General features: G+C 73.7%; 51 protein-coding genes (2 of these 51 cut by a window edge). 14 read left to right on the top strand and 37 right to left on the bottom strand.

Annotated features, from left to right (window positions below; genetic code table 11):
* Positions 1 to 760 carry the 3' portion of a DMT family transporter gene (locus ACL02R_RS06580; RefSeq protein ID WP_412795901.1) on the top strand. The gene continues 149 nt to the left of window position 1, outside the view, so 760 of the gene's 909 nt are visible here — the last part of the coding sequence; its start codon lies off the left edge, out of view; the stop codon is at positions 758 to 760.
* 22 nt (positions 761 to 782) lie between these two features.
* On the opposite strand, the gene ACL02R_RS06575 is transcribed toward ACL02R_RS06580, so the two are convergent.
* Positions 783 to 2036, bottom strand: coding sequence for a glycoside hydrolase family 10 protein (locus ACL02R_RS06575; protein ID WP_412795900.1), 1254 nt, complete (start codon positions 2034 to 2036; stop codon positions 783 to 785).
* A 218-nt stretch (positions 2037 to 2254) separates the two neighbouring features.
* On the opposite strand from ACL02R_RS06575, the gene ACL02R_RS06570 reads away from it, so the two are divergent.
* Entirely contained in the window at positions 2255 to 4930 is a 2676-nt protein-coding gene (locus tag ACL02R_RS06570) for a cellulose binding domain-containing protein (RefSeq protein WP_412795899.1), read from the top strand.
* A gap of 109 nt (positions 4931 to 5039) precedes the next feature.
* Positions 5040 to 5912: a 3-hydroxybutyryl-CoA dehydrogenase gene (locus ACL02R_RS06565; RefSeq protein ID WP_412795898.1), complete on the top strand. Its 873-nt coding sequence runs from the start codon at positions 5040 to 5042 to the stop codon at positions 5910 to 5912.
* 275 nt (positions 5913 to 6187) lie between these two features.
* On the opposite strand, the gene ACL02R_RS06560 is transcribed toward ACL02R_RS06565, so the two are convergent.
* Positions 6188 to 7201 carry a Ku protein gene (locus ACL02R_RS06560; RefSeq protein ID WP_412795958.1) on the bottom strand — a complete coding sequence of 338 codons (1014 nt, stop codon included), beginning with the start codon at positions 7199 to 7201 and terminating at the stop codon, positions 6188 to 6190.
* Between the two features lie 30 nt (positions 7202 to 7231).
* Here ACL02R_RS06560 and ligD point away from each other — a divergent pair, with 30 nt between their 5' ends.
* The 4 genes from ligD to ACL02R_RS06540 all read left to right on the top strand — a co-directional run bounded on the left by ligD (position 7232) and on the right by ACL02R_RS06540 (position 12451).
* Positions 7232 to 8122: a non-homologous end-joining DNA ligase gene (ligD, locus tag ACL02R_RS06555; RefSeq protein WP_412795897.1), complete on the top strand. Its 891-nt coding sequence runs from the start codon at positions 7232 to 7234 to the stop codon at positions 8120 to 8122.
* Positions 8123 to 8780: 658 nt separating this feature from the next.
* Positions 8781 to 9419 carry a TetR/AcrR family transcriptional regulator gene (locus ACL02R_RS06550; RefSeq protein WP_412795896.1) on the top strand — a complete coding sequence of 213 codons (639 nt, stop codon included), beginning with the start codon at positions 8781 to 8783 and terminating at the stop codon, positions 9417 to 9419.
* Between the two features lie 12 nt (positions 9420 to 9431).
* Positions 9432 to 11633, top strand: a complete 2202-nt coding sequence (locus ACL02R_RS06545) for an MMPL family transporter (protein ID WP_412795895.1) — start codon at positions 9432 to 9434, stop codon at positions 11631 to 11633.
* A gap of 44 nt (positions 11634 to 11677) precedes the next feature.
* Positions 11678 to 12451, top strand: a complete 774-nt coding sequence (locus tag ACL02R_RS06540) for a DUF4097 family beta strand repeat-containing protein (protein WP_412795894.1) — start codon at positions 11678 to 11680, stop codon at positions 12449 to 12451.
* A 19-nt stretch (positions 12452 to 12470) separates the two neighbouring features.
* On the opposite strand, the gene ACL02R_RS06535 is transcribed toward ACL02R_RS06540, so the two are convergent.
* The 8 genes from ACL02R_RS06535 to infC form a co-directional block, all read right to left on the bottom strand.
* A complete protein-coding gene (locus tag ACL02R_RS06535; protein WP_412795893.1) occupies positions 12471 to 13316 on the bottom strand; it encodes an SDR family NAD(P)-dependent oxidoreductase in 846 nt (281 codons plus the stop codon).
* 354 nt (positions 13317 to 13670) lie between these two features.
* Positions 13671 to 16193: a phenylalanine--tRNA ligase subunit beta gene (gene pheT / locus ACL02R_RS06530; RefSeq protein ID WP_412795892.1), complete on the bottom strand. Its 2523-nt coding sequence runs from the start codon at positions 16191 to 16193 to the stop codon at positions 13671 to 13673.
* Positions 16193 to 17323, bottom strand: coding sequence for a phenylalanine--tRNA ligase subunit alpha (pheS, locus tag ACL02R_RS06525; RefSeq protein WP_412795891.1), 1131 nt, complete (start codon positions 17321 to 17323; stop codon positions 16193 to 16195). Before pheS ends, pheT begins: the two co-directional genes overlap by 1 nt.
* Before the next feature lie 125 nt (positions 17324 to 17448).
* Positions 17449 to 18534, bottom strand: a complete 1086-nt coding sequence (locus ACL02R_RS06520) for an ATP-binding protein (RefSeq protein WP_412795890.1) — start codon at positions 18532 to 18534, stop codon at positions 17449 to 17451.
* A gap of 137 nt (positions 18535 to 18671) precedes the next feature.
* On the bottom strand, positions 18672 to 19541 hold the full coding sequence (locus ACL02R_RS06515) for a TrmH family RNA methyltransferase (RefSeq protein ID WP_412795957.1): 870 nt from the start codon (positions 19539 to 19541) through the stop codon (positions 18672 to 18674).
* Between the two features lie 210 nt (positions 19542 to 19751).
* Positions 19752 to 20138, bottom strand: a complete 387-nt coding sequence (gene rplT, locus ACL02R_RS06510) for a 50S ribosomal protein L20 (protein WP_052850732.1) — start codon at positions 20136 to 20138, stop codon at positions 19752 to 19754.
* A 111-nt stretch (positions 20139 to 20249) separates the two neighbouring features.
* A complete protein-coding gene (gene rpmI, locus ACL02R_RS06505; RefSeq protein ID WP_362968042.1) occupies positions 20250 to 20444 on the bottom strand; it encodes a 50S ribosomal protein L35 in 195 nt (64 codons plus the stop codon).
* An 85-nt stretch (positions 20445 to 20529) separates the two neighbouring features.
* Complete coding sequence (gene infC / locus ACL02R_RS06500; RefSeq protein ID WP_412795889.1) at positions 20530 to 21186, bottom strand: translation initiation factor IF-3; 657 nt, start codon at positions 21184 to 21186, stop codon at positions 20530 to 20532.
* A gap of 329 nt (positions 21187 to 21515) precedes the next feature.
* Here infC and ACL02R_RS06495 point away from each other — a divergent pair, with 329 nt between their 5' ends.
* Entirely contained in the window at positions 21516 to 21896 is a 381-nt protein-coding gene (locus ACL02R_RS06495) for a DUF1844 domain-containing protein (protein ID WP_412795888.1), read from the top strand.
* On the opposite strand, the gene ACL02R_RS06490 is transcribed toward ACL02R_RS06495, so the two are convergent.
* Positions 21874 to 22620 (bottom strand): MIP/aquaporin family protein, encoded by a 747-nt coding sequence (locus ACL02R_RS06490; RefSeq protein ID WP_412795887.1) that lies wholly within the window; start codon positions 22618 to 22620, stop codon positions 21874 to 21876. The two genes, ACL02R_RS06495 and ACL02R_RS06490, sit on opposite strands and share 23 nt — an antisense overlap.
* A 112-nt stretch (positions 22621 to 22732) precedes the next feature.
* On the bottom strand, positions 22733 to 23476 hold the full coding sequence (locus ACL02R_RS06485; RefSeq protein ID WP_412795886.1) for an SseB family protein: 744 nt from the start codon (positions 23474 to 23476) through the stop codon (positions 22733 to 22735).
* A 164-nt stretch (positions 23477 to 23640) separates the two neighbouring features.
* Between ACL02R_RS06485 and ACL02R_RS06480 the strand changes: the two genes are divergently transcribed.
* A complete protein-coding gene (locus tag ACL02R_RS06480; RefSeq protein ID WP_412795885.1) occupies positions 23641 to 24621 on the top strand; it encodes a serine hydrolase in 981 nt (326 codons plus the stop codon).
* A gap of 28 nt (positions 24622 to 24649) precedes the next feature.
* Here the strand turns inward: ACL02R_RS06480 and mycP are convergent, their stop codons facing one another.
* From mycP to ACL02R_RS06455, 5 genes are all read right to left on the bottom strand, one after another.
* Complete coding sequence (gene mycP / locus ACL02R_RS06475) at positions 24650 to 25882, bottom strand: type VII secretion-associated serine protease mycosin (RefSeq protein ID WP_412795884.1); 1233 nt, start codon at positions 25880 to 25882, stop codon at positions 24650 to 24652.
* Positions 25879 to 26847, bottom strand: a complete 969-nt coding sequence (locus ACL02R_RS06470; RefSeq protein WP_412795883.1) for a hypothetical protein — start codon at positions 26845 to 26847, stop codon at positions 25879 to 25881. Before ACL02R_RS06470 ends, mycP begins: the two co-directional genes overlap by 4 nt.
* Before the next feature lie 66 nt (positions 26848 to 26913).
* Positions 26914 to 27759, bottom strand: coding sequence for a DUF2510 domain-containing protein (locus ACL02R_RS06465; protein ID WP_412795882.1), 846 nt, complete (start codon positions 27757 to 27759; stop codon positions 26914 to 26916).
* A gap of 256 nt (positions 27760 to 28015) precedes the next feature.
* Positions 28016 to 28747, bottom strand: coding sequence for a DsbA family protein (locus ACL02R_RS06460; RefSeq protein ID WP_412795881.1), 732 nt, complete (start codon positions 28745 to 28747; stop codon positions 28016 to 28018).
* Between the two features lie 88 nt (positions 28748 to 28835).
* Positions 28836 to 30032 (bottom strand): cation:proton antiporter, encoded by a 1197-nt coding sequence (locus tag ACL02R_RS06455; RefSeq protein WP_412795956.1) that lies wholly within the window; start codon positions 30030 to 30032, stop codon positions 28836 to 28838.
* Between the two features lie 216 nt (positions 30033 to 30248).
* On the opposite strand from ACL02R_RS06455, the gene ACL02R_RS06450 reads away from it, so the two are divergent.
* On the top strand, positions 30249 to 31181 hold the full coding sequence (locus tag ACL02R_RS06450) for a 5'-3' exonuclease (protein WP_412795880.1): 933 nt from the start codon (positions 30249 to 30251) through the stop codon (positions 31179 to 31181).
* Between the two features lie 27 nt (positions 31182 to 31208).
* Here ACL02R_RS06450 and ACL02R_RS06445 read toward each other — a convergent pair whose 3' ends face one another.
* The 11 genes from ACL02R_RS06445 to ACL02R_RS06395 form a co-directional block, all read right to left on the bottom strand.
* Complete coding sequence (locus ACL02R_RS06445) at positions 31209 to 34028, bottom strand: DEAD/DEAH box helicase (protein WP_412795879.1); 2820 nt, start codon at positions 34026 to 34028, stop codon at positions 31209 to 31211.
* 44 nt (positions 34029 to 34072) lie between these two features.
* On the bottom strand, positions 34073 to 34975 hold the full coding sequence (locus ACL02R_RS06440; protein WP_412795878.1) for a diacylglycerol kinase: 903 nt from the start codon (positions 34973 to 34975) through the stop codon (positions 34073 to 34075).
* Between the two features lie 29 nt (positions 34976 to 35004).
* Complete coding sequence (tatC, locus tag ACL02R_RS06435; RefSeq protein ID WP_412795877.1) at positions 35005 to 35928, bottom strand: twin-arginine translocase subunit TatC; 924 nt, start codon at positions 35926 to 35928, stop codon at positions 35005 to 35007.
* Between the two features lie 88 nt (positions 35929 to 36016).
* Positions 36017 to 36298, bottom strand: a complete 282-nt coding sequence (gene tatA / locus ACL02R_RS06430; protein ID WP_412795876.1) for a Sec-independent protein translocase subunit TatA — start codon at positions 36296 to 36298, stop codon at positions 36017 to 36019.
* Positions 36299 to 36421: 123 nt separating this feature from the next.
* A complete protein-coding gene (locus ACL02R_RS06425) occupies positions 36422 to 36649 on the bottom strand; it encodes a hypothetical protein (RefSeq protein ID WP_412795875.1) in 228 nt (75 codons plus the stop codon).
* A gap of 1 nt (position 36650) precedes the next feature.
* On the bottom strand, positions 36651 to 37661 hold the full coding sequence (locus tag ACL02R_RS06420; RefSeq protein WP_412795874.1) for a helix-turn-helix transcriptional regulator: 1011 nt from the start codon (positions 37659 to 37661) through the stop codon (positions 36651 to 36653).
* Positions 37662 to 37760: 99 nt separating this feature from the next.
* Complete coding sequence (locus tag ACL02R_RS06415; protein WP_412795873.1) at positions 37761 to 38720, bottom strand: helix-turn-helix transcriptional regulator; 960 nt, start codon at positions 38718 to 38720, stop codon at positions 37761 to 37763.
* Positions 38721 to 38832: 112 nt separating this feature from the next.
* The gene (locus tag ACL02R_RS06410; RefSeq protein ID WP_362968059.1) at positions 38833 to 39204 is read right to left on the bottom strand and encodes an FKBP-type peptidyl-prolyl cis-trans isomerase; all 372 of its coding nucleotides are present in this window, start codon (positions 39202 to 39204) and stop codon (positions 38833 to 38835) included.
* 72 nt (positions 39205 to 39276) lie between these two features.
* Complete coding sequence (locus ACL02R_RS06405) at positions 39277 to 40296, bottom strand: FKBP-type peptidyl-prolyl cis-trans isomerase (RefSeq protein ID WP_412795872.1); 1020 nt, start codon at positions 40294 to 40296, stop codon at positions 39277 to 39279.
* 107 nt (positions 40297 to 40403) lie between these two features.
* Positions 40404 to 41765, bottom strand: a complete 1362-nt coding sequence (pafA, locus tag ACL02R_RS06400; RefSeq protein ID WP_412795871.1) for a Pup--protein ligase — start codon at positions 41763 to 41765, stop codon at positions 40404 to 40406.
* Between the two features lie 9 nt (positions 41766 to 41774).
* Positions 41775 to 43037 (bottom strand): MFS transporter, encoded by a 1263-nt coding sequence (locus ACL02R_RS06395; protein ID WP_412795870.1) that lies wholly within the window; start codon positions 43035 to 43037, stop codon positions 41775 to 41777.
* Positions 43038 to 43166: 129 nt separating this feature from the next.
* Between ACL02R_RS06395 and ACL02R_RS06390 the strand changes: the two genes are divergently transcribed.
* A complete protein-coding gene (locus tag ACL02R_RS06390; RefSeq protein ID WP_412795869.1) occupies positions 43167 to 44204 on the top strand; it encodes a LacI family DNA-binding transcriptional regulator in 1038 nt (345 codons plus the stop codon).
* Positions 44205 to 44292: 88 nt separating this feature from the next.
* On the opposite strand, the gene prcA is transcribed toward ACL02R_RS06390, so the two are convergent.
* The 5 genes from prcA to arc all read right to left on the bottom strand — a co-directional run bounded on the left by prcA (position 44293) and on the right by arc (position 50111).
* On the bottom strand, positions 44293 to 45066 hold the full coding sequence (gene prcA, locus ACL02R_RS06385; protein WP_412795868.1) for a proteasome subunit alpha: 774 nt from the start codon (positions 45064 to 45066) through the stop codon (positions 44293 to 44295).
* Between the two features lie 81 nt (positions 45067 to 45147).
* Positions 45148 to 45993: a proteasome subunit beta gene (prcB, locus tag ACL02R_RS06380; RefSeq protein WP_412795867.1), complete on the bottom strand. Its 846-nt coding sequence runs from the start codon at positions 45991 to 45993 to the stop codon at positions 45148 to 45150.
* 142 nt (positions 45994 to 46135) lie between these two features.
* Positions 46136 to 46354 (bottom strand): ubiquitin-like protein Pup, encoded by a 219-nt coding sequence (locus tag ACL02R_RS06375; protein ID WP_362968018.1) that lies wholly within the window; start codon positions 46352 to 46354, stop codon positions 46136 to 46138.
* Between the two features lie 202 nt (positions 46355 to 46556).
* Positions 46557 to 48068, bottom strand: coding sequence for a depupylase/deamidase Dop (gene dop, locus ACL02R_RS06370; protein ID WP_412795866.1), 1512 nt, complete (start codon positions 48066 to 48068; stop codon positions 46557 to 46559).
* A 258-nt stretch (positions 48069 to 48326) separates the two neighbouring features.
* On the bottom strand, positions 48327 to 50111 hold the full coding sequence (arc, locus tag ACL02R_RS06365) for a proteasome ATPase (RefSeq protein ID WP_398843829.1): 1785 nt from the start codon (positions 50109 to 50111) through the stop codon (positions 48327 to 48329).
* Positions 50112 to 50335: 224 nt separating this feature from the next.
* Here arc and ACL02R_RS06360 point away from each other — a divergent pair, with 224 nt between their 5' ends.
* Complete coding sequence (locus tag ACL02R_RS06360; protein WP_362968015.1) at positions 50336 to 50644, top strand: ferredoxin; 309 nt, start codon at positions 50336 to 50338, stop codon at positions 50642 to 50644.
* Positions 50645 to 50669: 25 nt separating this feature from the next.
* Here ACL02R_RS06360 and ACL02R_RS06355 read toward each other — a convergent pair whose 3' ends face one another.
* From ACL02R_RS06355 to ACL02R_RS06345, 3 genes are all read right to left on the bottom strand, one after another.
* A complete protein-coding gene (locus tag ACL02R_RS06355) occupies positions 50670 to 51272 on the bottom strand; it encodes a hypothetical protein (RefSeq protein ID WP_412795865.1) in 603 nt (200 codons plus the stop codon).
* 151 nt (positions 51273 to 51423) lie between these two features.
* Positions 51424 to 52317: a tRNA (adenine-N1)-methyltransferase gene (locus tag ACL02R_RS06350; protein ID WP_412795864.1), complete on the bottom strand. Its 894-nt coding sequence runs from the start codon at positions 52315 to 52317 to the stop codon at positions 51424 to 51426.
* A gap of 31 nt (positions 52318 to 52348) precedes the next feature.
* Complete coding sequence (locus ACL02R_RS06345) at positions 52349 to 53635, bottom strand: site-2 protease family protein (RefSeq protein WP_412795863.1); 1287 nt, start codon at positions 53633 to 53635, stop codon at positions 52349 to 52351.
* Between the two features lie 124 nt (positions 53636 to 53759).
* Between ACL02R_RS06345 and ACL02R_RS06340 the strand changes: the two genes are divergently transcribed.
* Together ACL02R_RS06340 and ACL02R_RS06335 are read left to right on the top strand one after the other, a co-directional pair.
* A complete protein-coding gene (locus tag ACL02R_RS06340) occupies positions 53760 to 54722 on the top strand; it encodes a RecB family exonuclease (RefSeq protein WP_412795862.1) in 963 nt (320 codons plus the stop codon).
* A gap of 57 nt (positions 54723 to 54779) precedes the next feature.
* Entirely contained in the window at positions 54780 to 55448 is a 669-nt protein-coding gene (locus ACL02R_RS06335; RefSeq protein WP_412795861.1) for a response regulator, read from the top strand.
* Positions 55449 to 55641: 193 nt separating this feature from the next.
* Here the strand turns inward: ACL02R_RS06335 and ACL02R_RS06330 are convergent, their stop codons facing one another.
* Positions 55642 to 56153, bottom strand: the end of a protein-coding gene (locus ACL02R_RS06330; RefSeq protein ID WP_412795860.1) for an ABC transporter substrate-binding protein. It continues 1069 nt past the right edge of the window; only the last 512 of its 1581 coding nucleotides appear in the window; its start codon lies off the right edge, out of view — the gene reads right to left on this strand; its stop codon occupies positions 55642 to 55644.

Genomic DNA, 56153 nt, shown 5'->3' with positions numbered 1-56153 from the left:
GACCACGACCTGGGTACGCGTCACCCTGGCCGCCGCCATAGCCGTCTCCTGCCTCCTGGCCGTACGCGCCAGCCCGCCCGCCCGCCGCCACTGGGGCGGCCTGGCTGTCGTGGCGGCCGGCTCGGTGACCGGATTCCCCCTGCTGAGCACACTGGCACTACAGACCTCCGACGCCTCGCACGCGGCCGTTGTCGTCGGACTCCTCCCGCTGGCCACGGCCGTCTACGCGACGTCGCGTGCCCACAGCCGCCCCTCCCCCGTCTTCTGGATCGCCGCCGGTGCGGGCGCGGCTCTCGTGGTCGGCTTCACGGCCGCACAGAGCGGGGGCGCGCCGACCCTGGGCGACGTCTACCTCTTCGTAGCCGTCCTGCTGTGCGCCGCGGCGTACGGCGAAGGTGCCCGGCTGAGCAGGGAGTTCCCCGGCTGGCAGGTCAACGCCTGGGCGCTGCTCCTCAGTCTCCCGCTCGCCGTCCCTGGCCTGGCGATCGCCCTGCTCACCGAGCCCGGCACCCTCACCCCGCGCGCCGTCACGGGCGTGCTGTGGCTGGCCGTCGGGTCCGGCATCGTGGGTCTCGCCGTCTGGTATCGGGGTCTTGCTCGCGCGGGCATCACCCGCGCGAGCCAACTCCAGCTCGCGCAACCGCTGCTGACGCTCGTGTGGTCCGTCCTGCTGCTCGGCGAACATCTCCCCGCCGAGACCCTGGCCACCGCACTGGGCGTCCTGCTCTGTATCGCGGTCACCCAGCGCTCACGCGGCTGACCACCACCTCCGGCGCCCGGCGTCACGCACCGGGCCGGTAGTGGTCCTCGTACACCCGCGTCAGCGCACCCAGCGGGTCGGCGGCGACATGGCGCGCGGAGTAGAACACGTTGCCCCGCACCTGCGGGTGCTCGGCGCACAGCGTCAGATGCCGCGACAGCTCCGCCGGGTCCTGCCAGGCGGCGGCCTGCGCCGGATCACCCACCTTGTACGCCGCCTCCCCGATCCACAGTTCGACCCCGGTCCCGTCCGCCACGTCCGACCACCACCGCACCAGCGTCGCGTAGTCGGCCGCCTCGTAGCCGATGTGCCAGTACACCTGCGGCACCACGTAGTCGATCCACTCCTCGCGGACCCACGTGCGGACATCGGCGTACAGGTCGTCGTACGTCTGCACCCCGCCGCGCGTGTCGGAGCCGAGCGGGTCCGTCGAGCTGTTGCGCCACACCGCGAACGGACTCACGCCGAACGCCGCCGACGGCCTGATCTCCCGCACCCGCGCCGCCATCTCCCGCACGAGCAGGTCGATGTTGCGCCGCCGCCAGTCGCCCCGGTCGCCGAACCCGCCGCCGTACTCGGCGAACGCCGCGTCGTCGTCGAACTCCTCGCCCGCCACCGGGTACGGGTAGAAGTAGTCGTCCCAGTGCACGCCGTCGAGGGGATAGCGCTCCACCGCGTCCGCCATCGCGTCCTGCACGAACGCCCGCACCACCGGAATCCCCGGGTTGTAGTACAACCGCCCGCCATACCGCACGGTCCACTCCGGGTGCTCCCGCGCCGGATGCCCCGCCGCCAGCCGCCCCGGGTCGTCGTGGAACGCCACCCGGTACGGGTTGAACCACGCGTGCAGCCGCAGCCCCCGCGCGTGCGCCTCGGTGACCGCGAAGTCCAGCGGGTCCCACCCCGGGTCACGGCCCTGCACCCCCGTCAGCCACTCCGACCACGGCTCGTGCGGCGACGGCCAGAACGCGTCGGCGGTCGGACGCACCTGGAGCACCACGGTGTCGAGGCCCCGTGCGACCGCCGTGTCCAGCAGTCCGGTCAGCTCCGCGCGCGCGGAGGAGGCGGACAGCCCGGTGGCGCTCGGCCAGTCGATGTTCGTCACGGAGGCGATCCACATGCCCCGCGTCTCCGTGGCCGACGGCGCGGCGCCGCGCGCGTCCGCCGTGGCCGGCAGCCGCAGCCGTCCTGCCGCCTGTGCCTGACGGAGCGTCAGCAGACCGGTCACCGTACCGATGGCCGAGAAGGCGAGGCTCCGGCGCGTGAGGTGACGCATCACTTCTCCCCTGTCGTTCCGTCACACAACGTGTGTCCCGCCCAGCGTGACCGACCCGCCGTCGTCATACCCCGGTGACACACCCCTTATGGGAACGACATTCGACGGCTAGCATCGTCGCCACACGCGAATGGGAGCGCTCCCACAACCCTGCCCCACCCTCCATCCACACGCCACGGCCGCCGCAGGGCGGCCACGCCCGGAGAGGAGCACCAACCGTGCGCACAGGGAGACCGGCCGCGGCACTCATCGCCGCCGCGGCACTCACCGGCGGCCTGCTCACCGCGGGTACCGCCCCGGCCCAGGCCGGGCCGCGGGCCGCCGGACGGGCCGCCCCCGCCCAGGCCGCCGCCGACTACACCTGGGACAACGTCCAGATACGCGGCGGCGGTTTCGTGCCGGGCGTCGTCTTCAACCGGTCGGAACCCGACCTCGTCTACGCGCGGACCGACATCGGCGGCGCCTACCGCTGGGACGAGCCCGGCCAGGAGTGGATCCCGCTCCTCGACCACGTCGGCTGGGACGACTGGGGCCACACCGGCGTCGCCTCCGTCGCCACCGACCCGGTGGACCCCGACCGCGTCTACGCGGCCGTCGGCAGCTACACCAACGACTGGGACCCCGGCAACGGCGCGATCCTCAGGTCCGCCGACCGCGGCGAGACCTGGCGGACCACAGAGCTGCCGTTCAAGCTCGGCGGCAACATGCCGGGCCGCGGCATGGGCGAGCGCCTCGTCGTGGACCCGAACGACAACGACGTCCTCTACCTCGGCGCCCCCAGCGGCGAGGGCCTGTGGCGCAGCACGGACGCGGGCGTCACCTGGGCGGAGGTCGCCTCGTTCCCCAACCCCGGTGACTACGCGCCCGATCCGGCGGACGCGTCCGGGTACGAGAGCGCCCTCGTCGGCGTGGCCTGGGTGACGTTCGACCCCGCGTCGGGCACGGCGGGCAGCCCGACGCCGACGCTCTACGCGGGCGTCGCCGACCTCCAGGAGAGCATCTACCGCTCCACCGACGCGGGCGCGACCTGGGAGGCGGTCCCCGGCCAGCCCACCGGCTTCCTGCCGCACAAGGGCGTCCTGGACGAGGCGACGGGCGACCTGTACGTGGCGACGAGCGACGACGCGGGCCCGTACGGCGGCGCGGACGGCGAGGTCTGGCGCCTCGACACCGCGACCGGCGCGTGGACCGACATCTCCCCCGTCCCCGCGGGCGGCGACCGGTACTTCGGCTTCAGCGGCCTGAGCGTGGACCGCGGCGCGCCCGGCACGCTGATGGTCAGCGCGTACAGCTCGTGGTGGCCCGACACGCAGTTCTTCCGCTCGCGCGACGGCGGCGACACGTGGACGCGCGCGTGGGAGTTCACGAGCTACCCGGACCGCGGCAAGCGCTACGAGATCGACATCTCCGAGGTCCCCTGGCTCGACATGGGCGCGCAGCCGCAGCCGCCCGAGGAGGCGCCGAAGCTCGGCTGGATGACGGAGGGCCTGGAGATCGACCCGTTCGACTCCGACCGGATGCTGTACGGCACGGGCGCGACGCTCTTCGGGACGACGGACCTGACGGCCTGGGACCGCGACGAGACGCTGACGATCCGCCCGGTGGTGGACGGCCTGGAGGAGACGGCCGTCCTCGACCTGGCGAGCCCGCCGAGCGGCGCGGAGGTGCTGAGCGGCCTCGGGGACATCGGGGGCTTCCGGCACACGGACGTCGAGGAGGTGCCGGCGCGGGCGTTCCCGTCGTTCGGGACCACGACGAGCCTGGACTTCGCGGAGCTGAGCCCGGACGCGGTGGTGCGCGTCGGCGACCACGTCGGCGAGGGCACGGCGCCGACCGTCGCGTTCTCGACGGACGGCGGCGCGAACTGGTTCCAGGGCACGGCCCCGGCCGGGGCGCACGGCGGGACGGTCGCGGCGGCCGCGGACGCGAGCCGTTTCGTGTGGAGCCCGGAGGGCGCCGGGGTGCACTACTCGGTGGGCTACGGGACGTCGTGGACCGCCTCGCGCGGCATCCCGGCGGGCGCGCGCGTGGAGGCGGACCGGGTGGACCCGGACGTCTTCTACGGCTGGGCGGACGGCACGTTCTGGGTGAGCACGGACGGCGGCGCGTCGTTCACGGCGTCCCCGGCGGCGCTGCCGGACGAGGGCGGCTACTTCGCGACGGTGCCCGGGAGGCAGGGCCACGTGTGGCTGGCCGGCGCGGAGGGCGGGCTGTGGCGTTCGACGGACGCGGGCGCGACGTTCACGGAGGTGCCCGGCATCGACGCCGACACGATCGGCTTCGGCCGGGCGGCGGACGGCGCGGCGTACCAGACGCTGTACAGCAGCGGCGTGGCCGGCGGCGTGCGCGGCGTCTACCGGTCGACGGACGCCGGGGCGACCTGGCTGCGGATCAACGACGACGAGCACCAGTGGGCCTGGACCGGCGCGGCGATCACGGGTGACCCGAAGGTCTTCGGCCGGGTGTACCTGAGCACGAACGGCCGGGGTGTCGTCTACGGCGACAGCGGGGACGGCGGCGGCGGTCCCGAGGAGCCGGGCGGCCCGGGTGAGCCGGGTGAGCCGGGTGAGCCGGGTGGCTGCTCGGTCGCGTACCGGGTCACGGGGCAGTGGTCGGGCGGCTTCCAGGGCGAGGTCAGGCTGACGAACACCGGTGCAGACCCGCTCACCGGCTGGGCGCTGGCCTGGGACTTCCCGGCGGGCCAGCGCGTCAGCCAGCTGTGGAACGGGGCGTTCACCCAGTCGGGGACGACCGTGACGGTCTCCCCGGCCGCCTGGAACGCGACGCTGCCGCCGGGCGGTTCGGCGACCGTCGGCTTCCTCGGCAGCTGGTCGGGCGACAACCAGGCGCCCGCCTCGTTCACGGTGGACGGCGCCCCCTGCGCCACGTCCTGACACCCGGCGGCGGACGGGCCCGGCGACGCCCCGGGTCCGCCCGCCGTCGCGGCGGGGGTACGGTCGTCCTGCACATGACCGAGGGGACGACCAGCGAAGGGGCACGCGAGTGGACGGCCTGGGGAACGGCATCGGACGCGTCGGCGTCGTCGGCTGCGGCCAGATGGGCGCGGGCATCGCGGAGGTGTGCGCGCGGGCGGGTCTCGACGTCCGCGTGGCGGAGACGACCGGCGAGGCGCTGGAACTGGGCCGCACGCGCCTGGTCAACTCGCTGGACCGCGCCGTCGAGCGCGGCAAGGTGACGGCGGCGGAGCGTGACGCGGCGCTGGAGCGGCTGTCGTTCACGACGGATCTGGGCGAGTTCGCCGACCGCGATCTGGTGATCGAGGCGGTGGTGGAGAACGAGCAGGTCAAGACGGAGATCTTCCACCTGCTCGACCAGGTGGTGACCCGTCCTGACGCCATCCTCGCGTCGAACACGTCGGCGATCCCGCTGGTCAACCTGGCGGTGGCGACGAGCCGTCCCGCACAGGTGCTCGGCATCCACTTCTTCAACCCGGCGCAGGTGCAGCGGCTGGTCGAGCTGGTGCCCGCGCTCACGACGGCCGAGGAGACGGTGGCGCGGGCCGAGCGGCTCGTGACGGAGGTGCTGGGCAAGCACGCGATCCGCGCCCAGGACCGGTCGGGGTTCGTGGTGAACGGGCTGCTGGTGCCGTACCTGCTGTCGGCGATCCGGATGTTCGAGTCGGGCGCGGCGGGCCGCGACGACATCGACCGCGGGATGGAGCTGGGCTGCGCGCACCCGCAGGGGCCGCTGAAGCTGGCGGACCTGATCGGTCTCGACACGGTCGCCTCCATCGCCGAGTCGATGTACCAGGAGCACAAGGAGCCGTTGTACGCGCCTCCGCCGCTGCTGCTGCGGATGGTCGCCGCGGGCCACCTGGGCCGGAAGTCGGGCGCGGGGTTCTACGCGTACGCCTGAGGCGGCCGGGGCGGTCGGCGGCCTGCCGGGCCTGGTGGGGGGCGCTGCGTCCGCCCGGCAGGACGAGCGTCGTGACGTCGATAGGGCGTAGGCCCCCGCCGGTGCGGAGCGTCGCCGGGGGAAGGGCGTCCTCCGGGACGATGCCGTGCTGACCGGTACCTCGCGAGCGCCGCAGCGGGGCTGCTCGCCACGGCGAACGGCCCCGGGTCGTGCGTCCTGGGCGGCCGGTCCCGGCCCGCCGCCCGGACCAGCCGTTCACAGCCGGGCGGGCCGGGTCAGGAGGCCCGTTTGCGGGTGGCGGTCTTCTTCTGCGCCGTCTTCTTCTCCGCGCTCCTCGCCGGGGCCGCCTTCTTGCCCGTGCTCTTCTTCGCCGCGCCCTTCCCGCCCGCCGTCTTCCTGGCGGCCGCCTTCTTCGCCGGGGCGCGCTTGCGGGCGGGCTTCTCCCCCGCCCCGCCCTCGCCCTTGATGGGGTGCACGGTCGCGTCCCCGCCCTCGGCGCCCTCCTCCTCGCCGCGCCCGGCGCGCGCCTTGCGGACGCTGTCCTCCAGCGCCGCCATGAGGTCCACGACCTTGCCGCCCCCGCCCTCGGCCTCCTTGGCCTGCTCGGGCTCGACCCCGGCGAGCTTGGCGTCGGCGAGCGTCTCGACGGCCTCGCGGTACTCGTCGTGCAGGTCGGCCATGTCGACTTCGCCGAGGGTGTCCATCAGTGTGTCGGCGAGGTCCAGCTCGGCGTCGCGGACGGTGACCCGTTCGGTGGGCGCGAGGCCGGACGCGGAGCGGATCTCGTCGGGCCACAGGAGCGTGTGCATGCCGAGGACGTCCTCGTCGAGCGCCCTGACCAGGGCGAGCGTCTCCCGCCCGCGCATCGCCAGCTTGGCGATGGCCCCCTTGTCCGCGCGGCGCAGCGCCTCGCGCAGGAGCACGTAAGGCTTGGCCGCGCCCGTGTCGGCCGTCAGGTAGTACGACTTGTCGAGCTGGTAGGGGTCGATGGTGCTGACGGGGACGAAGCCGAGGATCTCCACCGTCCGCGCACTGGGCAGGGGCAGCAGGGCCAGGTCGTCGTCCGTGAGCTGGACGAGCGAGCCGTCCGCCGTGACGAACCCCTTGCCGATCTCGTCGCCCGAGACCTCCTCGCCGTCGAGTTCGCACACCTTGCGGTACCGGATGCGGCCCTCGTCGGCGGTGTGGATCTGGCGGAACGAGACGGAGTGGTTCTCGGTGGCGCTGACGACCTTGACGGGGATGGTGACCAGCCCGAAGGAAATCGAACCCTTCCATATGGTGCGCAACATTCGCCCCTTTCGTGCCAGTCTCAGGGTATGCCTGTCGTCACGGTCGAGGGTCGCCGTCTGCCGCTGTCCCACCTGGACAAGGTGCTCTACCCGGACGGCACCACCAAGGGCGAGGTGCTGCACCACTACGCCTCGCACGGCGCCGTCCTCCTCCCCCACCTCAGGGACCGGCCGCTGAGCCTCCTGCGCTATCCGGACGGCCCGGAGGGGCAGCGTTTCTTCACCAAGAACGTCCCGCCCGGCACCCCCGACTGGGTGAACACCACGGACGTCCCCCGTTCCGGCGGCGGCACGCTGCGGCAGGTGATGGTGCAGGACCTGCCCAGCCTGGTGTGGGTGGCGAACATGGTCGCCGAGCTGCACACGCCCCAGTGGCGCGCGTCCACGCCCGGTGTCGCGGACCGCCTGGTCTTCGACCTGGACCCGGGCGCCCCCGCGACCGTCGTGGACTGCTGCCGCGTCGCGCTGTGGCTGCGGGAACGGCTCGCGGCGGACGGCCTGGCCGCGTACCCGAAGACATCGGGGTCGAAGGGCCTGCACCTGCTGTGCCCGCTGCGGCCCGCGCCGTCGGAGCGCGCCTCGGCGTACGCGAAGACCGTAGCCGTCGAGGCCACGGCGGGACTGCCCGGCCTGGCCATCGCCGTCATGGCCAGGCAGGAGCGGCCGGGGAGGGTCTTCATCGACCACAGCCAGAACGCGGCGCGGAAGACGACCGCCGCCCCCTACACGCTCAGGGCGCGCGCGGCGGCGACCGTGTCCGCGCCCGTGACCTGGGAGGAGGTCGCGGAGTGCGCGGACCCGGCAGACCTCGACATCCGCCTGCCCGACCTGCCGGGCAGGCTGGCGGCGTACGGCGACCTGATGCGCCCGCTCACCACCCGCCGCACCGCGCGCCCCCTCCCCGAGCCGGGCACCTAGAGGCCGTGTCGTGCGGATCGTGCCTGGCACGCGCCGCCGGCCACCGCACCTCGCCGCGTCACCGCACTCGCCCGGGTACGCCCGGCACGCGTGGCGATCCGGTGCCTCGCGACGCACGGCGTCCGACGACGCGGACCGATCCGCCACGATCCGAACGACACGATCCAGGCGCGGGGACCCCGCGGGGAGCCAGTCGCATCACGGGCCGGGCGGTGTGGTCGTTCGCGATCGGGACGGCCTTTGCAGGTCCCGTCAACTGACCCGACGACCCGGCACAGCCGGCTTGGGAAGCCGCGCTCCGGGCCGCCCGTTCCGACCCTCGCGGCGCGGACGCGGCAGGCGGATGCCCGGTCGGCCCGCCGGCCTCCGAAGGCGCGGCCGAGGCGGTGCCGGCCGTCCGGCCGGAGCGGAGCGTTCGACCGTCTCGCGCAAGCGCTCACACCCCACCGTGGCTCGGCACCGGTGAGTTTCGGATGAGCCACCTTGGCCGGCCGGCCGCGGAGCGAGTCGTGGCGAGTCCTTCGGCCGATCGCCGGTCGTCACCTGCACACCGGTGTGCTCACGGGGCCGCGGCCGGTGACGACTGACGGACGGGGCCGTCACACCATCTCGATACCCACGGGTACTGGATACCCATGGGTATGCTACGTTGGGCGGCATGACTGACACGGAGCGCCAGCCGCCCGAGCCGACTCCACGCACCCCACGCGAGGAGGTGCGGCGCCGGCTGCTGACGGCGGCCGCGCGGGTCTTCGCCGAGCGCGGTTACGCCGACAGCCGGCTGGAGGACATCGCCCGCGCCGCCGGCTTCACCAAGGGCGCCGTCTACTCGAACTTCGGCAGCAAGCAGGCCCTCTTCGGTGCCCTCCTCGGCGAGCGCGCCGATACCGAACTCGCCGCCGTGACGGCCGAGATCCGCAACGCCGGCGACCCGGCGGCGGCCGCTGCCAGGGCCGCCCGGCTGGTCGCGCAGCGGGTCGTCGGCGACACCGGACGGGGGCAGCTCGGGCTTGAGTTCGCCGCCCGCGCCGCCCGCGACGAAGAGACCCGGGCCGTGGTCACGCCGCTCCGGCGCGCGCAGCGCGCGGCAGCGGGTCAGGTGTTCGCCGAGGTCGTCGAGGGCGGCGGCACGCCGACCGCGGTCAGGCCCGAGCTGGCCGGGCTGATCCTGCACTGCCTGACCAACGGACTGGTGATGGAGCACGGCGCCGATCCCGAGGCGATCGGCACGGATGTCGTCGAAGAAGCCCTCTCCACCGTCATCGCCGGGCTACTGGCCCTGCCCCCGAACGACTGAACAGGACCCCAGATGGCCACCGTGCTCTACTCGCTCGGCCGGGCAGCGTTCCGCCGCCGCGGGCGTTTCCTCGCCGCATGGCTGCTGCTGACAGCCCTGGCCGGCGGCGCCTTCGCGGCGTACGGCTCACATCTCGACAGCGAGGCCACCATCCCCGGCTCCCAGGCGCAGGAGGGCATCGACGTACTGGAGGACGCCCTGCCCTCGGCCACCGGGGTGACCGCGCAGATCGTCTTCGTCGCCCCCGAGGGCTCGACCGTCGACGATCCGCCCGTACGTGCCGTCATCGAGCGCACGGTACGCGGCGCCGCGACGGCACCGCAGGCCGAGGACGCGGTCGACCCGTTCCAGGCGGGGACCGTCTCGTCCGACCGGCGTACCGCACTCGCCCAGGTGCTCTACCCGGTCAAGCGCGACGCCCTGCACGACGACAGCGTCGCCGCGCTGGAGAACCTCGCCGACGCGGCGCGGTCGGGCGGCCTCCAGGTCGAAGTCGGCGGCACCGTCTACAGCACCGCCGGAGTGCCCGTGACGGCCACGGAGGTGCTCGGCGTCACGGTCGCCGTCGTCGTCCTCGTCCTCACCTTCGGGTCGATCCTGGCCGCCGGGCTGACGCTGCTGACCGCGCTCGCCGGACTCGTCGTCGGGCTGCTCGGCCTGATGCTGGTGTCCAACGTCGCCACCGTGTCGTCCACCGCACCGAGCCTCGCCCTGATGGTCGGCCTCGCGGTCGGCATCGACTACGCGCTGTTCATCCTCTCCCGCCACCGCACCCAGCTCGCTGCCGGGATGGACCCCGAGGAGTCCGCGGGCCGGGCCACGGCCACGGCGGGAAGCGCCGTGGTCTTCGCCGGCCTGACGGTGATCATCGCGCTGGCCGGGCTGAGCGTGGTCGGCATCCCGTTCCTGACCGTCATGGGACTGGCCGCCGCGGCGGCCGTGGTGATGGCCGTGGCGGCGGCGGTCACGCTGCTGCCGGCCCTGCTCGGCTTCGCCGGAGAACGCCTCCGGCCCAAGGCGGGCACGCGGGCCGGGCGGCGGGAGCGTGCCGTGGCGGCCGGGCGCCGCAACGGCGGCGACCGGTGGGCGCGGCTGGTCACCCGCCGCCCGCTCGCCACCGTGCTGACCGTCGTCCTGGGCCTCGGCGTGGTCGCCGTCCCTGCATCCCGACTCACCCTGGCCATGCCGGACAACGGCACCGCGGCTCCCGACTCGACCCAGCGCAAAGCCTACGACCACATAGCCGACGCGTTCGGCCCCGGCCACAACGGCAGGCTGCTCGTGCTCGTCCAGAGCGCGGACGGCGACCCGCAGCAGGCGGCCACCGAGGTGGCCGGCGGGCTGCGCCTGCCCGGCGTCGTGTCCGTCAGCCCGCCCCAGCCCGGCACGGACGGCCGCACGGCGATCCTGACCGTCGTCCCGGAGGACGGACCGCGGGACGAGCGCACCGAGCAGCTGGTCCGCGACATCCGCGCCGTCACCCCCGGACTCGCCGCGGCGACCGGTGCACGCGTCCTGGTCACCGGCTCGACCGCCGCGGCGATCGATGTGTCCGACCGGCTCAGCTCCTCGCTGCTGCCGTTCGCCGCCGTCGTCGTCTCACTCGCGCTGATCCTCCTGCTGCTGGTCTTCCGCTCGATCGTCGTACCGGTCAAGGCCGCCGCCGGGTTCCTGCTCTCCGTCGGCGCGGCGTTCGGCGCCGTCGTCGCCGTCTTCCAGTGGGGCTGGCTCGCCGGCCCGCTCGGCGTGCCGACCACCGGGCCCGTGTTCAGCTTCATGCCGATCGTCCTGCTCGCGGTCCTGTTCGGCCTGGCGATGGACTACGAGGTCTTCCTCGTCTCACGCATGCGCGAGGACTTCGTCCACACCGCCCGGCCCCGCCAGGCCGTGGTCGCCGGCTCGCGGCACGCCGCGCGGGTCGTCACCGCCGCGGCCCTCATCATGTTCTCCGTCTTCGCGGGCTTCATGACCACCGAGGACCTCACCCTCAAACCGATCGCCTTCGGCCTCGCGGCCGGCATCGCCGTCGACGCCTTCCTCGTCCGGATGACCCTGGTACCGGCCGTTCTCGCGCTGCTGGGCACACGCGCCTGGTGGCTGCCCCGCCGGCTCGACCGGCTCCTGCCCGACCTCGACGTCGAGGGCGCCCGGCTCACACCGGCCCGGCCGGACCGCGCCTTGGCCGCACACGAGCTGGAAGAACTCCACCGGTGACGCCACCGCCCCCGGCACCCCACTCCTGGAAAGACCGCATCACCATGCCGAGAAGCACTCCCCGTACCTCGCTCACGGCCAAAGCCGCCCTCGTGGCGGTCCCCCTGCTGGCACTGGCCTTCCTGACAGGGTGCGCGCCCTCCGCGGACGACGCCGAACCCGAGCAGCGGAGCTTCGAGCCCGCCGGCGACCGGCTCACCATCTCCAAGAGCAACGGCGACCTCGACATACGCCCCGCCGACACCGCGCAGATCGAGGTGACCCGCCGCTTCTCCGGCCGGTCCCTGATCGGCACCGGGCCCGAGGCGACCTGGGAGTTCGAGGACGACACCCTCACCCTGGCCACCGACTGCGGTCTCCTCGGCCAGTGCGACGTCCGGTACGAGGTGCTCGTGCCCCGGAACCTGGCCCTTGCCGTCGAGGGCGACAACGGGAAGATCACCGCCACCGGCTTCGACTCGGCGCTGGAGATCCGCACCGACAACGGCGCGATCAGCGTCGAGGACGCCGCCGGCGGGCTCACCCTGAGCACCGAGAACGGAGAGCTGCGCGCCACCGGCCTCACCTCCGGCCGCGTCGACGCCCGTTCGGAGAGCGGGCGCGTCCAGCTCTCCTTCATCACCGCCCCCGAGCGGGTGGAAACCGCGACGGACAACGGCGCCGTGAGCATCGAGGTGCCGGACGACACCACCTACAAGGTCACCACCACGACAGACAGCGGCGACATACGCACCGACGTACCGGAGGACCCGCACAGCCCTCGCACCATCACAGCGAGCACCGACAACGGGGCGATCACCCTGCACACCACCGGATAGGCGCGCACGTCCGTCACCGTCACCGGCACCGGCCCTCGACGAGCTGCGGCGCGCCGGTCAGGCGGAGGCTCCGTTCCCACAGCAGTGCGCGCGCCGCCGGGTCGTACGCCTGCTCGTCCGCCCGCGCCTCCTCGGTGCGGTCGAAGAACCGGCCGGTCACGCCCGCGACTTCGTCGCCGACGACGAGGCGGCGGGTGGCGGCCACGCCCGTCCCGACGGTGTCCACGCTGCGGCCGATCCAGTCGCGGACGAGCTTGGTCGGCATGTAGGTGCCGGGGTGCAGGCTGGTGAACGTCACCTCGTCGGCGGGGACGCGTTCCGCCAGGTGGAAGGCCGTCATGACCTGGGCGAGCTTGCTCTGCCGGTAGGCGCGCGCGCCCTCGTAGCCGCGGGTCAGCATCAGGTCGTCGAAGTCGATCGCCTGCTGCCCGAGGGAGGCGACGAACACGACCCGCGCGGGGGCCGAGGCGCGCAGCAGCGGGAGGAGTTCGAGGGTGAGGAGGAAACCGGCGAGGTGGTTGACGGCGAAGCGCAGTTCGTGGCCGTCCGCGCTGGTGCGGCGGGTGACGCCGTCGGGCTCGCCGCCGCCGATGCCCGCGTTGTTCACCAGGACGTCGAGCCGGTCCGCCGTGTCCCGTACCTCGGCGGCCATGCGGCGCACCTGGGCGAGGTCACCGAGGTCGGCCAGCACCGTACGGGGGGCAGGCGCGCCGAGGCCGGCGACCTCCGCCGCGAGCCGGTCGAGCCTGGCCCGGTCCCGTCCGTGGAGGATCAGCGCCTCGCCGCCGGCCGCGAGGTCGAGCGCCAGGGCCCGGCCGAGGCCGTCGGTGGCCCCGGTGACGAGGATGGTGCGGGACTCGGTCATGGACGAACCCTCCGGTACGCGCGGTGAACGGTCACGTGTGGCCCGTGCGGCGGGGCCACGGGGGCCACTCTAATTCGAGACGCGGCGTCCCGGTACAGGGCCGCCACGAGACGCCGGCGGCTGGCGCTCCGTTCCCCCGGAGGGCCGGACGCCCCGATCCCATGCGGCACTCGCCTCGGGTCCGCGCTTCTCGCGCCTCTTCCCGAGGACGTACGTGTCGGTGACGGCCCTCACAGGTCCGCGCCCGGGTGACGGTTCCCCGGTCACCCGCTCAGCGCCCAGGCGGGCATGAAGCCGCCGCCCCGCCGGGAACTGGGCCCGGCGGGGCGGCGGAAGGGGCGTACGGCGGCGGGGTCAGGCGCGCAGGCCCGCCCCCGTCCGCTCGGCCGCGGCCGCGACGGCGGCCTCGCGCGCGGCGGTCAGCTCGTCCGCCGTGAGCGTGCGGTCGGGGGCGCGGAAACGCAGCGCGTACGCCAGGGACTTGCGGCCCTCGCCCAGCTGCTCGCCGGTGAAGACGTCGAACAGGCGCAGCGATTCCAGCAGCCCGCCCGCGCCCGCCCGCAGCGCCGCCTCGACCTCGGCGGCCGGCACGGCGGCGTCCACGACCAGCGCGACGTCCTGCGTGGCCACCGGGAACGACGAGATCCGCGGCGCCTCCACGACCCCGGCCCCGGCCCGTTCGAGCAGGTCGAGGTCGGCCTCCATCGCGCAGGTGCGGGCCGGGAGGCCGAGGGCCTTCACGACGCGCGGGTGCAGCTCGCCCGCGTGGCCGACGACCGTGCGCTCGCCGTCCAGGACCACCGAGAGCACGGCGCAGCGGCCGGGGTGCCAGGGGGCGTACCGCGCGTTCTCCACGCGCAGGTCGGCGCCCGCGGCGCGGGCGACCGTACGGGCGGCCTCGACCGCGTCGGACCAGCCGGCCGGGCGTCCGCCGCCCCACCAGCCCTGCTGCTCGCGCACCCCGGCGAGGACGGCGGCGACATGCCGCGGCTGCCGGGGCAGCGCGGCGTTCAGCGCGGCGATCTCCTCGTCCGTCGGCCGGGCGGTCACGGCCGGGCGGAACGCGGCGGGCTCGTCGCCGGTCGCCAGGAAGACCAGGCCGGTCTCGAAGAGGGCGAGGTCCTGCGCGCCGCGCCCGTGGTTGCGGCGCAGGGCCTCCAGGAGGCCGGGCAGCAGCGTGGTGCGCAGGCCGCCCTCGGTGTCGTCCAGCGGGTTGACGAGGCGGACGGTGCGGCGGCGCGGGTCGTCGGCGGGCAGGCCGAGCGCGTCGTACTGCGCGGGGCCGGTGAACGGGTAGTTCGGCGCCTCGACGAACCCGGCGCCCGCGAGGGCCCGGCCGGTCCTGCGGTGGAGCCGCTGCCGCTCCGTCAGGCCGCGCCCGGCCGGGGGCCTCGGCAGCCGCGACGGGAGGGACGCGTAGCCCTCCAGCCTGATGACCTCCTCGGCGAGGTCGTTGGGGTCGGTGAGGTCGGGCCGCCAGCTGGGCGGGGTGACGGTCAGCACGTCGCCGCCGGTGACCGAGCAGCCGACCTGCTGGAGGCGGCGGACGACGGTCTCCCGCCCGTAGGCGACCCCGGCCACCCGGTCGGGGTGGCCGGCGGGGATGGTGACGGGCTCGGCGGGGACCGCGCCGCCGATCTCCGTGACGCCCGGGTGCGCCGTGCCGCCGCCGAGGAGCACCAGCAGGTCCACCGCGCGCTGGGCGGCGGCGGGCGCGGCCTCGGGGTCCACGCCGCGCTCGAAGCGGCGGGACGCCTCGCTGGCCAGCTTGTGGCGGCGGGCCGAGCCCGCGATGGGGACCTGGGCGAAGTGCGCGGCCTCCAGGACGATCTCCGTGGTGCCCTCGGGCGCGCCGACCAGCGGCTGCTCGGTGGTGTCGGCGATCTCCGTGTCGGCGCCGCCCATGACGCCGGCGAGGGCGACCGGGCCGGTGTCGTCGGTGATGACGAGGTCCTCGGGGTCGAGGACGCGCTTGACGTCGTCGAGCGTCGTCAGCCGCTCGCCCGCCGTGGCGCGCCGGACGCCGACGGGCCCGGAGAGGCGGGCGTGGTCGTAGGCGTGGAGGGGCTGCCCGATCTCCAGCATCACGTAGTTGGTGATGTCCACGGCCAGGGAGATGGGGCGCATCCCGGCCTTCTGGAGGCGGCGGGTGAGCCACACCGGGGACACCGCGTCGGGGCGCAGGCCGGTGACGCGGCGGACGACGAGGCGGTCGCACGCCTCCTGGTCCTCGACGCGCGCCGGGTAGCCGTCGGCGTTGGGCGCGGGGACGTCGAGCAGCGCCGGGTCGCGCAGCGGCAGGCCGTACGCGGTGGCCGCCTCGCGGGCGAGGCCGCGCATCGACAGGCAGTAGCCGCGGTCGGGGGTGACGGCGATGTCGAGGACCTCGTCCACCAGTTCCAGCAGGGCGATGGCGTCGGTGCCGGGCTCGTGTCCCGGCGGGAGGACGACGATGCCGTCGTGGTCGTCGCCGAGGCCCAGTTCGCGGGCGGAGCAGATCATGCCCTCGGAGACCTTGCCGTAGGTCTTGCGGGCGGAGATCTCGAAGCCGCCGGGCAGGACGCCGCCGGGGAGGATGACGACGACGTGGTCGCCGGGGCGGAAGTTGGTGGCGCCGCAGACGATGTTCTGGGGCTCGCCCGTGCCGTTGGCGGCGCCGACGTCGACCTGGCACCAGCGGATCGGCTTCTTGAAGCCGGTGAGTTCCTCGATCGCCAGGACGCGGCCGACGACGAGCGGTCCCGTGATGTCGTCGCCGAGCCGCTCGACCGTCTCGACCTCAAGGCCGGCCGCGATGAGCCGGGTGGCGACGTCGCGGCCCGACGTCCCCTCCGGCAGGTCCACGTACTCGCGCAGCCAGGAGAGCGGGGCGCGCATCAGATCTCCATCCCGAACGGCCGGGTGAACCGGACGTCACCCTCGATCATGTCTCGCATGTCCACGATGTTGTGCCGGAACATCAGCATCCGCTCCAGGCCGAAGCCGGCCGCGAAACCGCTGTACTTCTCCGGGTCGATGCCGCAGGCGATCAGGACGCGCGGGTTCATCACGCCGCAGCCGCCCAGTTCGATCCAGCCCTCGCTGGAACAGGTGCGGCAGGGCCGGTCCGGGTTGCCCACGGACGCGCCGCGGCAGCGGAAGCACACCATGTCCATCTCGGCGGACGGCTCGGTGAAGGGGAAGTAGTTCGGGCGCAGCCGTGTGTGCATGCCGGGGCCGAAGAGCGACTGCACCATGTGGTCGAGCGTGCCCTTGAGGTCCGACATGGTCAGGCCCTCGTCGATGGCGATCAGCTCGACCTGGTTGAACACGGGGGTGTGCGTGGCGTCCAGCTCGTCGGTGCGGTAGACGCGGCCGGGGCAGACCACGTACAGCGGCGGCTCGCGCGTCAGCATGGAGCGGATCTGCACCGGCGAGGTGTGCGTGCGCAGGACGAGTCCCGAGCCGTCGGCGGGGGTGTCCTCGCGGTCGCCGGCGACGAAGAACGTGTCGTGCGTCGTCCTGGCCGGGTGGTCGGGGCCGATGTTGAGGGCGTCGAAGTTGAACCAGTCGGCCTCGACCTCGGGGCCCTCCGCGACCTCGTACCCCATGGCGACGAAGATGTCCTCGACGCGCTCCGACAGCGTGGTGAGCGGGTGCCTCGCCCCGGCGGGCACGCGGTCCCAGGGGAGGGTGACGTCCACCGCCTCCTCCACGAGCACGCGCTCGTCGCGCTCCTGCTCCAGCTGCTCCTGGCGGGCGGCGAGCGCCTTGGAGACCGCGCCCCTGGCCTGGCCGACGCGCTTGCCCGCGTCCGCCTTCGCGTGCGGCGGCAGGGCGCCGATCTCGCGGTTGGCGAGGGCGAGCGGCGAGCGGTCGCCCGCGTGGGCGGTCCTGACCTCGCGCAGGGCGTCGAGGCTGCCGGCCGCGGTGATCGCGGCCAGCGCCTCGTCCCGGGCGGCGTCGATCCGTTCCGGCTTGAGCGCCTCGACCTCGACTGGGTCGTACGACTTGTTGGGTGCCGACATCTCTTCCCGTGCTTCCGATTGGCTTGACGCCCCGCTGCGCGCCCCGGGGTGCCCGGGGACCGAGTCTAAGCGGGCGCGTGGCGACTTCCGAACGCGGCGTCGGCCCGCGGGACCGGGGCGCTGCCTCAGGAGAAGAACGGCGGGGTGCCCGCGGGCAGCACGAAGCGGAAACGCGCGCCGCCGCCGTCGGAGCGGCCGGCGGTGACGGTGCCGCCGTGGGCCTCGACGATGCCCTTGACGATGTACAGGCCGAGGCCGGTGCCGGCCCGGTCGCCGCCGCGCCAGAAGCGCGTGAAGACGCGGTGCGCGGCGTCCTCGGGGATGCCGGGGCCCTCGTCGCTCACGGTGACCGCCGTCCCCTCCTGGCCGCGCCGGGTCTCGGCGGGGGGCGCCGGGCGCATCTCGACGGTGACGGTCCCGGCGCCGTGGCGCACCGCGTTCTCCAGCAGGTTGCCGAGGACCTGGTCGATCTTGTCGGGGTCGGCCCACAGGCCGGGGAGCCGTCCCGCCACGCGCAGGTCGAAGCGGTCCGGGGGGCAGCCGCCGTTGACGAGGGTGGCGACGTGGCGGCGGACGGCCTCGTCGAGGCGCACGGGCTGGCGGCGCAGTTCCAGGCGGCCGGACTCGATGCGGGAGACGTCGAGCAGTTCCGTGATGAGGCGGGTGACGCGGTCGGCGTCGCCGTCGACGGTCTGGAGCATCAGGCGCTTCTGCTCGTCGGTGAAGCGTTCCCACTTGTCGAGCATGGTCGCGGTGAAGCCTTTGACCGAGGTGAGGGGGGAGCGCAGTTCGTGGGCGACGGTGGCGATCAGCTCGGCGTTGTTGCGCTCCGAGCGCTTGCGGGCGTCGGTGCCCCTGAGCGTGACGACGAGGCGGCACAGGGGTCCTGAGGGGCGGGTGCGGACGTAGCGCGCGGCGACGAGGACCTCGCGGCCGTCGGGGAGGACGAGGTTGCGCTCGGGCTGTCCTGAGCGGGTGGCGAGGCCGTGGTACGGGTCGGTGAGCCGCCACCAGCGGCGGCCCTCCGGGTCCTCCAGCGGGAGGGCCTGCTCGATGGGCGCGCCGAGCGCGGCGGCGGCCCGGCGGCCGGTGAGGCGTGCGGCCTCGGCGTTGAAGCAGGTGACCATGCCGTCACTGTCCGCGACGACCAGTCCGTCGGGAAGATCATCGGGCCGGAGGTCCGACTCCCCGGCGCCGGCAGCGGAATGCATCCCCGTGAGCCCCTCTCCCAGTGCCGGTCAGCCTACTAGTGCCGGGCGGGGAGGGCCTCCCCCCGTACGCCGCCGGTCATGCGGGAACGGGCAGGCCGCGCCCTGACGCCGGTCCCCCGCGCGCCGTCAGGGCGGGGTCAGCCGGGAACCGCGGACCCGCCCGGCGCCCGGCAGCCGCCGGGCGCCCGCTGGGCGCGGGCGGAGGCGTAGAGGCAGACGGCCGCCGCCGTCGCGAGGTTCAGGCTTTCGGCGCGGCCGTGCAGCGGTACGCGGACGACCGCGTCGGCCAGTGCCCTGGTCTCCTCGGGCAGGCCCCACGCCTCGTTGCCGAAGATCCAGGCGGTCGGGACGCCCATGGCCCCGGCGTCCAGCTCGGCGTCGAGGTCGCGGTCGCCGCCCCCGTCGCCCGCCAGGACCCGCACCCCGGCGCCCGCCAGGCCGCGCACGGCTGCCCCGACGGGCACGCCGACGGCGACCGGCAGGTGGAAGAGGCTGCCGACGGACGCGCGGACGGCCTTGGGGTTGTAGACGTCGACCGAGGCGTCGGTGAACACGACGGCGTCGGCGCCGGCCGCGTCGGCGCAGCGCAGCACGGTGCCCGCGTTCCCCGGGTCGCGGACGTGCGCGAGGACGGCGACGAGCCGCGGGCGCGCGGCGAGGACCTCGTCCAGCGGCCGGTCGAGGAAGCGGCAGACGCCGACGAGCCCCTGCGGCGTGACGGTCCCCGAGATTCCGGCGATCACCTCGTCACCCGCCAGGTGGACGGGCACGCCGCCCGCGCGGACGGCGGCGAGGAGGTCGGCGTGCCGCTCGGCGGCGTCGGGGGTGGCGAAGAGTTCGAGGAGCGTCGGCAGCCCGTCCGCGCGGTGGCCGACCGCCTCCCGGACCGCCTGGGGCCCCTCGGCGAGGAAACGCCGCTCCTTGCCGCGGAAGCTGCGCCTGGTCAGCCGCCTGGCGGCGGTGACGCGGGGAGAGCGGGGGGAGATCAGCTCGGCGGCTGGGCCCATGGGCACGCGCTCACCTCTCGTGGAACGGTCGGGCGGCTCGTCGGCTGCGCGGTGACGGGGGGCGGGGGCGGGGGTGGGGAGGACGGCCGGGCGGCCGCGGGGCCGGGGCCGCGGCCGCGGCCGACAGCACGGAACCCGCAGGCCGCCTGGCCTGCGGGTCCGGTGGAGCGGGGCGGAGCGGCGACGACGCGCGGGGCGCGGTCGGTCGGCTCAGGCGGCGGCCCGGGGGGCGTTCACGTCGCTGGGGAGGGCCTTCTGGGCCGTCTCCACGAGGACCGCGAACGCGTTCGGGTCGTTGACCGCCAGCTCGGCGAGCATCTTGCGGTCCACCTCGATCTCGGCGGCCTTCAGGCCCTGGATGAAGCGGTTGTAGGTGATGCCGTTGGCGCGGGCGGCCGCGTTGATCCGCTGGATCCACAGCTGGCGGAAGTCGCCCTTGCGCTTCTTGCGGTCGTTGTAGTTGTAGACGAGGGAGTGGGTGACCTGCTCCTTCGCCTTGCGGTAGAGGCGCGAACGCTGACCGCGGTAGCCGCTGGCCTGTTCGAGGACCGCCCGGCGCTTCTTGTGGGCGTTGACCGCCCTCTTGACGCGTGCCACGTGTGTACTCCTTGCAGCGGGGCCGCGGAACGTGCGCGCGGCCCGGAAACGGATGGGTCCCGGTCGGTGTCGGGCGCGCGGCGGGCGGTGGCCCCGCCGGTCGCGCCCGTCTCACATGCCGAGAAGCTTCTTGATCCTCTTGGCGTCGGCCGGAGCCGTCTCCGTGGTGCCGGCGAGGCGGCGGGTCAGCGTGGAGGGCTTGTGCTCCAGGTAGTGACGGCGACCGGCGCGCTGGCGCATCACCTTGCCGGAACCAGTGACCTTGAAGCGCTTACTGGCACCGCTGTGCGTCTTGTTCTTCGGCATGTCGCCGTTCTCTCCTCGTCCTGTTACCTGCGCCGCCGTACCCGCGGGTCGTCCCCGCGGCGGCGGCGTACGCGCCGGCCCGTCGTCAGGCCGACGCCTTGCCCTGCTGCTGCTCGCGGTCGGCAGCCGCCTGCTCGCGCTCGGCGGCCTGGCGCTCCGCCTTGCGGGCGGCCTGGGCCTCGCGCGCCTCGGCCATGGCCTCGGTCTTCTTCTTGTGCGGGCCGAGAACCATGATCATGTTCCGGCCGTCCTGCTTGGGGTTGGACTCCACGAAGCCCAGATCCTGCACGTCCTCGGCAAGCCGCTGAAGCAGCCGGAAGCCCAGCTCGGGGCGGGACTGCTCACGACCGCGGAACATGATCGTGATCTTGACCTTGTCCCCCTGCTTCAGGAACCGGACGACATGACCCTTCTTGGTGTCGTAGTCGTGCGGATCGATCTTCGGCCGGAGCTTCATCTCCTTGATGACCGTGTGCGCCTGGTTCTTGCGCGCCTCACGGGCCTTCATGGCCGACTCGTACTTGAACTTTCCGTAGTCCATGAGCTTGCACACCGGCGGGCGGGCTGTCGCCGCCACCTCGACCAGGTCCAGGTCGTACTCCTGGGCAAGCTCCAGGGCCTTGGCAAGCGGCACGATGCCGACCTGCTCGCCACTGGGACCGACGAGTCGCACCTCGGGGACGCGAATCCGGTCGTTGATGCGGGGCTCGGCGCTGATGGGGCCTCCTCGGTTGCGCCGCACGGATGTCTGGCGGACAGCCGTGCCGGATCGTTCGTGTGGGCCGCCGCCGGAGCCGCCGCCGCGCCCCGGAGGGCTACGGTGGCACAAAAGAGAAACGCCCCGGACGGCACACAGGCGGGGCTCCACAGACCGGGAGCACCACCGCGTGAACGCGGGGCGCGACCTGACCGTTGACCTACCGACCCGGGGGGCCGGTGAGGTGGGAGCGCGGAGCCTCCACTTGCGGGCCGGGCACACATGTGTCCGGCCGGTCCCTTCCAGACTACACCACCGGACAAGGACCCGCCGCCGGGACGGACCCCGCCCACCACCCGTCTAGGCTGGTGGGCATGAGTGACGCCGCCCCCTCCGCCGCCCCGCAGGACGCCCCCGACACCTCCGGAGCCGAGGCGTTCACCCGCGACATCGCGGACGTGCCCGCCGTCGAGGTGATCACGACCCTCTCGGTGCACCTGATGAGCGCGGCGGCCGTGCAGCTCGGCCTGGCCGAGGACGGCGAGGAGCACAAGGACCTGGACGAGGCGCGGAAGCTGATCACGGCGCTGGCCGGCCTCGTGACGGCCGCGGCGCCCGAGGTCGGCTCGTACCACGCCGCGCCCCTGCGGGACGGGCTGAAGTCGCTCCAGCTGGCCTTCAAGGAGGCGTTGTCGGTGCCGGACGAGCCGGGGCAGGGGCCCGGCGAGAAGTTCACCGGTCCCGTGATCGGCTAGTCCGCAGCCACGACCAGTCGGCGCGCCACTCCTCGTCCTGCGCGTGCACGATCCGGTGCACGACGACGGCGACCGCCGCGCCGACCAGCGGGGCGAGGATGAACAGCCACACCTGCGACATCGCCGAGCCGAGCGCGAAGAGGGCGGGCAGCAGGCTGCGCGCCGGGTTCACGCCCGCGCCGGTGAGCGGAATGCCGACGAGGTTGACGACCGCCAGCGTGAGGCCGAGCGGGATGCCGCCGAAGCCGCGCACGGTCACGCCGGGCGTGACCGACAGGTAGACGAAGACCAGCAGGAACGTCAGCAGCGCCTCGATCACGAACGCGCCGCCCAGCGAGAGGCCCACCGCCGAGCGGTCGTCGAAGCCGTTGCTGCCGAAGGCCCCGTGCGTGCTCAGGCCGGGCACCTGTTTGGCCACCAGGAACAGCAGCGCCGCGCCGATGGCGGCACCGGCGAACTGCGCGATCCAGTACCCCACGGCCGTACGGGTGTCCATCCGCCCGGCCAGGAGCATGCCGAGCGTGACGGCGGGGTTGATGTGCGCGCCCGACAGCGGTCCGAACATGTAGACGACCGCGAGCAGGGTGAAGCCGAAGGCCAGGGCGATCCCCAGGCTGCCGATGAACTCGCCCGCCAGGACCGCGGAGCCGACGCCGAACAAGACGAGGAACATGCTTCCGACCAGCTCGGCCGCGAGCGGCTGCGCTTCGGTCTCCGTGGACATGGCGCCCTCCTGCTGCCGACAGTTGGTTTCTGTCGCAGTCTGCGGCGCCGCCGCGCCGCCCGCACTCCGGCGCGGCCGTGCGGGTGACCCGGCGCGCCGGGCCGCGCGCCCCTCAGTCCCTGCGGTACGTCGGCTCGCCGGGGAAGGCGGAGCCCGGCGGGAGGACGGCGAGCTGGAGCCCGCGGACCAGGTGGGCGCGCAGCACGGGGTCCCCGGCGAGCGCGCGGGCGAGGCGGCCGGCGGCCGCCGAGGCGTCCGCGCCGGGGTCGAGGGCGACGGCGAGGGTCCCGTCCGCCGCACCGCCGGGGACGAGCCGCGCGGCCCGTACGGCGGGCTCGGCGCGCAGGACGGCGGCGACCGCCTCGGTGACGGCCCCGGTGGCTGCGGGTGCCGCCGCGCCGCCCGCCGTGGCGGTGAGGACGGTCCGCAGGGCGGGCCCCGACAGCTCGTACGCGACGGGCCCGGCGACGTCGACGGCGAGCGCCCCCGCGTTCTCCTGCACGGCGGCGCGCAGGGCCTGCCCGGTCGTGACCGCGACCGGCCGGGCGTCGGGGCGCCAGGCGGCGAGGGCGGCGGTGGCGGTGAAGACGGGCAGGGCGCGCCGGCCGTCGGGGAGGGCGAGCGTGAGCACGGCCATGTCGCTGTGCTTCTCGCGGCGGAGCCCGTCAGGACCCTCCTCGGCCTCGCCGAGCACGGCGACGACCGGCACGAGCAGACGGGCGCCCGCCAGTGCGGTGAGCAGCGCGGGCTCGGCCGACGGATCGCGCGACCAGGCGTCGAGCGCGGCGCGCAGGGCGGGCTCGGCGGAGCCGTCGTCACCGGCGAAGGCGGGCTGGGGGATGTTCTTGAGGGCCACGCGGCGAGCGTATCCGGGGGCGGCCGGGGGCGGCGCCACAGGGTGCGGAGGGGGCGCGCGGGACGGCCGGGGGGTGCGCGGACTGTGAGGCGTGTCACCTCCTGTTACGCGTTCTTCACGAGACCGGAGATGACTCGGGCAGGTGTGCGGGATACCGTGCGCTCATGAGCCGGAAGTCCCCTGGTGCGCCGAGCCGGTTCAGGCCCGCCCTGGTCCTGAACGCGGCGCTGGCCACGACGCTCCTCGCGGGTGTCGTGGCGGGCGACGCGGCGCGGGAGGCGGTGGAGTCCACGGTGGGCGCGGCGGACAGACTGGACGGCGAGCCGCGGGGGGACGACCTGGACCGCGTGCAGATCCCGCCGTCCCGTGGCCTCGACGACGACGTCCAGTCGGCCGTCCTGTCCGACCTGCGGCTCGCGCGGGAGATAGCGCCGATGCTGGCGGAGGGGCCCGCCGCCGGGACGCGCCTGTCTGTCGCGGTACGGGCGCTCGGCAGCGGGCGGAGCGCGGTGTTCGGCGGCGACCACTTCGACACGGCCAGCATCGCGAAGGTGGACATCCTCGCGGCGCTGCTGCTGCTGGCGCAGGACGAGGGCCGCGAGCTGACGGCGGCCGAACAGGCACGGGCCGAGGTGATGATCCGCGAGAGCGACAACGCGGCGGCCGACGAGCTGTGGGCGACGATAGGCGGCGCCGACGGCCTCGACGCGGCGAACCGGCGCCTCGGCCTGAGCGAGACGGCCGGGGGCCCCGGCGGGCACTGGGGGCTGACGCAGACGACAAGCCGTGACCAGCTGGCCCTCCTCGCGGCGGTGTACGGCATGGACTCCCCGCTCGCGCCCGCGTCGCGCCGGTATGTACAGGGGCTGATGGACAGCGTGGCGGACGGCCAGCGCTGGGGGGTGTCGGCGGCGGCGGACGGGGCGGAGTTCCAGCTGAAGAACGGCTGGCTGCCGCGCACGCGGACGGGCCTGTGGGACATCAACAGCATCGGCCGGGTGACGGCCGGGGGCGAGCGTTACCTGATAGCCGTCGTGTCGGACGGGCACGCGTCGCGCGAGGCCGGGATAGCGGCCGTGGAGGACGCGGCGGAGGCCGCCGTCCGGGCGCTGACCGTCGGGACGCCGCGCCGCACGGGCGTCTGAGCCCTTTACCGGCCGGGCGCGTTCTCCCCTACCACTGGTCGGGCCGCCACCAGGGCGCGCCGGTGCGGCGGCGCAGGCGCGCGGTGAGGACGACGGCGCCCGCGAGGAAGAGGGTGCCCGCCGCCCCGGCGAAGGGGGCGAGCCATGGGGTGCCGCCGCCGGTGACGGGGCGTGGTCCCGGGCCGAAGTAGCGCCGGGTGTACGGCTCGGCGGCCGGTTCGAGGGGGGTGCCGACGAGTTCGGCCGCGGCGTCGATGGCCGCGGCGGGGTCGACCACACCGCTGCCGAAGGCGTCGTCCCTGCCTCCGGCGGGCGGGTCCTGGGCGGTCGCCATGAGGACGTCCCTGACCTGCGCGGGGGTGAGCCCGGGGTAGGCGGCGCGCAGCAGGGCGACCGATCCGGAGACGAACGCGGCGGCGGCCGACGTTCCCCAGCCCGTGTAGTAGCGGCGGTCGGGGTCGGGGACGATCACGTCCTTGCCTGGCGCGCTGACGGTCGTGTACCAGCGGCGGGTGGAGAAGTCGGTGGTGCTGCCGCTCCTGTCCACGGCGGCGACGGCGATGACGCCGGGGTAACCGGCCGGGTACGAGACGGGGTCGCCCTCGTCGCCCCCGTTGCCCGCCGAGGCGACGACGACGGCGCCCTGCTCCAGCGCGTAGCGGACGGCCGCGTCCTGCTCGGGGTCGGGGCGCGCGGACTCGCTGTCGTCGCCGAGCGAGAGGTTGATGACGTCGGCGCCCTGGTCGGCGGCCCAGCGGATGCCCTCGGCGAGTGCGCCGGTACGGGTGCGGCGCGCCTCGTCGCGGTCCGGGTCGTCGTCCTCAAGCAGGACGCGGACGGGCAGGATCTGCGCTTCGGGGGCGACGCCGATGACGCCGCTGCCGTTGTCGGGGCCGTGGCCGCGTCCGGCGATGATCCCGGCCATGGCGGTGCCGTGGGCGGCCCATTCCGCGTCGCCCGGCTCGGCGCCGAGGCCGACGAGGTCGTGGCCCGGCAGGACGGCGCCGGCGAGGTCGGGGTGGTCGGCGTCGACGCCGGTGTCGAGCACGGCGACGGTGACGCCGGCCCCGCGCGTGGTCTCCCAGGCGTCGGGGGCGTGGATGGCGTCGAGGGCCCACTGCTGCTGGTCGCGGATCGAGTCGGCGCGGGCGGGCGTGGCTCCGGCGAGTGCCGGGGCGAGCAGCCAGGCGGCGGTCAGCGCCGCGCAGAGCCGGCGGCGGCGGACGGTGGTGCGGAGCGGGGCGGCGGCGGTCGTGGTCATCCCTGCTCCGGGGCGTACCGGCCGGCCGCTTCGCGCAGCCGGGTGTCGAAGGCGTCCGCGAGGCCCTGCGCTTCGTGGCCGAGGCCTGACAGGGCGACGGTCGTGTCCTGGCCCTCGGCCGTCGCCTCGGCGGCGGGTTCGGGGTCGGGGAACGCGCGCCCGTCCGCGAATCCGGTGACGGTCCAGCGGACGACGGGTATGTCCGTGGCGACGCGGATCGACCAGGAGACGCGCTGGGCGTCGCCGAAGTCCTCGGCCGGTGTGCCGGGCGCGGGGAAGGGGCGCGGCAGCAGGTCGGGGCGGGTGGCGAGGTTCTCGTCGGCGAAGCGTTCGCCGAGCCGGGCCATGGCGGGGGCGTCGGCGGTGGTGAAGAGGAGTCCCACGGTGGTGACGGCCGTCTGTGTCTCGTCGCTGTAGGTGGCGCGGACGAGGCGGTGGCAGCCGACCGTTTCGAGGACTTCCGCGAGCAGCGGGTCGAAGGCGTCCGCGCAGCCGCTGTCGGGGGCGACGGCGATGCGGGTCCAGTTGCGGTCCGCGCCGCCGGGGCCGGTGCCCTCGCCGCTGATCTCGGGCGGGAAGAGGTCGTCCACGGGCAGGTCGCGCCACAGCTCGCGGCTCTCGGTGAAGACGTGCGCCGCGCTGTCGGCGGGGTCGCCGTCCGAGCCGAGCCACGCTCCGGCGGCCGCGCCGCCGAGCAGCCCGGTGCCGAGGACGAGGCAGGCGAGGGCGGCGACGATGCGGGCCGTGCGGTTCGGCAGGCGGAGCGCGGCGGAGCGCTGGAGCGGGCCGAACGCGGTGGGCGGCGGTGCGGCGGGCGGCGGCGGGACGGACGGCTGCGGTGGCGCGGCGGGTCTCGGGGGTGTGGCGGGCGGCGGGACGGGCCGGGCGCGGCCCGGTGGTGCCGCGGGGCGGGCGGGTGCCGGCGGCGAGGGTTCCGAACGCCACGGGCTCTGCTCGGTGTTCATCCGCCCACTCCCCGGCCCCCGGCGTCCGCTGCCGACGCTTGACGGGGTCACTTTACGGTTGTCACCTCATACTTCGGTACCTGGCCCGCCACCGGTGGCGCGCAGTCCGGACAGGATGCGCTCCATGTCCGCGACGGGCGGCGCCCCGTCGCGTTCGTCGAACGCCAGGCGCAGCAGGGCGAGTCCGCTGCCGTCGGGCGCGGGGAAGGCGACGCTCTCGACGACGGCTTCCATGCCGATGCCGGTCTCGACCCGGGTGCGGACGCGGAAGCCGTCCTGCCCGAGGACGGTGACCTCCTCCGCGTCGATCTCCTCGGTCCCGGTGACGCCCTCGTAGATCTCCTCGGAGTAGCCGTCCCGCGCGTGCTGTTCGACGTCCGCCCGCGCGAACTCCTCGGGGGAGTCGGTGGCGCCCGGCAGGACGCCGAGGGTGGCGGCGCCGCCGATGCACTCCCGGTCGCTGTCCCCGGGGCACGGGTGCGGGTCGGCGCTGACCATGACGCCGCCCTCCGCCTCGACCTCGGTCCAGCCGTCGAGGAGGGGCAGGGCCACGCCGCCCGCCTGAACCTCCGTCACCTCGGCGGCCGCACCGCCGTCCGGGCCGTCCTCGTCGTCGGTCCCGCCGGACAGCGCCGCGTAGCCGACGCCCGCGAGGACGAGCGCGATGACGACCGCGATGACGAGGGTGACGACGGGCCAGGGGCGCGATCTGCGGGGCGGGGGGCCCGGCGGGTAGCCGTAGCCGTACGGGGAGGTGTCCGCCGTGTACGGGCCCGGCACCTGCCACGCGGGAGGTGCGCCGCCCGGCGGGCGGGTGTGCGCGGTCCACGACTGCCCGTCCCACCAGCGTTCGGCGGGGGGCGGCGGGCCCGCGTGACCGGGGTCCGGGTACCAGCCGGCAGGTGTCGCCATGCGCGTCACGCTCCTTGTCCACCCCTGCGCACGGCACTCCGCCGGTTCGGTGCGCACTCGTTGGGGTGAACTTCTCACACCTGGACCCGACCGGCCACCCCGCATCGGCGCGGGGCCGGAATCCCGCGGAGCGGCGGGTGATCGGGGACCGCAACGGGCCGTCCGCGCCTGGGCCGCCCACCGGCTTCGGCGGGCGGCCGGGCAGCCACGGGCGCAACAGCCGCGTATAATCCGCCGCCGCCCCGCCGCCGGACGGTCAGCCGTGGGCGGCGTGGTCGTCCGGTACCGTGCAGCCGTCCGAGCCGCAGACGCCGGAGGGGTCGGCGAGCGGCGTCAGGCGCGGTTCGGGGTGGGTGGCCGCCCAGGCCTGCCGCAGGACGTCGAGCAGCGTGTCCACGTCCTGGGCGCCCATGACGCCGAACCGGTCGTCGATGACGGTGAACGGCACACCCGTCGCGCCGAGTTGCGCCGCCCGCGCCGCCTCCGCCTCGACCCGCGGGCGGTACCGCCGGTCGGTGAGCGCCGCGCGGGTGCCCTCGGCGGCGAGGCCGACGCGTTCGCCGAGGGCGACCAGCGCGTCGACGGTGAAGATGGACTCGGCGCGCCCGAAGTAGCTCTCGAACGCCGCGTCCCACGCCTCGGTGTGCAGGCCCTCGGCGGTCGCGTGGGCGAGGAACTCGTGCACGAGCGCGGTGCTGCCGGTGACGTTGTCACCGACGACGTACGGCGTCAGGCCCTCCGCCCGCGCCAGGCCCTCCACGTGCGCGGTCATCTCCCGTACGCGCTCCACAGGGGCGCCCGTCTTGGCGGACAGCGCCTCGTGCACCGGCAGGGCCTTCCCGACCGGCGCCGAGGGGTCGAGCTGGAACGAGCGGTGGACCACCGTGACCTCGCCGCCGTGCTCGAACCGCCGCAGCGCCTCGTCGAGCCGGTACTGGCCGAGCCCGCACCAGGGGCAGATCACGTCCGACCAGACTTCCAGCTTCATCGCTCCACCTTCGGATCATCGCCTCCGTGCGCCGGCGTGCGCACTCCCCCATCATGCGCCCCTCCCCCGCCGGGCCGGCGGGCGGCCGTCAGCGGCCGGTCGGTGAGGGCTCGGGCTCCCGGACGGCCTCGGCGGGCGACGGCTGGGCGCGGCTGCCCGGCATGACGCGTGCCAGCCAGTGGGAGCGGCCCGCGATCAGCGGCGCGACGACCGCGAGGATCAGGACGTATCCGGCGATGAACGGCGAGAGCCGTCCGTCGAGCCCGGCCGCCGCCGCCATGGTCGCCAGGATGAGCGCGAACTCGCCCCGCGCCAGCAGCGTCGTCGCCACGTTGGCCGTCGGTCCGGGACCGAAGCCGTAGATGCGGGCGGTGAGCATCCCGGCGAGGACGTTCATCGTCACGGTGATCGCGATGGCGATCAGCACCGGCCAGATCACGGTCGGCAGGTCGCCCGGGTCGATGGACAGGCCGAAGTGGAAGAAGAAGATCGCGCCGAACGCGTCCCGCAGCGGGTGGACCAGCTCGCGGACGCGGTCGCCGGACCCGGTGTTGCCCAGGATCAGGCCGACCATGAACGCCGCGATGGCGTCCGCCACGCCGAACGTCTCGGCGATCCCGGAGACGAACACGGCCGCGCCCAGGAACGAGATGACGAGCAGCTCGTTGTCCTCGATCGCGAACAGGCGGCCGACGATCCGCGTCCCCCAGCGCGCGGCGGCCGCCAGGACCAGCAGGAACCCGAACGCCTTCCCCATGTCGCCGAGCATGGCGCCCACGCCCTCGGCGCCGGAGATGATCGGCTGGAGCGCGGCCAGGTAGAGGGCGAGGAAGATGTCCTCGACCACGATGATGCCCAGGATGGGCCGCGTCTCCGGATTCCCGATCCGGCCCAGGTCCACCAGGATCTTGGTGACGATGGCCGAGGACGAGATGCCGAGCACACCGGCGAGCACCAGCGCCTCGGAGGTGCCCCAGCCCAGCGCGAAGCCGAACGCGAGGCCCGCGCCGACGTTCAGCGCGAGATAGGTGGACCCGGCGACGGCCATCTTCCTGCCGCCGGTCCTCAGGTCGTCCATGTGGAACTCAAGGCCGAGGTAGAAGAGCAGCAGCACCAGGCCGAGGGCGGACAGCATCTCCAGGTCGTGCGGGTCCTCCAGGAGGACGTAACCGGGAGTGTTCGGGCCGAGGAGTATCCCGGCCAGGATGAACAGGGGGATCGTCGGCAGGCCTATGCGGCTGCCGAGGCGGGCGAGGATCGCGGCGGCCACGAAGGCGCCGCCCATCGCGAGCAGCGTGTCGGCGTGTCCCATACGGTCACCCCCCGCCGGGGGCGGCGGGGGGCGTCGGGGTCGTCGGCATGGAGATGTCTCCTCCTCGGCGTCCGGGCAGGTCAACACGCGCCTGTCGGTCAAGCGTGCGTCAAGGAATCGTTAATACTTAGCCTATCAAACTATTATTTTGCCCAAGAGGGTGCGCTCTCCGGGGACCTCACGTGCGGCATGATCCGGGGTGTGACCAGACGCCTGATGCTGCTCGACACCGCCTCGCTCTACTTCCGTGCCTACTTCGGCGTACCCGAGTCGGTGCGCGCCCCCGACGGCACGCCCGTCAACGCCGTGCGCGGCCTGCTCGACTTCGTCGCGCGCCTCGTCACCGACCACCGGCCGGACGACCTGGTGGCCTGCATGGACGCCGACTGGCGCCCCGCCTGGCGTGTGGAGCTGATCCCCTCCTACAAGGCCCACCGCGTCGCGCAGGAGCACGGCGAGGACCCCGACACCGAGACCGTGCCCGACACGCTCTCGCCGCAGGTCCCGGTCATCGAGGCCGTGCTCGACGCCCTCGGCATCGCCCGCGTCGGCGCGGCCGGGTACGAGGCGGACGACGTCATCGGCACGCTCGCCGGGCGCGCGGACGGCCCTGTGGACATCGTCACAGGCGACCGGGACCTCTTCCAGCTGATCGACGACCGCCGGGGCGTGCGGGTGCTCTACCCCGTCAAGGGCATGGCGACCCTCACGGCCTTCGACCAGGCCGCGCTGCACGACAAGTACGGCGTGGACGGCCCCGGGTACGCCGACCTCGCGCTGCTGCGGGGCGACCCGAGCGACGGCCTGCCGGGCGTGCCCGGCATCGGCGAGAAGACCGCCGCACGGCTGCTGGAGCGGTTCGGCGACCTCGCGGGCATCGTCGCCGCCGCGGACGACCCGGCCTCGCCGCTCACCCCCACCCAGCGCAAGCGGCTCACGGCCGCCGCCGCCTACCTGGAGGTCGCCCCCCGCGTCGTCCGGGTCGCCACGGACGTGCCGCTGCCCGCGCACGACCCGGCGCTGCCCGCCGAGCCGGCCGATCCCGCCGCCCTGGACGCGCTCAACGCCCGCTGGGGCCTCGGCGGCTCGCTCACCCGCGTGCTCAGCGCCCTGGCGCGCTGAGCACGGCGGGCGCGCCGGAGCGGCCGGTCAGCCCACCGAGCTGTACGCGACGACGCCGCGCAGCAGCCGGTCGACGGCCCGGCGCGCGTTGCGGCCCACCGTGCCGCCCTCGGGCGCCGCGTTGGCGATCTGCCCGAGGACGTCGATGACCTGCTTGCACCAGCGCACGAAGTCACCGGCCGGCATGTCCGCGTCGCGCAGCACCACGTCGAGCCCTTCGCCCTGCGCCCACCGGTGGACCGGCCAGGCGAAGCCGAGATCCGGCTCGCGCTGCCCCACGCCCGTGACATGGCTGATCCGGTACTGCTCCTCCAGCGCGTCCAGGCGCCCCCAGATCCGCACCATGTCGCCCAGCGCGCGGCGCGCCTCGCCGCCGGGCACCTCGGGCGCGGGGGCATCGTCCGCGTTGCGCGCCTCGTAGACGAGGGCGGAGACACAGGCGGCCAGCTCGGAGGGGTCGAGCCCCTCCCAGACCTTCTCGCGCAGGCACTCGCTGGCGAGCAGGTCGAGCTCGCCGTAGAGCCTGCCGAGCCGCCGCCCGTCGTCGGTGACCTCGTCGCCGCGCAGGTAGTCCAGCTCGGTGAGCAGCGCGGCGACCTGGTCGAAGGTGCGGGCGATGGTGTTGGTCCTGCCCTCGATCCGCCGCTCCAGCTGCCGGGTCTCGCGGCGCAGCCGGTGGTAGCGCTCGGCCCAGCGCGCGTGGTCCTCGCGCTCGTCGCAGCCGTGGCAGGGGTGGCTGCGGATCGCGGCGCGCAGCCGCGCGATCTCGGTGTCGTCCGCCGCCGTGGCACGCTGCCTGCGGTGGCGGCCCGGGTCGCGGTGGCCCGCCCTGGTCCGCAGCGCGGAGGCGAGGTCCCGCCGGGACTGGGGGCTGCGCGGGTTGAACGACCGGGGGATGCGCATCCGGTCGAGCGGCTCCACCGGGGACGGGAAGTCGATCATCGCCAGCCGCTTGACCTGCCGTTCCACGGTCAGCACGAGCGGACGAGGACCCTCGTACGGGTCGAAGCCGCCGCGCGGCCCGCGCGCACGCCCGCCGGGCGCGCCCGAGCCCGGGTCGAGGACGAGCGCGAGCCCGGCGAACTTGCCGGTGGGCACGTGGATGATGTCCCCGGGCCGCAGCTGCTCCAGGGAGGCCGCGGCGGCGGCCCGCCGCTGCGCCGCGCCCTGCTTGGCCAGCTCGTTCTCCCGGTCCTTCAGCTCGCGCCGCAGCCCGGCGTACTCGTCGAAGTCGCCGAGGTGGCAGGTCATCGCCTCGCGGTAGCCCTCAAGGCCGGTCTCGTTCTTGCGCACCTGGCGCGAGATGCCGACGACCGCGCGGTCCGCCTGGAACTGGGCGAACGACGTCTCCAGCAGCTCGCGCGACCGGTGCCGCCCGAACTGCGCGACGAGATTGACCGCCATGTTGTACGACGGCTTGAACGACGAGCGCAGCGGATACGTCCGCGCCCCCGCCAGACCCGCCACCGCCCCCGGGTCCATGTTCTGCTGCCACAGCACCACCGCGTGGCCCTCGACGTCGATGCCACGGCGCCCGGCGCGGCCGGTGAGCTGGGTGTACTCGCCCGGCGTGATGTCGGCGTGCTGCTCGCCGTTCCACTTGACCAGCTTCTCCAGCACGACGGAGCGCGCCGGCATGTTGATGCCGAGCGCCAGCGTCTCGGTGGCGAAGACGGCCTTGACCAGCCCGTGGACGAACAGCTCCTCCACGATCTCCTTGAACGCGGGCAGCATCCCCGCGTGGTGCGCCGCGATGCCCCGCTCAAGCCCCTCCAGCCACTCGAAGTAGCCGAGGACGTGCAGGTCCTCGTCGGGGATGGCGGCCGTGCGGCGCTCGACGATCTCGCGGACGCGGACCCGGGCCGCCGGGTCGTTCAGCCGCAGCCCCGCGTGCAGGCACTGCTGGACGGCGGCCTCGCAGCCCGCGCGGCTGAAGATGAACGTGATGGCGGGCAGCAGCCCCTCCGCGTCGAGCCGGTCGATGACCTCGGCCCTGCTCGGCGTGAACACGCGGGAACGCTGCCGCCGCTCCCGCTCCCGGTCGGCCGCGCGCCTGCGGTCCCTGGCGCCCCTGGCGCGGTCGCGCCCGCCCCAGCCGCGCGCCTGGTCGGAGCGCACGAGCCGCAGCAGGTCCGGGTTGACCTCGCGCTTGTCCCCCGACTCCTCGAAGAGGTCCATCATCCGGCGCCCGGCGAGCACGTGCTGCCACAGCGGGACGGGCCGGTGCTCGGAGACGATGACGCGGGTGTCGCCGCGCACGGTGTCCAGCCAGTCGCCGAACTCCTCGGCGTTGGAGACGGTCGCGGACAGGGAGACCAGGGTCACCGACTCGGGGAGGTGGATGATCACCTCTTCCCAGACCGCGCCCCTGAAGCGGTCGGAGAGGTAGTGCACCTCGTCCATCACCACGTAGGCGAGGCCGACGAGCGCCTGGGAGCCGGCGTACAGCATGTTCCGCAGGACCTCGGTCGTCATGACGACGACGGGTGCGTCGGAGTTCACGCTGTTGTCGCCGGTGAGCAGCCCGACCTTGTCGGCGCCGTACCGCTTCACCAGGTCGCCGTACTTCTGGTTCGACAGTGCCTTGATGGGCGTCGTGTAGAAGCACTTGCCGCCCTGTGTCAGGGCCAGGTGGACGGCGAACTCGCCGACGATGGTCTTGCCCGAGCCGGTGGGGGCGGCGACCAGGACGCCTTTGCCCTCCTCCAGGGCCCGGCACGCCTCGATCTGGAACGCGTCGAGCTCGAAGTCGTACAGCTCGCGGAACGGGGCGAGCGCCGTGGCCTGCTCGATGGCTCGCTTGCGCGAGGCGGCGTAGCGCTCTGCGGGGGACATGTCGTCGGTCATTGTGCAGACGAGCCTACCGGCCGCCTGTGACAGCGCGGCGATCTTCACAGGCCGGACGGCGGGGCCAGCAGGCGTACGGCGCCGGGCACGCAGGTGGCCGTCAGCGGCAGCGGTCCCAGGGGTTCCCCGTCCGCGTAGCCGGTGACGCCCGGCGCGTCCAGGGCGACGCGGGCCGCGCGGTGGACGGTGACGACCGGATGGGACAGATGGGTGCCCTTGTAGACGCGGGGGAAGACGCGGAGCAGCGTCGCGCGGCTGCACGGCCCGACGACGGTCACGTCGAACCGTCCGTCGTCCAGCGCCGCGTCCGGGCAGATCCGCATGCCGCCGCCGTAGCCCGGCCCGTTGCCGACCGCGATCAGCGTCGCGTCCAGCTCCTGCCACGGGCCGTCGTCCAGCCGCATGCGGTAGGGCAGGGGGCGGAACGCGGCCAGCTCGGCGACGAGGGCCAGGTCGTAACGCAGCCGGCCGCGCGGGCGGCGCATCCGGTTGCCCCGGTCGTTGACGCGGGAGTCGAAGCCGGTGGCGAGGACGCCGCCGAACCACGCGTCCCCGACCCGGCCGAGGTCGATCCGCCGGTACGCCCCGGCCGCCAGCGCCGCCGCGAGCCCGCGGCCCGCCGCGGCCGGGTCGCCGAGCGGCAGGCCGCACGCGCGCGCGAGGTCGTTCCCCGTGCCCGCCGCGACGAGGCCGAGCGGGACGTCACTACCGGCGACGGCCTGGAGGGCCAGCGAGGCCATGCCGTCGCCGCCGACGGCTATCAGGGCCGCGGCGCCGTCCGCGACCGCGCGGCGGGCCTGGCGCAGCGCGTCGGCGGCGTCGGCGCCCACGAGGGCGCGCACGGGCATGCCGGTGGCGGCCAGGGCGTCGAGCGCGGGACGGGCGGCGCGTGCGGCACGGCCGCGGCCCGCCACGGGGTTGACGAGGACCGTCAGCTCACCCGGCACGCGCGCCCCGCGCGGGACGGCCGTCCGTGTCAGGTGGCGTCATCGAAGCCGTTCAGCCGGGAGGGGCCCTCGTCCAGCCGGGAGGACGAGACCCGTTCGACGGGCTCGATGGTCTCGGGGGTCAGGTCGAGCGGCGAGGCCTCGTCGTCGTCCAGCTCCCGCTCGTCCTCGCGCTGCCGCTTGCGCCGGTCGTGGAAGAGGGCGATGCCGCAGGCGATGAAGTACAGGGCCGTGACCGGCACCTGGAGGGCGACCATCGACATCAGGTCGGTCGGGGTGATGGCGGCCGCGAAGACGGCGATGCCGACGACCATCCAGCGCCACCAGCTGAGCATCCGCTTGCCGGTGACGATGCCGCCGAGGTTCAGCAGGACCAGCAGCAGCGGCAGCTCGAAGGAGAGGCCGAACGCGAGGGCGAGCCGGACGGTGAGGTCGAGGACGTCCTCCATCGACACGAGGTTCTGCGCGTTCGGGGCGCTGAAGCTCAGCAGGACGGGCACGGCGCGGCCGAGCAGCCAGTACGCGAAGGCGGCGCCCGCGAGGAACAGCGGGACGCCCACGCCGACGACGGCTCGGGTGTACTTCTTCTCGCTCTGGTGCAGGCCCGGCGCGATGAACGCCCACACCTGGTAGAGCCAGATCGGGGACGCCGCGATGACGCCGACGAGCAGCGAGACGCGGAAATAGGTGCCGAACGGGGCGGTCAGGCCGTGCTGCGACAGCACGGCGCAGCGGTGCTCGCGTGCCGCCGGGTCCCCGAAGGAGTCGCAGATCGGCACCGGCTCCGAGAGGAAGTTCATGATGTCCTTGGCGAAGAACATCGCGACGATGGTGACCACCAGGATGCCGGCGACCGAGATGCCGAGCCGGTTGCGCAGCTCGCGCAGGTGCTCGGTGAGGGACATCCGCCCCTCGGGGTCCTTCGGCTTCCGCGGTGCCTTGGCCTTGGGCACGCCAGGTCCTCATCTCCTACGGCGCCCGGTCTCCGCCGGGCCGCCACGCCTCACTCGCTCCGAACGCGTCCCGGCCGGCGGCCGGGTGTCAGCCCTGCTGCGGGTTGTTCCGGGGCTCCTCGACCGGGCGGGCGCTGGTGACGTCGCCGGGGGCGGCCTGGATGGTCCGGGCGGCGGTGGGCGGCTCGGCGGGCGAGGGGGCGACGTCCGACTCGGCCCGGCCGTCGTTCTTCATGGCCGCCGTCTCGCTCTTGAGAATGCGCAGGGACTTGCCCAGGGCGCGCGCGGTGTCCGGCAGGCGCTTGGAGCCGAAGACGACCACCACGACGAGGACGACGAGCAGGATGTGCCATGCGGAGAGCGAGCCCATGGTCTCGTCTTCTTTCTTCCGGGGAATTCGTCTGCCGTGCGGGATCTCGACATTCCCGACCGACCGCACGAGCTGCAATCTTAACGCGCGAGGGTGAACACAAATCAATGCCCGCGCGACGATCTATCCGTCCCCGGCTTCCCTTCCGTATGCCCGGTGGACGGCGCCGCCCCTGGTCACGAGGGGTGCGGCGGCACGTTCCAGGTCCTCGGCCGCGCCCCCGATCCGCTCCGCCGAGGCGGCCACGGCGCGGGCGAAACGGCGGGCTTCGAGGCCGACGCGGACGCCCAGGACCCCGAGCACCGCGACACCGAGGAACGCCAGGATGAGCTGGAACATCGGCCAGAACACCTCAGCTCCCCTCCCCCGCCGCGGCCTGGAGCACACCGGCCGGCTCCTCCGCCGCCCCGTACAGGTCGAGCGCCGCGCGGGCCGCGTCCCTGGCGCTCTCGGCGAGCGCGGCCGGCGCGACGATGCGGCCGTCGCCGCCGAGCCGCAGCGCCAGCCGGCGCAGGGTGGCCGGGTCGGGCGTGCGCAGCGTGACGCGCAGCCCGCCGTCCGGCAGTTCCTCGGCGGAGTCGTGCGGGTAGTACTCGGCGACCCAGCGCCCGCCGGGCCCGACCTCGACGACCACCTCGGGGTCGGTCGGCGCGGGCTGGACGAGCCCCTCGCTCAGGTCGCGCGGCTCGACCGGCGGCGGATCGGCGGGGGTGTCGAGCAGCTCGATCCTGGCGACACGGTCGAGCCGGAACGTGCGCCGCGCCTCCGACCGGTGGCACCAGGCCTCGACGTACGTGTGGCCGACCGCGAACAGCCGGATCGGGTCGATCTCCCGGTCGGTCAGCTCGTCGCGGCCCGGCGAGTAGTAGCGGATGCGCAGCCGCCGCCGCTCGGTGATGGCACGGTCCACGTCGGCGAAGACCCCGCCCTCCGACTCGAAGGTGACCGACAGGCGCGAGCTGGCCCCGGCCGCCTCGCCCGCCGCCGCCTCCAGCTTGGACGTGGCGCGCAGCAGGGCGTCGCGGTCGCCGTCGCGCAGCCCCGGCAGGGTGGCCACGGCACGGGCGGCGACGAGCAGGGCGGTCGCCTCGTCGGCGGCGAGCCGCAGCGGCTGGCCGGTGCCCGAGCCGACGGCCTCGGCGTTGTGCCACCAGATGTGCTCGCCGTCGGTGTCGATGTCGAGCAGGTCGCCGCCGCGGAAGCTGGTGCCGCACATGGGCAGGACGTTCAGGTCGGAGATCAGCTCGTCCTCGGTGATCCCGAACGCGCGGGCGACCTCGTCGACACGGGCACCCGGGCGTTCCCTCAGATAGGTGACGAGGGACAGCATCCTGCGGGTGCGGTCGATGGCCGTGGTGGCCATGGGTGCTCCTTCTCTCTTCCCCGGCTTCCCGGGGGTCCAGGCCGTGTCGTTCGGATCGTGGCGGATCGGCGCGTCCAGGCAAGATCCGAACGACACCGCCTAGCCCTTGGCGACGGCGCGCAGCCGCTCGATGACGTCGGCCCGCAGCTCGGCGGGCTCCAGCACGACCACGTCGGGGCCGAACTCGGCGAGCCACGCGCCGAGCCCGTGCCCGTACGGGATCTCCAGTTCGTCCCAGCCGGCGCCCGCGGCGGACTCGGTGACGGCGGTGGCGCGGGCGCGCAGCGGGTATCCGGCGCCGGTGCGCAGCCGGATGCGGGCCTGTCCCGTCGGGGTCTCGCCCGCCCAGCGGGCGACGGTCTCGCGCAGCGTGATGTGGTCGGGGACCTCGTGCGTGAAGGCGCCGGAACGCGATCTGACGCGGCCGGCGATGCGCGAGAGGCGGAAGACACGCTCCGCCCGGCGGTCGCGGTCCCAGCCGGCCAGGTACCAGTGGCCGCGCCAGCACTCCAGCGCCCACGGCTCGACCTGGCGGCTCGCGGCGCGCGCCGCGTTCGACTTCCGGTAGTCGAACGTGACGGGACGCCGGTCGCGGCAGGCGATCATCAGCGGCTCGAAGGCCGCCTCACCGGCCGGGACGCGCGGCTCGATCGCGCTGTACGCGCCCTGCTCGTCCTGGGCGAGCGGCATCCCCGCGGCGCGCAGTTTCTGGAGGGCGCCGCTCGCCGCGCCCGCGAGGCGTGCCTGCTGCCAGACGCGGGCGGCGAGCCCGAGTGCGGCGGCCTCCTCGGCCTCCAGGGTGATGGGCGGCAGCTGGTTGTGGTCGCGGCGGGCGTGGTAGCCGGTCTCGCCGTCGAGGCTCTCGACGGTCTCGATGACGAGGCCCAGTTCCCGCAGGTCGTCCTTGTCGCGCTCGAACATGCGGTTGAAGGCGTCCTCGGAACCGACCTCCAGGTAGGCCTCGATGGACGCGCGCAGCTCGCGCTTGCTCAGCGGGCGGCCCGTGCCCAGCAGGCACAGCGCCAGGTTCATCAGCCGCTCCGCCTTGGCAATCGCCATCGCGCGCCGCCCCTCTCGTCCGCGGTCCCCGGCTGTCACGTACCCGCGCGGGAAAAGCGCCGTGGGCCCGTTCCCCGTACGGGGAATGGGCCCACGGTACCGCTTGTGGGGATCAGACCGAGACCAGGTCGCAGACGAAGATCAGGGTCTCGCCCGGCTTGATCCGGCCGCCCGCCCCGGCATCGCCGTACGCGAGGTGCGGCGGGATGGTCAGCTGGCGGCGTCCGCCGACGCGCATGCCCTGCACGCCGCGGTCCCAGCCGGGGATGACCTGGCCCGCGCCGAGCTGGAAGCGCAGCGGGGTGCCGCGGTTCCAGCTGGCGTCGAACTCCTCGCCGGTGCTGAAGGCGACGCCGACGTAGTGCACGGACACCTGCGCGCCCGCCTGGGCGACCTCGCCCTCGCCTTCCCAGATGTCCTTGATCTCCAGGTCGGCCGGGGGCTCGCCGCCGGGGAAGTCCACCTCGGGCTTGTCGATGTTCACGTGAAGATCACTCCTAGCGCACTTGCTCGAACCCGCAGGATACGCGGGTGTGGGGGGTCGGCACGCGCACGCTCAGGCGGCGCCGACGATGTCCACGACGAAGACGAGGGTGGAGCCGCCGGGGATCGTCTGGTTGCCCTGGTCGCCGTAGCCGAGGTCCGGCGGGATCACCAGGAGGACGCGGTCGCCGACGTGCTTGCCGACGAGTCCCTCGTCCCAGCCCCGTACCACCGCACCGGTGCCGATCTGGAAGGCGGAGGGGGCGTCGCGGTCCCAGGACGAGTCGAACTGCCGGCCGTCGGCCCAGGTCACGCCGGTGTACTGGACGACCAGCGCCTGCCCCGGCTCGACCTCGGGCCCGTCGCCCTCGATCAGGACCTGCTGGCGCAGCTCGGCCGGCGGGTCCTGCCCCTCGGGGACGGTGACCGCGGGCGCCCCGTCCTCACCGGCGGTGACCTCGGGCAGCCCCTCGTCCACCGGGGCCTGCTCGCCCTCGGCCGAGGCCGCGGGGTCGGCGGAGATGCCGCCCACGATGTCGAAGACCCAGACGACGCCCTCGTCCTCCGGCAGTTGGAGAGTCTGTGCGCTCTGGCCCAGCAGGTCGGCGGCGGGGCCTTGGACCTGCACGCGGCTGCCGACGGTCGCCCCGATCATCGGTTCGGTCACGGCGGCGAGGAAGACGGAGTCCACGCCGGCCTGGGCGATCATCTGGCGGCGTACGCCGTCGGGCAGCTCGGGGGCGGTGGCGCCCGCGGCTCCCTCGTTCGGGTCGGCCCACGTGTTGACCAGCTCGCGGCCGTCGGAGACCGTCTTGGCCACGGCGTCGAGGCGCAGGTAGTCGCCCTCGCCGATCTCGGCGCCGTCGCCCGGCGTCAGGACCTCGCCGCTGATCTCGTCGCCGGCGCTCGCGTCCGTGTCGATCGTCAGCTCCGGCTCCTCACCGGGCTTGCCGGAGACCGTGGCCACGGGTCCGGACGGGGTTTCCGAGGCGTCGTCTCCGCCGTCGTCCGAGCCGCACGCGGCCAGGGAGAACAGGAGGGAAGGGACGGCGAGCAGCGCGACGAGGCGGCTCGCTCGTGGGGTGGGGGTCATCTGGTCCAACCAGGGCGTCGTGGGCAATCGGGGCGGAACCCGCTGGTTCCGCCCCACCCTACGGCCTCCGGGGGCTCGTGCCCCCGGACTGCGCGCCGCGGGGGCCGTCACATCCCGGCGATCAGCTTCTCCACACGCTCGTCCACCGACCGGAACGGGTCCTTGCACAGGACCGTCCGCTGTGCCTGGTCGTTGAGCTTGAGGTGGACCCAGTCCACGGTGAAGTCGCGGCGCTGTTCCTGCGCGCGGCGGATGAAGTCGCCGCGCAGCCGGGCCCGCGTCGTCTGCGGGGGGACCGACTTGCCCTGGAAGATCTTGAGATCGTTGCACACACGCTGGGCCTGGCCCTTGCGCTCCAGCAGGTAGTAGAGCCCGCGTCGGCGGTGGATGTCGTGGTAGGCGAGGTCTATCTGCGCCACCCTGGGGTGGGACATCGTGAGGTTGTGCTTGGCGCGGTACCGCTCGATGAGCTGGTACTTCATGACCCAGTCGATCTCGGTGTTGATCTTGTCGAGTTCCTGGGCGCGGATGGCTTCGAGTGCCCGGCCCCACAGCTCCAGGACCTGCTCGGTGACGCCGGTGCGCATACCGCGGCGTTCGCAGAAGTCGAGGGCCTTGTCGAAGTACTCCTGCTGGATCTCCAGGGCGGACGCCTCACGGCCGGTCGCGAGGCGGACCTTGCGCTGGCCGGTGGTGTCGTGGCTGACCTCGCGGATGGCCCGGATGGGGTTCTCCAGCGTGAGGTCCCGCATCACGGTCCCCGCCTCGATCATGCGGAGCACCAGGTCGGTGGCGCCGACCTTGAGCAGCATCGTGGTCTCGGACATGTTGGAGTCGCCCACGATGACGTGGAGCCTGCGGTAGCGCTCGGCGTCGGCGTGCGGCTCGTCGCGGGTGTTGATGATGGGGCGGGAGCGCGTGGTCGCCGAGCTGACGCCCTCCCAGATGTGCTCGGCGCGCTGGCTGACGCAGAAGACGGCGCCGCGCGGCGTCTGGAGCACCTTGCCCGCGCCGCAGATCAGCTGGCGCGTGACGAGGAAGGGGATCAGGACGTCGGCGAGGCGGGAGAACTCGCCGTGCCGCGCCACGAGGTAGTTCTCGTGGCATCCGTAGGAGTTGCCCGCGGAGTCGGTGTTGTTCTTGAACAGGTAGACGTCACCGGCGATGCCCTCCTCGTGGAGCCGCCGTTCGGCGTCCACCAGGAGGCCCTCCAGGATGCGCTCACCCGCCTTGTCGTGGGTGATCAGCTCCGTGACGTTGTCGCACTCGGGCGTCGCGTACTCGGGGTGCGAGCCGACGTCCAGGTAGAGGCGGGCGCCGTTGCGGAGGAACACGTTGCTGCTGCGTCCCCATGACACGACTCGGCGGAAGAGATACCTCGCCACCTCGTCCGGGGACAGCCGGCGCTGACCGCGGAACGTACAGGTGACCCCGTACTCGTTCTCCAACCCGAAGATTCGGCGATCCATGACTGAACATTACGCCTGATGCCCACTTCTGAAACCGGGTTCGAGTGCGGCGTTTCGATCATTTTGCGTTTCCCCGCCGGCAGCGGTCCGGCCCCCGGGAACTGCGAGAACGCGTGCCGTGGCCAGCAGGACGAGCAGCGCGGCGCAGCCGGCGGCGGCGGGGACGGCGAAGCCGGACGCGGCGTCGCCGCGTTCGATGACCGGTCCCGCGACGGCGGTGCCCGCGGCGGCGCCGACGCCGAACGTGGTCACCAGCCAGGAGAACGCCTCGGTGACCGTGCCCACCGGCGCGTGCCGGTCTATCACGACGAACGCGCAGGCCAGCATGGGTGCGAGGAACAGGCCCGACAGGACGCTCAGCGCGGTCATGAGGGCCACGCCGTCGGGCACCAGCACCAGCGGCGCGTACCCGGCGGCGAGGGCGACGGCCAGCAGCCTGAGGCGGGGTTCCGCCGGACCGGCCCAGCGGACGGCGCCGTAGGCGAGGCCGCCGAGCAGAGCGCCGACGCCGAGCCCCGAGGTGAGCCAGGTGGCGATGAGTTCGTCGCCGTGCTCGTCCGCGTAGGCCACGTTCGCCACGGAGATGGCGCCCAGTGCGGTGCCGACGAAGAAGAAGCAGGCGAGGAGCGCGAGCAGCCCGCGCGAGCGCAGCGCGCCCAGCCAGTGCGCCTCGCGCGGGGCGCCGCGCCACTGCCGGGAGGGGGCGGAGACGACGACGGAGAGCGCCCCCAGGATGCCCACGACGTTGACGACCAGCAGGGCGGCCGACTCGGACCAGGCGGCGACGAGCAGCATCACGACGAGCGGTCCACCCGCGAACATGACCTCCTGCGCGACGGCGTCCAGGGCGTAGGCCCTGTGCACCCCGTCGCCGTTTCGGATCACGCTGGGCCACAGCGCGCGCAGTCCGCCTTCGAGGGGCGGGGTGGCGAGCCCGGCGACCACGACGGCCGCCCAGGCCACCGGGGCGGGGTCGGTGCCGACGAGGGCGAACAGGATCATGCTCAGGCCGGAGACGACGGCGGCGGGGAGCATCACCCGGGGCTGCCCGTGGACGTCCACCAGGCGGCCGAGAAGCGGCTGCCCGACGGCGGTGGCCACCCCGTAGGCGGCGGCAAGGAGACCGGCCAGGGTGTAGCCGCCGCCCTCGGCGCGCACGAACAGGACGACGGCCAGGGCGGCCGTGCCGTTCGGCAGGCGGCCGACGAGCGTGCCCACGAGCAGGCGCGTCACGTGCTTCACGCGCAGCAGTTCCCCGTAGCCGGTGGCCATCGCCCGCACCCCTGTCTCCGGCACCGGGGCGGCCCCGGCGCGTGTTACGTATAACGTCGTCGATTGTACGTACGATATGCGTTCTGGTGGGCGGTGGATTCAGGACACCCGCAGGGAGGCGCGGACACCGTGGACGAGAGCGGGAGCGGCAGGCAGCGGGAGGGCGTGGCCCGGCCCACGAGCCGGGACGTGGCGCGCCGCGCGGGGGTGTCCCAGGCGACCGTCTCGCTGGTGCTGCGCGACCGGTGGCGCGGCCGGGTCTCCCCCGCCCGCGCCGAGGCCGTACGGGCCGCCGCGCGGGAGCTGGGCCACCGGCCGAACCTCGCGGCCCGCAGCCTGCGGCTCGGCAGGACCCGGACGGTCCTCGTCGTCGTCCCGGCGCTGACCAACGACTTCTTCGGCCGGGTGCACGCCGGGGCGGCGCGGGTCGCGGCGGAGGCGGACGTGGGGGTGGTCCTGTACCCGTCGCCCGAGGGTGTCGGCGGCGCCCCCGACCCGTTCGCGTCGGCGAGCGCGACGCTGGACGGCGTGCTGGCGTCCTCGATGGCGGTGGAGGCGCTGGCGCAGCTGAGCGGGGACGGGCTGCCGCTCGTGATGCTGGACAGCGAGCCCGTCGAGGGCCCCGCCGCAGCGACGGTCAATCCGGACATCGCCGAAGGGATGCGGCTGGTGACGGGGCATCTGCTGGGCCTGGGACACCGGCGCATCGCCCATGTGGCCGCCGACGTGGACTCGTGGACGTTCGCGGTGCGGCGTGACGTGCTGCGGGCGGGCCTGTCGGGGGTGCCTGGCGCGCGGCTGGTGGCGGAGGAGCGCGGCCCGGTCAGTGTGGCGGGAGGGCTCCTTGCGGCCGGACGCGCGCTCGCGGCCTCGCCGCGGCCGACGGCGCTGGTCTGTGACGACGACACGATGGCCGCCGGTGCGTGCAAGGCCGTGCGGCGCGCGGGTCTGCGGGTGCCCGAGGACGTGTCGGTGACCGGCTTCGACGACCTGGGGCTCGCGACGGCGGTGGAGCCGGAGCTGACGACGGTGCGGCTGCCCGCCGAGGAGTTGGGGGCCGCCGGTCTGCGGGCGCTGCTGGCCGTGCTGGGCGGCGAGCGGCGGGGCGCCGAGGTGCTGCCGGTCTCGCTGGTCGCGCGGGGCTCGACCGCCCCGGCTCCCGCCTGACCTCCCCGACCACGCGCCGCGCCCCGGGCACCGTCTCGGCCGAAGACGTGTCCCGGGGCGCGGCGCGTGGACGGCGGCTGCCGCCGCGTCAGTCGGTTTCGCCGCTCCCGGTGCCCGCGTCGCCCTCGCCGTCCGCGTCGGCGGAACCGGCGGAGGAGGAGCCGTTCTCCTCCAGCAGCGCCGCGAGCTGACGCACCGGCACGCGCTTGAACTTCCGCGTCTGCGGCCGGGTCCGGTCGAGGACGGCCACTTCGAGCTGATCGGCGGTCAGCGTGCGCTCGCCGCCGTTCGCCTCGCGGGTGAGCGAGTCCACCGCGAGGCGCAGCACCTCGCCGAGGCCCATGCCGTCGCGGTGCCGCTGGCCCAGGTAGCTGCTGATCTGGTCGGCGTTGCCGCCGACCGCCACCGAGCCGTGCTCGTCGATGATCGAGCCGTCGTGCGGCAGGCGGTAGATCTCGTCGTCCTCGGGGGACTCGCCGACCTCGGCCACGAGCAGTTCGACCTCGTAGGGCTTCTCCGCGGCGCTGGAGAAGATGCTGCCCAGCGTCTGCGCGTAGAGGTTGGCCAGGCCGCGGGCGGTGACGTCCGTGCGGTCGAAGGTGTAGCCGCGCAGGTCGGCGTAGCGGGTGCCGCCGATGCGCAGGCTCTCGTACTCGTTGTACTTGCCGGTCGCCGCGAAGGCGATGCGGTCGTAGATCTCGCTCACCTTGTGCAGGGCGCGCGACGGGTTCTCGGCGACGAACACGATGCCGTCGGCGTACTGGAGCACCACCAGGCTGCGCCCGCGCGCGATGCCCTTGCGGGCGTACTCGGCGCGGTCCGCCATGGCCTGCTGGGGTGAGACATAGAACGGTGTGGACACCGGCTACTCGTCCCTTCGACGTCCGTGGGATTTCCGGGATTCGGCGCTTCGCCCGGTGCCGGACGGGCCCGGCACCGCAATCTACAGAACGGGGGCCTGGGGTCCGTCGGGCTGCTGGAGCCGGCCCTCGTGCACCGCGCGGACGATCTCGGCGACCCGCGTCTCGTCGAGGCGGCGGTAGCCGTCCTCGGTGATCACCGTGACGATCGGGTAGATGCGGCGCGCGAGGTCGGGTCCGCCGGTCGCCGAGTCGTCGTCGGCGGCGTCGTAGAGCGCCTGGACGACCGCGGTGGCCGTCTGTTCCTCGGACAGGTCGGGGCGGTACAGCTTCTTGAGGGAGCCGCGGGCGAAGACGGAGCCGGAGCCGACGGTGGCGAAGCCCACCTCGTCGGTCCTGCCGCCCGTGACGTCGTAGGAGAAGATGCGGCCCTTGCCGCGCTCCAGGTCGTAGCCGGCGAAGAGCGGGACGACGGCGAGGCCCTGCATGGCCATGCCGAGGTTGCCGCGGATCATGGTGGACAGCCGGTTGGCCTTGCCCTCCAGGGAGAGCGCGTGACCCTCGACCTTCTCGAAGTGCTCCAGCTCCAGCTGGAACAGCTTCACCAGTTCGACCGCGAGGCCCGCGGTCCCCGCGATGCCGACGCCGGAGTGCTCGTCGGCGGGGAAGACCTTCTCGATGTCGCGCTGGGCGATCATGTTGCCCATGGTGGCGCGGCGGTCACCGGCGAGGACGACACCCCCGGGGAAGGTGGCGGCGACGATGGTCGTCCCGTGCACCGCCTCCACGGCCCCCTCGACGGGCGGAAGCGCGCGGTGCCCCGGCAGACGCTCCGGGGCGTGGTCGGTCAGGAAGTCGAAGAACGAGGACGAGCCCGGACGGAGGAAGGCCGCCGGGAGTCGCCCCTGCTCGTGGGAGTTGGCTGCCACAGGGTTCCTTCCAGGTGGAGGACGGTCGGCTGCCCCGGCCGGCGGTGCGGCCGGGGCAGCGGCAGGCTATGGCACGGACCCTACCCGTCCGGCGGTCGTGATCCACATCGTCCGCGGAAGCCCCGCGGCGCGGCGGGCGTGACTACTCGCCGCCCTTCTGGACGAAGCTGCGGACGAAGTCCTCCGCGTTGGACTCCAGCACCTCGTCGATCTCGTCGAGGACGGAGTCGACATCGTCCGTGAGGGCCTCCTGGCGCTCCTTGAGCTCCTCGGAGACCTCCGCGTCCTGTGTCTGCTCCTCGACTTCCTCGCTGTTGCGCGACGCCTTCTGCTGGCCGCCGCCGGTGTCTTTGGTCGCCATCTCCCTCACCCCTGCTCAGCTTCGACGTGTCAAGATCAGACCCTACTAGGCGGGGCTGACATCGGCTCTTCGTTCTTTTCCCCGGTGCATTCCCGGGCGGATTCCCGGTGGACCGCCGCCGGTGGATTTCCCGGGGGACTCTCCCCCGCTCTTCTCCTGGAAGTCCGCGGACCACCCGGATGATTCCCGTATCCGCGCGGAATCAGCCGCCGGAGAGCGCGCGGACGAGATCGTCCGCCGTCGCGCAGCGGTCGAGGAGGTCCTTGACGTGCTCCCGGGTGCCGCGCAGCGGGTCCATGGTGGGCACGCGCTGGAGGGAGTCGCGGCCCGGCAGGTCGAAGATCACGGAGTCCCAGGAGGCCGCGGCGACGTCGTCGGCATACTGCTCCAGGCAGCGGCCCCTGAAGTAGGCGCGGGTGTCGTCGGGCGGGCTGAGCTGGGCGCGGCTGACGTCCTCGTCGTCGAGAAGCCTGGTCATGCGCCCGCGGGCCGCCAGCCGGTTGTAGAGGCCCTTGTCCGGCCTGACGTCCGCGTACTGGAGGTCCACGAGGTGCAGGCGCGCGGCGTCCCAGCCGAGGCCGTCGCGGCGCCGGTAGCCCTCCATCAGTTCGCGCTTGGCCACCCAGTCGAGCTGTCCTGCCAGGCTCATCGGGTCGTTCTCCAGGCGGTTGAGGACGTCCTCCCAGCGGGAGAGGACGTCGGCGGTCTGGGCGTCCGCGTCGGCGCCCCACCGTTCGTCCACGTACTTGCGGGCCAGTTCGCAGTACTCCATCTGGAGCTGGACGGCGGTCAGCGTCCGGCCGCTGCGGAGGGTCACGAGCTGCCGCAGCCCGGGGTCGTGGCTGACCCGGTGGAGTGTGCGGACCGGCTGGTCCACGGCCAGGTCGACGGTGATGAAGCCGTCCTCGATCATGGACAGGACGAGCGCGGTGGTGCCGAGTTTGAGATAGGTGGAGACCTCGGCGAGGTTGGCGTCGCCGATGATGACATGCAGCCTGCGGTAGCGCTCGGCGTCGGCGTGCGGCTCGTCCCGGGTGTTGATGATGGGCCGCTTGAGTGTCGTCTCCAGGCCGACCTCGACCTCGAAGTAGTCGGCGCGCTGGCTGAGCTGGAAACCGTGCTCGCCGCCGTCCTGGCCGATGCCGACCCGGCCCGCGCCGCAGACGACCTGGCGGGAGACGAAGAAGGGCGTGAGGTGCCGGACGATCTCGGAGAACGGCGTCTCGCGCTTCATGAGGTAGTTCTCGTGGGTGCCGTAGGAGGCGCCCTTGTTGTCGGTGTTGTTCTTGTACAGGTGGATGGGCTGGGCGCCGGGGACCTCGGCGGCGCGGCGGGCGGCCTCGGCCATGATGCGTTCGCCCGCCTTGTCCCACAGGAGGGCGTCCAGCGGACCGGTGGTCTCCGGGGAGCTGTACTCGGGATGCGCGTGGTCCACGTAGAGGCGGGCGCCGTTGGTGAGGATGACGTTGGCCAGGCCGATGTCCTCGTCGGTGAGCTGGCTGGCGTCCGCGTTGTCCCTGGCCAGGTCGAAGCCCCTGGCGTCGCGCAGGGGGTTCTCCTCCTCGAAGTCCCAGCGGGCGCGCCGGGCCCGGTGCATGGCCGCCGCGTAGGCGTTCACCACCTGGGATGAGGTGAGCATGGCGTTGGCGTTCGGGTGGCCGGGCACGGAGACGCCGTACTCGGTCTCGATGCCCATCACTCGCCGTACTGTCATGCGGCCCTCCTTGCCCGGCGGCGCACCGGCACCGGCCCCGGTGCCGTCCTTCGCTGACGAGCGTAGGCGACAGGGGGCGCGGCGCGGGGTCCGCCGCCGGTCTCCTTCTGGACTTGTCGCGGGATCAGGACGGTCCCGGATCACGACGGTCTGGGAATGCGGCGGCTGCGGGGCTCGCCTTCGCGTGCCCCGCAGCCGGACGGCGTGTACGTGGATTCGTGTGCGGTAGGGCGTTTTCCGGTTACCGGTGGTGGCCGGTCACAGGTACTGGCCCGTGTTGGCGACGGTGTCGATGGAACGGCCGGTGTCGCCGCCCTGCTTTCCGGTGACGAGGGTGCGGATGAAGACGATCCGCTCGCCCTTCTTGCCGGAGATCCGGGCCCAGTCGTCGGGGTTGGTGGTGTTGGGAAGGTCCTCGTTCTCCTTGAATTCGTCCACGCAGGCGGACAGGAGATGGGAGACGCGCAGGCCCTTCTGGTGGTGGTCCAGGAAATCCTTGATGGCCATCTTCTTGGCGCGGTCGACGATGTTCTGGATCATCGCGCCGGAGTTGAAGTCCTTGAAGTAGAGGACTTCCTTGTCGCCGTTGGCGTAGGTCACCTCAAGGAAGCGGTTCTCCTCGGTTTCGGCGTACATCTGCTCGACGACGGTCTGGATCATCCCCTGGACGGCGGCGGCGCCGTTTCCGTTGTGCTCGCCGAGGTCGTCGGCGTGCAGCGGGAGCCGGGGGGTCAGGTACTTGGAGAAGATGTCGCGGGCGGCCTCGGCGTCCGGACGCTCGATCTTGATCTTCACGTCGAGCCGGCCGGGGCGCAGGATCGCGGGGTCGATCATGTCCTCGCGGTTCGAGGCGCCGATGACGATGACGTTCTCCAGGCCCTCGACGCCGTCGATCTCCGAGAGCAGCTGGGGGACGATGGTGTTCTCCACGTCCGAGCTGACGCCGGAGCCGCGGGTGCGGAAGAGGGAGTCCATCTCGTCGAAGAACACGATGACGGGCGTGCCCTCGCTCGCCTTCTCCCTGGCCCGCTGGAACACCAGGCGGATGTGCCGCTCGGTCTCGCCGACGTACTTGTTCAGCAGTTCGGGGCCCTTGATGTTGAGGAAGAAGCTCTTCCCCGCGGGCTTGCCGGTGACCTCGGCGACCTTCTTGGCCAGGGAATTGGCGACGGCCTTGGCGATGAGCGTCTTGCCGCAGCCGGGCGGGCCGTAGAGCAGGACGCCCTTGGGCGGGCGCAGCTCGTGCTCGCGGAACAGGTCGGGGTGCAGGTAGGGCAGCTCGACGGCGTCGCGGATCAGCTCGATCTGGCCGCCGAGGCCGCCGATCTGCGTGTAGTCGATGTCGGGGACCTCTTCGAGGACCAGCTCCTCGACCTCGCTCTTGGGCACGACCTCGAAGACGTAGCCGGAGCGGGGTTCGAGCAGCAGGGCGTCGCCCGCGCGCAGGGTGCCGTCGAGCAGGGGCTGGGCGAGCTTGACGACGCGCTCCTCGTCGGTGTGGCCGACCACCAGGGCGCGCTCGCCGTCCTCCAGGATCTCCTTGAGGGTGACGATCTCGCCCGCGCGTTCGTACTCCATGGCGGCCACGACGTTGAGCGCCTCGTTGAGCATGACCTCCTGGCCACGCCGCAGGTCGCCGAGGTCGAGGCTGGGGCTGACGTTCACCCGGAGCTTGCGGCCCCCGGTGAAGATGTCGGCGGTGCCGTCCTCGTTTGCCTCCAGGAAGACACCGAAGCCGGAGGGCGGCTGGGCGAGCCGGTCGACTTCCTCCTTGAGGGCCACGATCTGGTCGCGTGCCTCGCGGAGCGTGGTCGCGAGCCGCTCGTTCTGCGCGGAGACGCCCGCCAGATTCGTCTGCAGCTCGACGACCCGCTCCTCCAGCACGCGTGTGTGCCGCGGGGAGTCGGCCAGCTTTCGGCGCAGGACGGTGATCTCCTGCTCAAGATCGGCTACCTGCCGGGCCGGGTCGTCGGGACCCCTCCCGGGTCGGATGCCGCGGTTGCTGTCGTCGTTCTGGGATACCACGGTCCTCACCTCCTCCAAGGGGAGCTGGACGCTTCCAGACCCTACCTGGACCGGTGCAGTTCGAAACCCCTAGATCACAAAGACGGTCGGGGTGTGTCCGATCTTCACCCTTGCGCACTCCCTCACGCCAGGGAATACCCACCCTGCGCTGCGGGAAAGCAGGTCGCTGTATGGTCGTAAGCGGTCAACACCCGCAGGGGATGGCTCCCTTTGACGCACACCTATGAGGAACGGTAGGCCATATGACCGCGCGGAACGACACCGACGAGATCGAGGTCTGGATCGATCAGGATCTCTGCACCGGAGACGGAATCTGCGCCCAGTACGCGCCCGAGGTGTTCGAGCTGGACATCGACGGACTCGCCTATGTGAAGCCGCCCGTCCCGGCCGGTACGGAGGCCGAGCTGCTGACGGACCCCGGCGCGACGGCCAGAGTGCCCCTGCCACTGCTGCGCGACGTCGCCGAGTCGGCCAAGGACTGCCCCGGGCAGTGCATCCACGTGCGCCGGGTGACCGACCGGGTCGAGGTCTACGGCCCGGACGCGGACTGAGGAGCGCCGGGCCGGCAGGCGCCGGTCAGACGCTGTTCGGCGCGCGGCGCGCGTGCAGGACGAGTCGGCCGTCCTCCCAGCGCCAGTCCACGTCGCGCTGGAGGTCGGGGCAGCAGCGCGGGACCGTGTCCGACGAGTAGCCGAGCAGGCGTACGGAGACGGTGTCGTCCCGCGCCGCGAGCCGTTCGACGGTCATCCGCTCCGCCGGGTCCACCAGGGTGGCCGCGACCGTGGTCGTGCCGCCCTCCGCGGTGAGCAGGTACATGCCGTTGGGCGGGCTGCCCGAGCCGGCGTCGCAGCGGACGACGGCCACGGCCTCGCCCTGGCCGTCGCCGTCGAGATCCGTGTCCACGCTGTCGGTGACCAGCACGTCGAGCGGCCCGCAGTCGACGGGGTAGTCGGCCTCTTCCGGGGCGGGTCCCGGCGCGGGTGCCTCCGGGGGCTCCTGGGCCGCGGGGCCGTCCGCGGGGGCCGCGGAGTCGGCGGCGCCGGGGCGGGCCGTCGCGCCCGACGGCTCGACGAGGGCGGCCGCGCCGGTGATCACCGCGAGCGCCAGGGCTGTCGTCACCCAGTGGAACGGGCGGGTGCGCGGGACGATCGGGTCGGCCGGGCTTGCCGGGAGCTGCACGCGGGGGACTCCTGGACGTCGTGAGGGAGTGGCACCATGCCGGACCTGCGCGACGGCAGGTGACCGGCATGGTGTCATATCTCACGGCGCGGCGGAACGGCGGGGTCCGGAAAGGCTGTTGGTCTGCCGCGGCAGTCCGGCGGACCCGCCGTCAGGCCGCTTCGGAGCCGGGGCCCGTGTAGTCCGCGCCGTACGCCCCGGGTGCGGGACGGCGGCGGCGCCGCGGCGGCTCGACGCCGTCCGCGAGCCGGCGGGCGGTGACGAGGAAGCCGGTGTGCCCGATCATGCGGTGGTCGGGCCGCACGGCGAGCCCCTCGACGTGCCAGGTGCGGACCATGCTCTCCCAGGCGCTCGGCTCGTTGAACGAGCCGTGCTCCCGGATCGTCTCCACGGTGCGGGCCAGCTGGGTGGTGGTGGCGACGTACGCGCACAGGATGCCGCCGGGCACCAGGGCCTTCGTCACGGCGTCCAGGCACTCCCAGGGGGCGAGCATGTCGAGGATCACGCGGTCCACGTCGGTGTCGTCCAGGTGGTCCTGGAGGTCGCCGACGGTCACCGTCCACGCCGGGTGGGGGCCGCCGAAGTAGCGGGTCACGTTCTCCTGGGCGATGGCGGCGAAGTCGGCGCGGCGCTCGTACGAGTGGAGCATGCCCTGGTCGCCGATGGCGCGGAGCAGGAAGGTGCTCAGCGAGCCGGAGCCGACACCGGCCTCCACGACGCGCGCGCCGGGGAAGATGTCGGCCATGGCCAGGATCTGGCCCGCGTCCTTCGGGTAGACGACGGCGGCGCCGCGCGGCATGGACAGGACGTAGTCGGGGAGCAGGGGGCGCAGCGCGAGATAGTCGACTTTTCCCGTGGTGCGGACGACCGTGCCCTCCGGGGCGCCGATCAGCTCGTCGTGCGGGAAGGCGCCCTTGTGGGTGTGGAAGCTCTTCCCCGCTTCGAGCGTGAACGTGTAGTGGCGGCCCTTGGGGTCGGTGAGCTGTACCTGGTCCCCGACCTGGAAGGGCCCGCGACGGCGGGCGGCACCGGTCGGTTCGGACATGGCGTTCAGCCTAGTCCACGCGGGTGGCCGGTCAGTCCACGGGCCGGGACGCGGGGGCGGCCGCGGGGCGTGCCATCGCGTCGATGAAGGCGCGTTCGACGTCGCCGGTGGACAGGACGCCGTAGATCTCGCCGGTGCGCTCGACCACCAGGTACTCGCTGGCGGGGGTGGCGCGCAGGTGGTCGAGCAGTTCCTCGCCGTTCAGGTCCGCCGGGACGCGCAGTCCTTCGCTGAGGTCCTGCGCGAGGGTGCTGACCGCGACCCACGGCCGCCGGTGCTCGGGCACCCCGGCGATCCCCGCCTCGCGGACGAGGGAGAGGGGGTCGCCGTCCGGGTCCACGACGACGAGGGCGCGGGCCCCCGCCTCGTTGGCGCGGCGCAGGGCCTCGGAGAGGGAGGTGTCGGGGGCGACGGGGACGGCGCGGCGGGTGAGGGTGCGGGCGTTCAGGACGGGGAGGCGTTCGCGCAGGCGGGCCATGCGCAGGCTGTTGCCCGCGCCGGTCCAGATGATGGCGGCGAGGATCGCGGCGAGCAGCGCGTCGGTGAGCGACTCGACGCCGCTGAACGACTCGCGCTCCCCCGCCGTCCCGACGTAGGTGGCCAGCGGGAAGCCGACCAGGACGGCGATGGCGAGGGCCCGGCCCGTCCAGGCGGCGGCGACCGTGCCGGTCATGGGGCTGCCGGACAGCTTCCAGATGACGGCGCGCAGCATCCGGCCGCCGTCAAGCGGCAGTCCCGGCAGGAGGTTGAACGCGGCCACGATCAGGTTGGAGATCATCAGGCCCGCGAGCAGCACGCCGGGGATGGTGCCGGAGTCGGTGACGAGCATGCCCGCGTAGAAGACGCCGGACAGGACGAGCGACAGGAGCGGCCCCACACCGGCGAGGACGAACTCGCGGCCGGGGGTCTGCGACTCCTTCTCGATCTCCGAGACGCCGCCGAAGAACTGGAGCTGGATACGGCGCACCGGCAGGTCGAAGCGCACGGCGGCGACGGTGTGGGCCATCTCGTGGACGAGGACCGAGGCGTAGAACGCGACGGCGAAGAAGAGGGAGACGAGGTACCGGCCGCCGCCGAGGTGGGGCAGGACGCGGTCGAGCTGGTTGCCGAAGAACCAGGTGATCAGCGCGGCGACCAGGAACCAGCTGGGCGCCACGTAGACCGGCACGCCGAAGACCCGGCCCATGAGGATGCCGCCGCCGGTGCCCCGGCCGCGCGGTGCGCGCTCCTCGCCCGCCCCTGGGGCCGCGCCCGCGGGGCCGGCGGGCTTCCGGCCGTCGCCGGGGTCCGTCGTCGGGTCGCTCTCGGAGTCTGCCACCAGTTCCCCTCGTCGCCGTGGGCCCGCCCGCGCGGCCGCTCGGACAAGCGATTTTGCCGTGTGCGCGGGCTCCCCGTCGATGGTAAGCGGCTACCTGTCAGTGACGCGCCGTAGGGTTCGCTCCATGACCGCTCCCATCGCCAGGCCGCCGGATTCTCTTTCCCCGTCACGGGCCGCTGATTTCATGCAGTGTCCGCTGCTCTACCGGTTCCGGGTGATCGACCGGCTGCCGGAGGCGCCGAGCGCGGCGGCGACGCGGGGGACGGTCGTGCACGCGGTGCTTGAGCGGGTGTTCGACGCGCCGGCGGGCGAGCGGGTGGTACCGCGGGCGCGGGCGCTGGTGGCGCGGGAGTGGGAGCGGCTGCTCGCGAGGCGGCCCGAGCTGACGGCCTTGTTCGCCGAGGAGGAGGAGTCGGCGGCGGAAGGCGCGGCCGGTTCCGCCGGTGGAGTGGACGCGGCGCGGCTCGCGGAGTGGCTGACGAGCGCCGAGGAGCTGGTGGAGCGCTGGTTCTCGCTGGAGGACCCGACGCGTCTCGAACCGGCGGAGCGCGAGCTGTTCGTCGAGACCCGGCTGGAGTCGGGGCTGCGGTTGCGCGGTGTCATCGACCGTGTGGACGTGGCGCCCACGGGCGAGGTCAGGATCGTGGACTACAAGACGGGCAAGGCGCCGGGCCCGCAGTACGCGGGGGCGGCGCTGTTCCAGATGAAGTTCTACGCGCTGGTGCTGTGGCGGCTGCGCGGCGCGGTGCCGAGGCGCCTCCAGCTCGTCTACCTGGGCAGCGGCGACATCCTGACGTACGACCCGGAGGAGTCTGACCTGCTGGGTGTGGAGCGCAAGCTCGTCGCGCTGTGGCACGCGATCCGGCAGGCCACGGAGACCGGCGACTGGCGGCCGAGCCGCAGCAAGCTGTGCGGCTGGTGCGACCACCAGGCGCGCTGTCCGGAGTTCGGGGGCACTCCCCCGCCGTACCCGCTGTCGATCCAGACGGCGCTGCCGCTGCTGCCCGGACAGGGCGCGCCGGTGGACGGCGGGGCGGGGGGCGTGGGCGCGGGAGAGCGGCCGGACACGGCGGAAGCGGGCGCGTGAGCGAGAATGGCCGGTGGCGCTCCGCGCCCACGGCGTCCCCGGAACGAAGGCTGGCCCATGCCCATTCGCGTGCTGCTCGTCGATGACCAGCCGCTGCTGCGCACCGGTTTCCGCATGATTCTGGAGGCCGAGCCCGACGTGGCGGTGGTCGGCGAGGCCGGGGACGGTCTCCAGGCGCTGGAGCAGGTGCGGGCGCTCCAGCCGGACGTGGTGCTGATGGACATCCGCATGCCGCGCATGGACGGCGTGGAGGCGACGCGGCAGATCACCGGGCCGGGGCACGACGGTCCCGTGAAGGTGCTGGTGCTGACCACCTTCGACCTGGACGAGTACGTGGTGGAGGCGCTCCGGGCGGGTGCGAGCGGCTTCCTGCTGAAGGACGCTCCGGCGGCGGACCTGGTGCAGGCGATCAGGGTGGTGGCGGCGGGCGAGGCGATGCTGGCGCCGAGCGTGACGCGGCGCCTGCTCGACATGTACGCCGAGCGGCTGCCGTCGGGCGAGGAGCCGGTGCCCGACACGCTGCGGCGGCTGACCGAGCGCGAGGTCGAGGTGCTGAAGCTGGTGGCCCGTGGGCTGTCGAACGCGGAGATCGCGGCGGACCTGTTCGTCAGCGAGACGACGGTGAAGACGCATGTGGGCCACGTGCTGACGAAGCTGGAGCTGCGCGACCGGGTGCAGGCGGCGGTGTTCGCGTACGAGAGCGGCCTGGTGCGGCCGGGCAGTTAGGTCGTGTCGTCCGGATCTTGCGTGGCACGCGCCGCCGGTCACCGCACCTCGCCGCGTCGTCCCATCGCGGAGGGTACGACCGGGTACGAGCCGCGTCCGGCACATGCCGCCGCCCGCCGCCGGGCTGGGGGGCAGGCCGAGGCGGTGTGTGGCGGACAGCCCTGACACGTCCGCCGCGACCGGGCGCCGGAGGTCAGCCGGGGTCCTTGGCGATCTCCCAGAAGCGGAACGTGGTCGCGCTGTCGAGAGCCCAGCGCAGGCCGGTGACGCCCCGGGCGGCGACCGCCTGCCGCCGGTCCTGCCACAGCGGGATGAGGGGCAGGTCCGCCGCGACGGCCTCCTGGATCGCGGCGAGGTCGTCGGCGGCGCGTTCGCGGTCGGTCTCGCGCTCGGTGGCCGGGACGAGGTCGCCGGTGACGTGGTCGGAGTCGTAGGGGGCGGTCAGGACGCCGCCCGCGCCGAGGAGGGGCTGGAGGAAGCTGTCCGGGTCGGGATAGACCGGGCTCCAGCCGTGCAGGGCCAGCGGGCAGGCGCCGCCGCCGTCCCGCGCCGCTTCGTCCAGGTCGGTGCCGGACAGCGTGCGCACCGTGACGCGGAACAGGCCGTCCGCCTCCAGTTGGGCGGCGATCCGGTCGGCGGCGGCCGTGGCGTCGGGGCCTGACCGCTCCGGTGAGGCGCACAGGGTGAGCGGGAGGGTGTCGATGT

Origin of the sequence: Streptomyces sp. MS19, assembly GCF_047200595.1 — a bacterium.
Classification (GTDB): Bacteria; Actinomycetota; Actinomycetes; order Streptomycetales; family Streptomycetaceae; genus Streptomyces.
The sequence above is the reverse complement of the archived record's forward strand: the minus strand, read 5'-3'. Positions and strand labels throughout refer to the sequence as shown.

Bases quoted from the DNA above. Each gene is read 5' to 3' on its own strand.
- ACL02R_RS06340 (WP_412795862.1), top strand. From the start codon at position 53,760: ATGACCGCTCCCATCGCCAGGCCGCCGGATTCTCTTTCCCCGTCACGG.
- ACL02R_RS06350 (WP_412795864.1), bottom strand. From the start codon at position 52,317: ATGTCCGAACCGACCGGTGCCGCCCGCCGTCGCGGGCCCTTCCAGGTC.
- ACL02R_RS06470 (WP_412795883.1), bottom strand. From the start codon at position 26,847: ATGAACACCGAGCAGAGCCCGTGGCGTTCGGAACCCTCGCCGCCGGCA.
- ligD (WP_412795897.1), top strand. From the start codon at position 7,232: ATGCCTGTCGTCACGGTCGAGGGTCGCCGTCTGCCGCTGTCCCACCTG.
- ACL02R_RS06445 (WP_412795879.1), bottom strand. From the start codon at position 34,028: ATGACCGACGACATGTCCCCCGCAGAGCGCTACGCCGCCTCGCGCAAG.
- ACL02R_RS06515 (WP_412795957.1), bottom strand. From the start codon at position 19,541: ATGGGCCCAGCCGCCGAGCTGATCTCCCCCCGCTCTCCCCGCGTCACC.
- ACL02R_RS06460 (WP_412795881.1), bottom strand. From the start codon at position 28,747: ATGAAGCTGGAAGTCTGGTCGGACGTGATCTGCCCCTGGTGCGGGCTC.
- ACL02R_RS06550 (WP_412795896.1), top strand. From the start codon at position 8,781: ATGACTGACACGGAGCGCCAGCCGCCCGAGCCGACTCCACGCACCCCA.
- pafA (WP_412795871.1), bottom strand. From the start codon at position 41,765: ATGGATCGCCGAATCTTCGGGTTGGAGAACGAGTACGGGGTCACCTGT.
- ACL02R_RS06535 (WP_412795893.1), bottom strand. From the start codon at position 13,316: ATGACCGAGTCCCGCACCATCCTCGTCACCGGGGCCACCGACGGCCTC.
- ACL02R_RS06490 (WP_412795887.1), bottom strand. From the start codon at position 22,620: ATGTCCACGGAGACCGAAGCGCAGCCGCTCGCGGCCGAGCTGGTCGGA.
- ACL02R_RS06540 (WP_412795894.1), top strand. From the start codon at position 11,678: ATGCCGAGAAGCACTCCCCGTACCTCGCTCACGGCCAAAGCCGCCCTC.
- ACL02R_RS06455 (WP_412795956.1), bottom strand. From the start codon at position 30,032: ATGGGCGGCGCCTTCGTGGCCGCCGCGATCCTCGCCCGCCTCGGCAGC.
- ACL02R_RS06375 (WP_362968018.1), bottom strand. From the start codon at position 46,354: ATGGCGACCAAAGACACCGGCGGCGGCCAGCAGAAGGCGTCGCGCAAC.
- ACL02R_RS06415 (WP_412795873.1), bottom strand. From the start codon at position 38,720: ATGGCGATTGCCAAGGCGGAGCGGCTGATGAACCTGGCGCTGTGCCTG.
- pheS (WP_412795891.1), bottom strand. From the start codon at position 17,323: ATGTCGGCACCCAACAAGTCGTACGACCCAGTCGAGGTCGAGGCGCTC.
- ACL02R_RS06450 (WP_412795880.1), top strand. From the start codon at position 30,249: ATGATCCGGGGTGTGACCAGACGCCTGATGCTGCTCGACACCGCCTCG.
- ACL02R_RS06335 (WP_412795861.1), top strand. From the start codon at position 54,780: ATGCCCATTCGCGTGCTGCTCGTCGATGACCAGCCGCTGCTGCGCACC.
- tatA (WP_412795876.1), bottom strand. From the start codon at position 36,298: ATGGGCTCGCTCTCCGCATGGCACATCCTGCTCGTCGTCCTCGTCGTG.
- ACL02R_RS06520 (WP_412795890.1), bottom strand. From the start codon at position 18,534: ATGCATTCCGCTGCCGGCGCCGGGGAGTCGGACCTCCGGCCCGATGAT.
- ACL02R_RS06360 (WP_362968015.1), top strand. From the start codon at position 50,336: ATGACCGCGCGGAACGACACCGACGAGATCGAGGTCTGGATCGATCAG.
- ACL02R_RS06480 (WP_412795885.1), top strand. From the start codon at position 23,641: ATGAGCCGGAAGTCCCCTGGTGCGCCGAGCCGGTTCAGGCCCGCCCTG.
- ACL02R_RS06575 (WP_412795900.1), bottom strand. From the start codon at position 2,036: ATGCGTCACCTCACGCGCCGGAGCCTCGCCTTCTCGGCCATCGGTACG.
- ACL02R_RS06465 (WP_412795882.1), bottom strand. From the start codon at position 27,759: ATGGCGACACCTGCCGGCTGGTACCCGGACCCCGGTCACGCGGGCCCG.
- pheT (WP_412795892.1), bottom strand. From the start codon at position 16,193: ATGCGCGCCCCGCTCTCCTGGCTGCGCGAGTACGTGGACCTGCCGGAG.
- dop (WP_412795866.1), bottom strand. From the start codon at position 48,068: ATGACAGTACGGCGAGTGATGGGCATCGAGACCGAGTACGGCGTCTCC.
- ACL02R_RS06495 (WP_412795888.1), top strand. From the start codon at position 21,516: ATGAGTGACGCCGCCCCCTCCGCCGCCCCGCAGGACGCCCCCGACACC.
- ACL02R_RS06395 (WP_412795870.1), bottom strand. From the start codon at position 43,037: ATGGCCACCGGCTACGGGGAACTGCTGCGCGTGAAGCACGTGACGCGC.
- mycP (WP_412795884.1), bottom strand. From the start codon at position 25,882: ATGACCACGACCGCCGCCGCCCCGCTCCGCACCACCGTCCGCCGCCGC.
- ACL02R_RS06405 (WP_412795872.1), bottom strand. From the start codon at position 40,296: ATGACCCCCACCCCACGAGCGAGCCGCCTCGTCGCGCTGCTCGCCGTC.
- ACL02R_RS06545 (WP_412795895.1), top strand. From the start codon at position 9,432: ATGGCCACCGTGCTCTACTCGCTCGGCCGGGCAGCGTTCCGCCGCCGC.
- rpmI (WP_362968042.1), bottom strand. From the start codon at position 20,444: ATGCCGAAGAACAAGACGCACAGCGGTGCCAGTAAGCGCTTCAAGGTC.
- ACL02R_RS06420 (WP_412795874.1), bottom strand. From the start codon at position 37,661: ATGGCCACCACGGCCATCGACCGCACCCGCAGGATGCTGTCCCTCGTC.